The organism is Streptomyces sp. NPDC046876, from assembly GCF_040645035.1.
Lineage (GTDB): Bacteria > Actinomycetota > Actinomycetes > Streptomycetales > Streptomycetaceae > Streptomyces.
This window is the reverse complement of the sequence record NZ_JBEYXK010000041.1, coordinates 1-54,959: the sequence shown is the minus strand read 5'-3', so window position 1 is coordinate 54,959 and position 54,959 is coordinate 1. Positions and strand designations below refer to the sequence as shown.

General features: G+C 69.5%; 53 protein-coding genes and 11 pseudogenes (1 of these 64 running past the window's edge). 29 read left to right on the top strand and 35 right to left on the bottom strand.

Annotated elements, in window-relative coordinates; translation table 11 throughout:
- Positions 1-391, bottom strand: a pseudogene (locus ABZ924_RS21865) (IS630 family transposase) (its annotated part extends 233 nt beyond the left edge of the window); the annotation flags it as partial.
- 498 nt (positions 392-889) lie between these two features.
- On the opposite strand from ABZ924_RS21865, the gene ABZ924_RS21860 reads away from it, so the two are divergent.
- A complete protein-coding gene (locus ABZ924_RS21860; protein WP_361912141.1) occupies positions 890-1,186 on the top strand; it encodes a hypothetical protein in 297 nt (98 codons plus the stop codon).
- Positions 1,187-1,677: 491 nt separating this feature from the next.
- Positions 1,678-2,094 carry a CBS domain-containing protein gene (locus ABZ924_RS21855; RefSeq protein WP_361912138.1) on the top strand — a complete coding sequence of 139 codons (417 nt, stop codon included), beginning with the start codon at positions 1,678-1,680 and terminating at the stop codon, positions 2,092-2,094.
- A 309-nt stretch (positions 2,095-2,403) separates the two neighbouring features.
- Here ABZ924_RS21855 and ABZ924_RS21850 read toward each other — a convergent pair whose 3' ends face one another.
- Together ABZ924_RS21850 and ABZ924_RS21845 are read right to left on the bottom strand one after the other, a co-directional pair.
- Positions 2,404-2,535: a hypothetical protein gene (locus ABZ924_RS21850; RefSeq protein WP_361912135.1), complete on the bottom strand. Its 132-nt coding sequence runs from the start codon at positions 2,533-2,535 to the stop codon at positions 2,404-2,406.
- 318 nt (positions 2,536-2,853) lie between these two features.
- Complete coding sequence (locus ABZ924_RS21845; protein WP_361912132.1) at positions 2,854-3,252, bottom strand: hypothetical protein; 399 nt, start codon at positions 3,250-3,252, stop codon at positions 2,854-2,856.
- A 654-nt stretch (positions 3,253-3,906) separates the two neighbouring features.
- On the opposite strand from ABZ924_RS21845, the gene ABZ924_RS21840 reads away from it, so the two are divergent.
- A complete protein-coding gene (locus ABZ924_RS21840) occupies positions 3,907-4,497 on the top strand; it encodes a TetR/AcrR family transcriptional regulator (protein WP_361912129.1) in 591 nt (196 codons plus the stop codon).
- A 715-nt stretch (positions 4,498-5,212) separates the two neighbouring features.
- On the opposite strand, the gene ABZ924_RS21835 is transcribed toward ABZ924_RS21840, so the two are convergent.
- A complete protein-coding gene (locus ABZ924_RS21835; RefSeq protein WP_361912126.1) occupies positions 5,213-6,187 on the bottom strand; it encodes a hypothetical protein in 975 nt (324 codons plus the stop codon).
- A gap of 1,143 nt (positions 6,188-7,330) precedes the next feature.
- Between ABZ924_RS21835 and ABZ924_RS21830 the strand changes: the two genes are divergently transcribed.
- Both ABZ924_RS21830 and ABZ924_RS21825 read left to right on the top strand, forming a co-directional pair.
- Positions 7,331-7,588 carry a hypothetical protein gene (locus ABZ924_RS21830; RefSeq protein ID WP_361912123.1) on the top strand — a complete coding sequence of 86 codons (258 nt, stop codon included), beginning with the start codon at positions 7,331-7,333 and terminating at the stop codon, positions 7,586-7,588.
- Positions 7,585-7,761 (top strand): hypothetical protein, encoded by a 177-nt coding sequence (locus ABZ924_RS21825; protein ID WP_361912120.1) that lies wholly within the window; start codon positions 7,585-7,587, stop codon positions 7,759-7,761. Before ABZ924_RS21830 ends, ABZ924_RS21825 begins: the two co-directional genes overlap by 4 nt.
- A gap of 91 nt (positions 7,762-7,852) precedes the next feature.
- On the opposite strand, the pseudogene ABZ924_RS21820 reads toward ABZ924_RS21825, so the two are convergent.
- Positions 7,853-8,603: pseudogene (locus tag ABZ924_RS21820) on the bottom strand (transposase family protein).
- Between the two features lie 636 nt (positions 8,604-9,239).
- Between ABZ924_RS21820 and ABZ924_RS21815 the strand changes: the two are divergent.
- Positions 9,240-9,806 carry a hypothetical protein gene (locus ABZ924_RS21815; protein WP_361912117.1) on the top strand — a complete coding sequence of 189 codons (567 nt, stop codon included), beginning with the start codon at positions 9,240-9,242 and terminating at the stop codon, positions 9,804-9,806.
- Positions 9,807-10,026: 220 nt separating this feature from the next.
- On the opposite strand, the gene ABZ924_RS21810 is transcribed toward ABZ924_RS21815, so the two are convergent.
- A complete protein-coding gene (locus tag ABZ924_RS21810) occupies positions 10,027-10,290 on the bottom strand; it encodes a hypothetical protein (RefSeq protein ID WP_361912114.1) in 264 nt (87 codons plus the stop codon).
- A 52-nt stretch (positions 10,291-10,342) separates the two neighbouring features.
- Complete coding sequence (locus tag ABZ924_RS21805) at positions 10,343-10,618, bottom strand: hypothetical protein (protein WP_361912111.1); 276 nt, start codon at positions 10,616-10,618, stop codon at positions 10,343-10,345.
- Between the two features lie 562 nt (positions 10,619-11,180).
- Here ABZ924_RS21805 and ABZ924_RS21800 point away from each other — a divergent pair.
- Positions 11,181-11,459, top strand: coding sequence for a hypothetical protein (locus tag ABZ924_RS21800; RefSeq protein WP_361912161.1), 279 nt, complete (start codon positions 11,181-11,183; stop codon positions 11,457-11,459).
- 123 nt (positions 11,460-11,582) lie between these two features.
- Here the strand turns inward: ABZ924_RS21800 and ABZ924_RS21795 are convergent.
- The 3 genes and pseudogenes from ABZ924_RS21795 to ABZ924_RS21785 form a co-directional block, all read right to left on the bottom strand.
- A pseudogene (locus ABZ924_RS21795) lies at positions 11,583-11,762 on the bottom strand (Mu transposase C-terminal domain-containing protein); the annotation flags it as partial.
- Entirely contained in the window at positions 11,731-12,456 is a 726-nt protein-coding gene (locus tag ABZ924_RS21790; protein WP_361912158.1) for a hypothetical protein, read from the bottom strand. The gene ABZ924_RS21790 and the pseudogene ABZ924_RS21795, both read right to left, overlap by 32 nt.
- The gene (locus tag ABZ924_RS21785; protein WP_361912108.1) at positions 12,453-12,707 is read right to left on the bottom strand and encodes a hypothetical protein; all 255 of its coding nucleotides are present in this window, start codon (positions 12,705-12,707) and stop codon (positions 12,453-12,455) included. Before ABZ924_RS21785 ends, ABZ924_RS21790 begins: the two co-directional genes overlap by 4 nt.
- 14 nt (positions 12,708-12,721) lie before the next feature.
- Between ABZ924_RS21785 and ABZ924_RS21780 the strand changes: the two genes are divergently transcribed.
- The 4 genes from ABZ924_RS21780 to ABZ924_RS21765 all read left to right on the top strand — a co-directional run bounded on the left by ABZ924_RS21780 (position 12,722) and on the right by ABZ924_RS21765 (position 16,890).
- Complete coding sequence (locus tag ABZ924_RS21780; protein ID WP_361912106.1) at positions 12,722-13,075, top strand: hypothetical protein; 354 nt, start codon at positions 12,722-12,724, stop codon at positions 13,073-13,075.
- A gap of 314 nt (positions 13,076-13,389) precedes the next feature.
- A complete protein-coding gene (locus tag ABZ924_RS21775) occupies positions 13,390-13,596 on the top strand; it encodes a hypothetical protein (RefSeq protein ID WP_361912103.1) in 207 nt (68 codons plus the stop codon).
- A 30-nt stretch (positions 13,597-13,626) separates the two neighbouring features.
- Positions 13,627-15,894 carry a hypothetical protein gene (locus ABZ924_RS21770; RefSeq protein WP_361912101.1) on the top strand — a complete coding sequence of 756 codons (2,268 nt, stop codon included), beginning with the start codon at positions 13,627-13,629 and terminating at the stop codon, positions 15,892-15,894.
- A 30-nt stretch (positions 15,895-15,924) separates the two neighbouring features.
- Complete coding sequence (locus ABZ924_RS21765; protein ID WP_361912100.1) at positions 15,925-16,890, top strand: hypothetical protein; 966 nt, start codon at positions 15,925-15,927, stop codon at positions 16,888-16,890.
- A gap of 431 nt (positions 16,891-17,321) precedes the next feature.
- On the opposite strand, the gene ABZ924_RS21760 is transcribed toward ABZ924_RS21765, so the two are convergent.
- From ABZ924_RS21760 to ABZ924_RS21745, 4 genes and pseudogenes are all read right to left on the bottom strand, one after another.
- Entirely contained in the window at positions 17,322-17,834 is a 513-nt protein-coding gene (locus tag ABZ924_RS21760; protein WP_361912098.1) for a hypothetical protein, read from the bottom strand.
- 138 nt (positions 17,835-17,972) lie between these two features.
- Positions 17,973-18,197, bottom strand: a pseudogene (locus ABZ924_RS21755) (S24 family peptidase); the annotation flags it as partial.
- Positions 18,198-18,239: 42 nt separating this feature from the next.
- Positions 18,240-18,938, bottom strand: coding sequence for a DUF4240 domain-containing protein (locus ABZ924_RS21750; protein ID WP_361912095.1), 699 nt, complete (start codon positions 18,936-18,938; stop codon positions 18,240-18,242).
- Between the two features lie 462 nt (positions 18,939-19,400).
- Positions 19,401-20,321 carry a MerR family transcriptional regulator gene (locus ABZ924_RS21745; protein WP_361912092.1) on the bottom strand — a complete coding sequence of 307 codons (921 nt, stop codon included), beginning with the start codon at positions 20,319-20,321 and terminating at the stop codon, positions 19,401-19,403.
- A gap of 189 nt (positions 20,322-20,510) precedes the next feature.
- On the opposite strand from ABZ924_RS21745, the gene ABZ924_RS21740 reads away from it, so the two are divergent.
- Positions 20,511-22,190, top strand: coding sequence for a carboxylesterase family protein (locus tag ABZ924_RS21740; RefSeq protein ID WP_361912089.1), 1,680 nt, complete (start codon positions 20,511-20,513; stop codon positions 22,188-22,190).
- A gap of 769 nt (positions 22,191-22,959) precedes the next feature.
- On the opposite strand, the gene ABZ924_RS21735 is transcribed toward ABZ924_RS21740, so the two are convergent.
- Complete coding sequence (locus ABZ924_RS21735) at positions 22,960-23,577, bottom strand: VOC family protein (RefSeq protein ID WP_361912087.1); 618 nt, start codon at positions 23,575-23,577, stop codon at positions 22,960-22,962.
- Positions 23,578-23,864: 287 nt separating this feature from the next.
- On the bottom strand, positions 23,865-24,413 hold the full coding sequence (locus ABZ924_RS21730; RefSeq protein WP_361912084.1) for a hypothetical protein: 549 nt from the start codon (positions 24,411-24,413) through the stop codon (positions 23,865-23,867).
- A gap of 221 nt (positions 24,414-24,634) precedes the next feature.
- Between ABZ924_RS21730 and ABZ924_RS21725 the strand changes: the two are divergent.
- A pseudogene (locus ABZ924_RS21725) lies at positions 24,635-24,703 on the top strand (hypothetical protein); the annotation flags it as partial.
- A gap of 76 nt (positions 24,704-24,779) precedes the next feature.
- Positions 24,780-25,500, top strand: a pseudogene (locus ABZ924_RS21720) (transposase); the annotation flags it as partial.
- Here the strand turns inward: ABZ924_RS21720 and ABZ924_RS21715 are convergent.
- A complete protein-coding gene (locus ABZ924_RS21715; RefSeq protein ID WP_361912081.1) occupies positions 25,493-25,978 on the bottom strand; it encodes a hypothetical protein in 486 nt (161 codons plus the stop codon). The pseudogene ABZ924_RS21720 and the gene ABZ924_RS21715 sit on opposite strands and share 8 nt — an antisense overlap.
- A 104-nt stretch (positions 25,979-26,082) precedes the next feature.
- Positions 26,083-26,952 carry a hypothetical protein gene (locus ABZ924_RS21710; RefSeq protein WP_361912078.1) on the bottom strand — a complete coding sequence of 290 codons (870 nt, stop codon included), beginning with the start codon at positions 26,950-26,952 and terminating at the stop codon, positions 26,083-26,085.
- Here ABZ924_RS21710 and ABZ924_RS21705 point away from each other — a divergent pair.
- Entirely contained in the window at positions 26,951-27,085 is a 135-nt protein-coding gene (locus ABZ924_RS21705; RefSeq protein ID WP_361912076.1) for a hypothetical protein, read from the top strand. The two genes, ABZ924_RS21710 and ABZ924_RS21705, sit on opposite strands and share 2 nt — an antisense overlap.
- 168 nt (positions 27,086-27,253) lie before the next feature.
- On the opposite strand, the gene ABZ924_RS21700 is transcribed toward ABZ924_RS21705, so the two are convergent.
- The gene (locus ABZ924_RS21700) at positions 27,254-27,709 is read right to left on the bottom strand and encodes a restriction endonuclease (RefSeq protein WP_361912073.1); all 456 of its coding nucleotides are present in this window, start codon (positions 27,707-27,709) and stop codon (positions 27,254-27,256) included.
- 23 nt (positions 27,710-27,732) lie between these two features.
- Between ABZ924_RS21700 and ABZ924_RS21695 the strand changes: the two are divergent.
- Positions 27,733-28,020, top strand: a pseudogene (locus ABZ924_RS21695) (RHS repeat domain-containing protein); the annotation flags it as partial.
- Between the two features lie 249 nt (positions 28,021-28,269).
- Positions 28,270-28,644, top strand: coding sequence for a resolvase (locus tag ABZ924_RS21690; RefSeq protein WP_361912152.1), 375 nt, complete (start codon positions 28,270-28,272; stop codon positions 28,642-28,644).
- 134 nt (positions 28,645-28,778) lie between these two features.
- Here ABZ924_RS21690 and ABZ924_RS21685 read toward each other — a convergent pair whose 3' ends face one another.
- Positions 28,779-29,279: a hypothetical protein gene (locus ABZ924_RS21685; protein WP_361912071.1), complete on the bottom strand. Its 501-nt coding sequence runs from the start codon at positions 29,277-29,279 to the stop codon at positions 28,779-28,781.
- 518 nt (positions 29,280-29,797) lie between these two features.
- Here ABZ924_RS21685 and ABZ924_RS21680 point away from each other — a divergent pair.
- The gene (locus tag ABZ924_RS21680) at positions 29,798-30,850 is read left to right on the top strand and encodes a ferritin-like protein (RefSeq protein WP_361912068.1); all 1,053 of its coding nucleotides are present in this window, start codon (positions 29,798-29,800) and stop codon (positions 30,848-30,850) included.
- A 42-nt stretch (positions 30,851-30,892) separates the two neighbouring features.
- Here the strand turns inward: ABZ924_RS21680 and ABZ924_RS21675 are convergent.
- The 3 genes and pseudogenes from ABZ924_RS21675 to ABZ924_RS21665 form a co-directional block, all read right to left on the bottom strand.
- Positions 30,893-31,138 (bottom strand): annotated as a pseudogene (locus ABZ924_RS21675) (ATP-binding protein); the annotation flags it as partial.
- Between the two features lie 214 nt (positions 31,139-31,352).
- The gene (locus ABZ924_RS21670; protein WP_361912065.1) at positions 31,353-32,012 is read right to left on the bottom strand and encodes a hypothetical protein; all 660 of its coding nucleotides are present in this window, start codon (positions 32,010-32,012) and stop codon (positions 31,353-31,355) included.
- 241 nt (positions 32,013-32,253) lie between these two features.
- Entirely contained in the window at positions 32,254-32,652 is a 399-nt protein-coding gene (locus ABZ924_RS21665; RefSeq protein ID WP_361912062.1) for a VOC family protein, read from the bottom strand.
- 93 nt (positions 32,653-32,745) lie between these two features.
- On the opposite strand from ABZ924_RS21665, the gene ABZ924_RS21660 reads away from it, so the two are divergent.
- A complete protein-coding gene (locus ABZ924_RS21660) occupies positions 32,746-33,756 on the top strand; it encodes a YafY family protein (RefSeq protein ID WP_361912059.1) in 1,011 nt (336 codons plus the stop codon).
- Between the two features lie 116 nt (positions 33,757-33,872).
- Positions 33,873-34,390 (top strand): annotated as a pseudogene (locus tag ABZ924_RS21655) (leucine zipper domain-containing protein); the annotation flags it as partial.
- A gap of 172 nt (positions 34,391-34,562) precedes the next feature.
- Here the strand turns inward: ABZ924_RS21655 and ABZ924_RS21650 are convergent.
- The 3 genes and pseudogenes from ABZ924_RS21650 to ABZ924_RS21640 form a co-directional block, all read right to left on the bottom strand.
- Positions 34,563-35,156, bottom strand: coding sequence for a hypothetical protein (locus ABZ924_RS21650; protein WP_361912056.1), 594 nt, complete (start codon positions 35,154-35,156; stop codon positions 34,563-34,565).
- Positions 35,157-36,184: 1,028 nt separating this feature from the next.
- Positions 36,185-36,535 carry a hypothetical protein gene (locus ABZ924_RS21645; RefSeq protein WP_361912155.1) on the bottom strand — a complete coding sequence of 117 codons (351 nt, stop codon included), beginning with the start codon at positions 36,533-36,535 and terminating at the stop codon, positions 36,185-36,187.
- A 50-nt stretch (positions 36,536-36,585) separates the two neighbouring features.
- Positions 36,586-36,795: pseudogene (locus ABZ924_RS21640) on the bottom strand (ATP-dependent DNA ligase); the annotation flags it as partial.
- 636 nt (positions 36,796-37,431) lie between these two features.
- Here ABZ924_RS21640 and ABZ924_RS21635 point away from each other — a divergent pair.
- The 3 genes from ABZ924_RS21635 (at position 37,432) to ABZ924_RS21625 (ending at position 41,144) form a co-directional block, all read left to right on the top strand.
- On the top strand, positions 37,432-38,481 hold the full coding sequence (locus ABZ924_RS21635) for a polyprenyl synthetase family protein (protein WP_361912053.1): 1,050 nt from the start codon (positions 37,432-37,434) through the stop codon (positions 38,479-38,481).
- A gap of 159 nt (positions 38,482-38,640) precedes the next feature.
- Positions 38,641-39,729 carry a hypothetical protein gene (locus tag ABZ924_RS21630; RefSeq protein ID WP_361912051.1) on the top strand — a complete coding sequence of 363 codons (1,089 nt, stop codon included), beginning with the start codon at positions 38,641-38,643 and terminating at the stop codon, positions 39,727-39,729.
- A 44-nt stretch (positions 39,730-39,773) separates the two neighbouring features.
- Positions 39,774-41,144 carry an FAD-dependent monooxygenase gene (locus ABZ924_RS21625; RefSeq protein WP_361912149.1) on the top strand — a complete coding sequence of 457 codons (1,371 nt, stop codon included), beginning with the start codon at positions 39,774-39,776 and terminating at the stop codon, positions 41,142-41,144.
- A gap of 43 nt (positions 41,145-41,187) precedes the next feature.
- On the opposite strand, the gene ABZ924_RS21620 is transcribed toward ABZ924_RS21625, so the two are convergent.
- The 3 genes from ABZ924_RS21620 to ABZ924_RS21610 are packed head-to-tail and all read right to left on the bottom strand — an operon-like array spanning position 41,188 to position 44,047.
- Positions 41,188-42,396 carry a cytochrome P450 gene (locus tag ABZ924_RS21620; protein ID WP_361912048.1) on the bottom strand — a complete coding sequence of 403 codons (1,209 nt, stop codon included), beginning with the start codon at positions 42,394-42,396 and terminating at the stop codon, positions 41,188-41,190.
- 39 nt (positions 42,397-42,435) lie between these two features.
- Positions 42,436-43,830 carry an FAD-dependent oxidoreductase gene (locus ABZ924_RS21615; protein ID WP_361912045.1) on the bottom strand — a complete coding sequence of 465 codons (1,395 nt, stop codon included), beginning with the start codon at positions 43,828-43,830 and terminating at the stop codon, positions 42,436-42,438.
- Positions 43,820-44,047, bottom strand: coding sequence for a ferredoxin (locus ABZ924_RS21610; protein ID WP_361912042.1), 228 nt, complete (start codon positions 44,045-44,047; stop codon positions 43,820-43,822). The genes ABZ924_RS21615 and ABZ924_RS21610 overlap by 11 nt, the downstream gene beginning before the upstream one ends.
- Positions 44,048-44,489: 442 nt before the next feature.
- Here ABZ924_RS21610 and ABZ924_RS21605 point away from each other — a divergent pair, with 442 nt between their 5' ends.
- Complete coding sequence (locus tag ABZ924_RS21605; RefSeq protein ID WP_361912040.1) at positions 44,490-45,371, top strand: MBL fold metallo-hydrolase; 882 nt, start codon at positions 44,490-44,492, stop codon at positions 45,369-45,371.
- A gap of 285 nt (positions 45,372-45,656) precedes the next feature.
- On the opposite strand, the gene ABZ924_RS21600 is transcribed toward ABZ924_RS21605, so the two are convergent.
- From ABZ924_RS21600 to ABZ924_RS21585, 4 genes are all read right to left on the bottom strand, one after another.
- Positions 45,657-45,911, bottom strand: coding sequence for a hypothetical protein (locus tag ABZ924_RS21600; RefSeq protein WP_361912147.1), 255 nt, complete (start codon positions 45,909-45,911; stop codon positions 45,657-45,659).
- Between the two features lie 2 nt (positions 45,912-45,913).
- Positions 45,914-46,225, bottom strand: coding sequence for a DUF6247 family protein (locus ABZ924_RS21595; protein WP_361912037.1), 312 nt, complete (start codon positions 46,223-46,225; stop codon positions 45,914-45,916).
- Positions 46,226-46,469: 244 nt separating this feature from the next.
- Positions 46,470-47,198, bottom strand: coding sequence for an NAD(P)H-binding protein (locus ABZ924_RS21590; RefSeq protein WP_361912034.1), 729 nt, complete (start codon positions 47,196-47,198; stop codon positions 46,470-46,472).
- Between the two features lie 889 nt (positions 47,199-48,087).
- Complete coding sequence (locus tag ABZ924_RS21585; protein WP_361912032.1) at positions 48,088-49,050, bottom strand: alpha/beta hydrolase; 963 nt, start codon at positions 49,048-49,050, stop codon at positions 48,088-48,090.
- Positions 49,051-49,623: 573 nt separating this feature from the next.
- Between ABZ924_RS21585 and ABZ924_RS21580 the strand changes: the two genes are divergently transcribed.
- Positions 49,624-50,178, top strand: coding sequence for a TetR-like C-terminal domain-containing protein (locus tag ABZ924_RS21580; protein ID WP_361912029.1), 555 nt, complete (start codon positions 49,624-49,626; stop codon positions 50,176-50,178).
- Between the two features lie 405 nt (positions 50,179-50,583).
- On the opposite strand, the gene ABZ924_RS21575 is transcribed toward ABZ924_RS21580, so the two are convergent.
- The gene (locus ABZ924_RS21575; protein ID WP_361912026.1) at positions 50,584-50,991 is read right to left on the bottom strand and encodes a RidA family protein; all 408 of its coding nucleotides are present in this window, start codon (positions 50,989-50,991) and stop codon (positions 50,584-50,586) included.
- 96 nt (positions 50,992-51,087) lie between these two features.
- Between ABZ924_RS21575 and ABZ924_RS21570 the strand changes: the two genes are divergently transcribed.
- Together ABZ924_RS21570 and ABZ924_RS21565 are read left to right on the top strand one after the other, a co-directional pair.
- Positions 51,088-51,474, top strand: coding sequence for a helix-turn-helix domain-containing protein (locus ABZ924_RS21570; protein ID WP_361912023.1), 387 nt, complete (start codon positions 51,088-51,090; stop codon positions 51,472-51,474).
- Between the two features lie 652 nt (positions 51,475-52,126).
- Positions 52,127-52,492, top strand: coding sequence for a hypothetical protein (locus tag ABZ924_RS21565; RefSeq protein WP_361912021.1), 366 nt, complete (start codon positions 52,127-52,129; stop codon positions 52,490-52,492).
- Positions 52,493-52,579: 87 nt separating this feature from the next.
- Here the strand turns inward: ABZ924_RS21565 and ABZ924_RS21560 are convergent, their stop codons facing one another.
- Complete coding sequence (locus ABZ924_RS21560) at positions 52,580-53,332, bottom strand: SDR family NAD(P)-dependent oxidoreductase (protein ID WP_361912019.1); 753 nt, start codon at positions 53,330-53,332, stop codon at positions 52,580-52,582.
- Positions 53,333-53,391: 59 nt separating this feature from the next.
- On the opposite strand from ABZ924_RS21560, the gene ABZ924_RS21555 reads away from it, so the two are divergent.
- On the top strand, positions 53,392-54,081 hold the full coding sequence (locus ABZ924_RS21555; protein ID WP_361912016.1) for a TetR/AcrR family transcriptional regulator: 690 nt from the start codon (positions 53,392-53,394) through the stop codon (positions 54,079-54,081).
- A gap of 411 nt (positions 54,082-54,492) precedes the next feature.
- Positions 54,493-54,891 (top strand): annotated as a pseudogene (locus ABZ924_RS21550) (hypothetical protein).
- Positions 54,892-54,959: the final 68 nt, after the last annotated feature.

Genomic DNA, 54,959 nt, shown 5'->3' with positions numbered 1-54,959 from the left:
TGAAGTGCAGGTGGAAGCGGGGGTGCGCCAGCAGCCACTTCTTGATGTCGGGCGTCTTGTGGGTCGCGTAGTTGTCCAGGATCAGATGAACCTGCAGATCAGCCGAGACCTCCTTGTCCAGCTTCGCGAGGAACTTCTTGAACTCCGCCGCCCGGTGGCGGCGGTGAAGGGAGCCGATGACCTTGCCGGTGGCGACCTCGAGGGCGGCGAAGAGGGTGGTGGTGCCGGCCCGGACGTAGTCGTGGCTGCGGCGTTCGGGCACACCGGGCACCATCGGCAGGACCGGCTGGGACCGGTCCAGGGCCTGAATCTGCGACTTCTCGTCCACGCAGAGCACCAGGGCCTTCTCCGGCGGATCGAGATACAGACCGACCACGTCGCGGACCTTGTCATCGAGTCCCTCAAAGGCGCCACGATCAGCGCCGCCAAGCTATTCGACCTCGCCCCCGCCCTGGCCCGACAAGCCGGCATCACCGTCAAGGACAACTGAGGGTGTTTCACGAGCCTTTGTCGGGGTCTTCGGGAGGCACTCGGCCATAGCTCGGCTTGACCATTCGCACGATCAGAGCGGTGCGGTTGGGCGACCGAGTTAACTGGTGGCCCAGGAGCAGGAAGAGCGGTAGTACTGGTGCCCATGGGACACACTGCGGCGTTTCCGCTGCTCAGGACGAACGACCTTGATGAGATCTTCTCGCTCGCCGAGCGGAGTCTGGCGCTGTCGGTGCCGGATTCACGGGGTGACACCGAGCTTTGGGCTGAAGTGTCGAGCCGGGCAGAGGTCAGGTGACTGCTGGAGGCGGTGCCTGAAGCCGAGATCGGCGAAGCGGCCAGGAAAAACGCGGCAGCACCGGGAGGCTCTCCTCTCCCCTTGGGCCCCTGCCTACTCTTCATGGAGCTCCCCGGCGCAGACCGTGCAAGAAGCGCCGCCCTCGCCGCGCTCGGCGTCCATGATCGGATCGAGGTGCACTGGGACGCCTTCTGCTGGCCGGAGGTACCGGACCTCGGGCTGGAGTGGACCCGGAAGTACGCCCGTCTTCAGGTGAGCCTGCACCACAACGGCACCGACTTCGACAGCCCATGGACAGAAGACCACGCGCTTTTCGTCCATGTCGGCGAGGAGGAGCGCGCCGAGTGGGTTGCTGCGCAGGTGTGCGCCGAGATCATCGGTGAACACACGATCTGCTGAGTAGCACCCACCCAGCCCGCCCATCACGCACTTCGCCTTCCACCCCACCCGGCTCCCCGGATATGCCCCGGAACGCCACCGCCCGGGCTTCCGAGGTGAGCGGATCCTGGCATGACGGTCAGATCCTCGACGTGCTCCCCGCCATGCAGGAGCTCACGGTCGGGATCACCGTCGACACCCTGTGGCCGATGCGGCGCAGCCCCCGCCCTTCGCGTCGGGCCGCGGCCATGGACGCCACCAGCGCCTGGCCCCTCGCCTCGTCGAGTCCGCGTCGCAGTTCGGCGATTGCACTTCGTCCTGTACGCGACGGCCCACTGCGACTCTTCGAGAGCCGAAGGGCGGGGCCGCCGCACGGTTGCGGTCCCGTTCAAGCATGCGGGTGGACAGCGAGCAAACCGGGTTACGCGCGGGCGCCGCCGCGGCACCCATGTCCCGGGTACGTCCCGGCCGGGAGGTACCCCCTTGGACGAGGACGAAGGAGTACGGACGCAATGACCACGGCCCGCGAGATCATGACCGAAGGTGCCGAGTGCATCGGCGCGGAAGAGACGGTGCTCGACGCCGCGAAGAAGATGACGCGGATGGGAGTGGGCGCTCTGCCGATCTGCGGCACCGACGACCGGCTCAAGGGCATGCTCACCGACCGCGACATCGTGGTGAAGGTCCTGGGCGCAGGCAAGGACCCGGCTACCGTGAAGGCCGGCGAGCTCGCGCAAGGTGAAGCGGTCACGATCGGCGCAGACGATGACGCCGCGGAAATCCTGCGCACCATGGCCGAGCACAAGGTCCGCCGCCTGCCCGTCATCGACGGCCACCGCCTGGTCGGCATCGTCGCCCAGGCAGACGTCGCCCGCGCCCTACCCGACCCCCAGGTCGGCGACCTGCTCCAAGCCCTGTCCACGGACTGAGCCAGCCAGCAGTGAGAGCCGGCCCGCCGGGCCGGCTCTCAACCGTCGTCGATCGCTATCCTGCCCTGCCCTGCACCGCGGCGGCGGCACGGAGCTGTCGTTCCGGCGGGCGCCGGCGTCAGCCGAGCGGCGCCGCCCCCGACCAGCGCGGCTGCGAGCAAGCGACGGCGCGTCACATCCATCGTGGTGACCGGTGTGTTGGTCCCGTGTCCTCCCTGGGTTTCTTGGACGGTGTTCGGCGTGCTGTCCGGGTGCGCCGGACGTCGGCGTGAGCCGCTCACGGCTCACCACGGTCCGCCGAGGTTCGGATCAGGACTCCGCGGCTGAGCTGCCGTGCTCGACCTGGTGGATGAGGCGCTTGAGCTGGGTGACCTCCGGCGAGAGCACCTGTAGCGCCTTGACCTGCGCGACCTGGCAGGACGATTTGGCGCGCGGTGGCAACAGACACGGCAGGCAAGTCGATCGGCAGAAGTGGATCAGGGCAGCCACGGCCTGCCGCAACCGGCCCGACGCTGGACGACCCGGTTGGCGATCTTGAGGAATCCAGGCCATGCCTACTCTTGCTCCACTCAACGGTTCCGGTGGGCTCCGGCGCCGCACAACCTCAACCAACTTTGACGGCGGCCGCCAGTCCCACGCCGCGCTCCCATGGCCCCTGCCGAGGCTCAACCCGCCAAGAGGGATGATCTTCCCGAAGGGGTCGAGCTACCAAACTCCCCGGACAGCGTCAGGTTCCCCAACCCCCGATCAGAGTCAAGCTCAGGTGGCCAACGGGATCAGTACGAGGAGCGGGACGAACAGGGTCCATTGCGGCAGGGTGAAGACCGCCGCGCCGAAAGCATCCAGGTCGATGGCGAAGAACACGCCGGCGAACGCGGCGGCGATGAACCAGACATAAGCCAGAACCGGCCGCGCCGTTCGGCGGTCGGCACGCGCGGCCCAGGCCAGAGCCACAGGGAGCGAGGCCAGGAGCAGGGTGCATATGTGCCAGAGCACGCGGAAGAGTTGTTTGACCGGGGCGTCGAGGTTCGCGTGGACCAGGGGGCCGACGAACTCCGGGGTGCCGCCGAACAGGTGGAGTGCAGCGATCGCCGCGGCGAGGGTGGCCGCCGTCCATAGCGGCCATCGGCGGGAGGACGCGGTGCTGGTGTCGGGCATGAGGATCTCCAGAAGTGGTGGGATCTGACCGGCGTCTGTCGGCCGTGGCGCTCGGCCCGCGGAGACGGGTGGCTTTCCAGGGATGAGCCGCCGGCGTATCCGTGCGGGCAGCAGCGACGGGGCGGCGCGAAGTCCTGCGAGAGGGAGCAGTCCGGTTGTCAGCGCGAAGCCGGAGAAGGTGAGCTCCCGCAGCGGAACAGACGCGGGGAGGAGCGCTCTGGTCGGGATCTCGGGGAGCAGGGCGAGCCCGCGGAGCAGATAGACCGCGGTGATCACCGTCAGTACCCGCGCGAGTCCGGGCAACGGGCGAAGCAGCCCGTCCGCCGACCACGCGTACGCCGCTGCGATGGCGCGCAGCGCGGCTATGCCGACCACGGGTCACGGTCGGGATCGGCGACTGATGGTCCGCCAAGCGGGCGAGGTCGCCGGCGCCGAAGTACCGGAATCCGGCGCCGCCGTAGAACGGCAGCGCGAGGTGCAGTACGCCGACGGCCAGGCTCAGTGCGCCGGCCACTGTGAGAGCTCGGGTGCGGAGGCCGTCCCGATCGGGCTTCGTCGGTGCCCGCGGATTGGTCATGAGGTCTCTGCGCCTCCTGAATGCGAGGAAGAGTTCTAGAATCGGCATTCTAGAACATGTCGCCTACAATTGGTGGCATGGGTCGCCCGTCGAAGTTCACCGAGGATCAGTTCCTGGATGCCGCGCTGCGGTTGGTCTCCGTCGGAGGGCCCGACGCAGCGACGGTTGGAGCTGTCGCCGAGGCCCTCGGGGCGCCTGTGGGCTCGGTCTACCACCGCTTCAACTCCCGTGACCTACTCCTGGCGAAGCTGTGGCTGCGGACAGTGCGACGGTTCCAGTCGGGCTTTCTGCAGGCCCTCGCAAGCGACGATCTGGACGAGGCGGCCCTGGGCGCGGCGCTGCACGTGAATACATGGGCGCGTGGGCATCTCGACGAGGCACGCGCGCTGCTCCTCTACCGCCGTGAGGACCTGGCAGCCCGTTGGCCCGCCGAACTCGGCGACGAGGTCGCCATGGTCAACGCGGCCGTCTTCGACGCACTGCGCGACTACGCGTCGCGCCGGTACGGAAGCGCGGATCCGGAGCACGTCCAGCGGGTGACCTTCGCGGTGGTGGACGTGCCCTACGCGGCCGGCCGCCGCCACCTCCTCGCCGGTGAAGCGCCGCCAGCCCTCCTCGACGACCTGGTCGCCGTCACCTGCCGTTGCGTGCTGGCCGATCTCGATTGACCCGCTCGGCTCGATGGCGACCTCGAACCGCGCCGTCTACGGCCAACACGACGCCGCCGCCCACAGACCTCACCACGGCCGGGCCACCCCGCCTCCGGCGCAGAAGAATTCTCCGTTGCTCTGGCAGCGTGATCAGGTGGTGAGGGTGCTCTCGTCGACGATCTGGTGCAGGTGCCCGGCCTCAAGGGCTCGTTCTCCCCCTCGCCCAGCCAGGAGCGCGCCTCGGGCGCGAGTTGACGAGGTTCTCAACCCCGGCCGCCAGGCTCTCTCTGCGTCCTGCTTCACCGAGACCAGGGTGTGTTGCTCGAAACCGCCTTACGCGGGACAAGTCTGAGGCTGGGCTGGCCCCTACCGAACCAGGTGATCAGCCAGCGCGCCCGGCCGCCGCCACGGCACGGCGGCGTCCCTGGCCAGCGCGGAGCAGCGGCTGCCCGCCGCCGGGGTGCCATTCCATCACCGGATTGGCCGCATTGCGTGTTCGGTGCACCAGGACACCGGGACCACGCCGCCGCACTCGTGCCGCACGCAGGCGCAGGCCTGCCCCGGGCCGGCGTACGGGACCCCGTGACGGACCACCCTGCCCGTCCGCCCTTCCGCGGCGGCGCCTCGCAGGCCGGCCAGGCCAGCGTCACTCGCAGACCGCCCGAACCCAAGCGGAACCGCTCCACCAGCCTGACGTCACCCATGACCGCCGAGGGGCCGGCACCGGGCGCGGTCAGTCGGCGCAGCGACGCCCCGACCTCCCCGGCCGCCAGCTCGGCCAGCGCGTCGGCGTCGTCGTCGGTGGACCAGCCGGACAAGCAGTCCTCGTCGGCCGCGTCGTCGGCCCCGTAGGTACTTCGATCTTGTCGTGGGCGAGGAGCCAGGCGACCATCGCGCGGGGGTCGAACTGCGGGTGCACGTCGGTGCCGGCCACCGGGGCGGGGAAGTCCGGGTGCCGTCGGCGCCAGTTCACCACCGCGGCCCGGCCCACCCTGGCCATCCGCGCCACCCCCGCCAGAAACACCCGGTCACCGCCCGGGGCGACCGGGTCGAGGGCGGCGAGCGGGGAGCGGCGGCCCGCGCGGGCGGTGCGCACGGCCCGCCAGTCCACGCAGGGGCGGACCACCTCGAGGAGCACGACGTCCTGGGCGTCGTACAGGGGGATGGTGGTCACCCCGCCGTGGTGCTTGTAGTCGACGTCCACGGAGCCGACCGGGGACAGCCATCCGAGCCTGACCACCTGCTCGAAGTCGGTACGGCGCACGCCCAGGCGCACCGCGGCCTGGTCCGGGCCCAGGGGCACATGCCGGTCGAGCAGAGCCGGCAGGTCCCGGCGGCGGGCCAGGGCGGCCACCTGGTCCGGATGGACGTCGGGGAACTGCGTCTCCCCGCCGAGGTAGACCAGGAGACCGGCCTTCACCAGGTGGCCGACCGCCGACGCGGTCGCCCGCGGCCGTAGGATCGGCAGCGGCACCCCAAGGGCCTCCGTCAACCGGTCCGCCGCCACCCCCACCCCGATCGGGCCCCGCAGCGCCGCGCGCACGGCCTCGGGGCCGGCTGCCTCCACCACCGCCCGCGACCACAGCCCCCGGCCGGCGTCCGCCAGCGGGACCAGGCCCGAACCCGTCGCCCACCGCCAGGCCGCCACAGGCACCCGCAACCGGCCCGCTGCCTGCCCCTCGTCGTACACCTCACGTACCGAACGCACCACGAACCGCACCCCAATCGCGCATCCGAATCGCACATCTACGGCCCGCCGGTCGGGCGGCGCCGGAAACATCCCGAAAGATCCACTTTGCTGTCAATAGCCCCAAATCCGGGGTGAGTTGAGAGCGCACCGCACAATCCGCCTACGCGTACGCGAGGGCCGGATTCACTCCTGCGGGTGACACGAATCGGGGGCCGACACGCAGCCGTGTCGCCCACGGAGGGGTTCGTTCGTCAGCGCGGGAGGGGCGGTCAGCCGGCGGCCGCGGCCGAACCCTGGCCGAAGGGCGGGACGTCGGCGGCAGTCATGTCCAGGCGGATCCGCTGGAACCTGAGCGGGTGCCGGAAAACGCCCTGGTCGACGGCCCGATCGCCGCTCGTACGCCACCCCCGCCCGCACCGCAGCCGGGCCCGGCACGGCTTCCGCGGCCTGCGCCAGCATCGGCTCCACCGGCGGCCTGAGCACCATCCCCGGGGCCTCCTCTCGCCCCTCTTCCAGGGTCGGCCAGGCCAGCCCGAGGGGACCCGGCAAAATGGCCATCTGGGGTCCGGCTGCGGCACGGTGACGGGATGCGCCGCTGACCCCTGCCCCTGCTCCTCGCCGGGCTCGCGGCCTCCGGGTGCGTCTACGTCCACCCCGCGCCCACCCGGCCCACCAAGGTCTCCCCGGCCACGGTGCCGGCGGGACAAGCACCCAGCGCCTCGGCCCGCACGGCCGGCCCTGCCTCTCTCCCGCCTGCCCGATGCCCCCGCCGCCCCAGAGGGCGAGCGTCCTCCCGGCCCGGGACGCCCCGTGTCGCCTGCCCGCGAGGCATCCGGCGGAAGCCAGCACACCCAGCCGGCGCCGCAGCAGAGGGCCGAAGGCCCGGACCGGCCGCGCAAGGCCGCCCCGCCGGCGCCCGCCGCACACCCGCCGCGAAGCCCCGGAAGATCAAGACGCGTCCGCACCGTACGCCCCCACCGCACCGCCCCGGTGCAGCCTGCACCCGGGCGGGGCGCTGGGGCCGCAGACGTGGCCGCGCTGTGTCGCGCCGCGCACGGCGTGACCAGCACCGCCGTCCCCGTGCTGTGCCACCAGACGTACGGGCGCTTACCTCCTGCGGGGCGCTCGCGCAAGAAATCGAATACGTGTTTTAGTGGAGTGGTGAGACCACCGTTCCGCTTCCCCGAGGACCTGATCACCCTCCAAAAGGCGTGGGAGCAGACCTACGCCGAGCTCGCACAGGCCCCCGCCGGGGCCGGCACGACCGTTCTGCGGCGCCGGCTGATCGTCCTCTCCGCAAACCTGTGCACCCACCCCTACTGGGCGGCCTCCGCCGCCTGGCGGGCCGGCGGCGTCAAGCTGCGCCGCGCCGCCCGCACCCACACGCCGGACCCTCCGGAACGGGAGGCAGCAGCATGAGCGAGCAGACCACCACCAAGCCCCGCCCGCAGGTCGTCCCCGTCACCTGGGCCCCCAGCCATACCGGACCCTGCGCGCGGTGCCACCAGTCGACATGCCGTTACGGGGTGGGTGGGAATCCGCTGTGCAAGCCGTGCCAGCAGGCCCGGCAGGAGCAGTTCGCCCGCCCCTGACCGTGACCGATCCCGCACCACCGCCCGTACCGATCACGCTTCTCCTGCCCGACGGGCAGGAGATCGAGCGCGTACGGCTCTATGAGCCTTTTCAGCGTTGCCTCTCCAGGGTGAGGACGGCCTTGGTGATGACGGTCATGCGGTTGGGGCTGACGCGGGACCTGCGGAAGATCTGCCAGCACTTCAGCCGTGCCATGCCGCGTTCGACAGGGGCCCGGGTTTGCGCGAGGGCGCGGTTGACAGTGCGCTGAGTGGGAGTGAGTTCCCCTCCGGGCGGTCGTTTGAGGCCGGTGGTGACCCAGGGGCCGGCGCCCGTGTAGGCACGCGATCGGCGAGGATCGGGACGCCCTGGCGCTCGCAGATCCGGATGATGCGGTGGGTGCGGGCGGCGGTCAGGTCGTGGGTGCGGCCCGGCAGCGCGGGCGAGATCCACAGCACCTCACCGGAGGGGTCGGTGACGACCTGGACGTTCACGCCGTGCCGGCGGTGCTTGGCCGAGTAGTCCGCCCGGCCGTCGCCGACGCGGTCGCACTCGGCGAGGGTCCCGTCCGGCAGGGCGAACTCCGGGTCGTGCTCGCGCAGGTCTTGAGCAGGCCGGGAGCCCGTTCGGCGAGCAGGCCGGTCACGGCGGTGACATACGCGTGGGCGGTGCCGACGGATATCCCGAATCCGGATGCGATGCGGGAGAGGGTGTCGTGGCGGCGCAAGTACACCAGAGCGACGAGCGCACGCCGGTGCGGCGGGAGTTTGCACCGTCGGTCACCCTCGCGGGTGACTACGAGCATCGTGACCCACTCGACCAGGGCGTGCGGGAGGTCGAGTGCGGCAGGATACGGAACCAACAGGGCTCCTGTGCCGCTGGGTTGAGACTTCGAACACCTCCCTCAACGGCACGGGAGCCCTGTGCGTTGCGAACCCCTCCCTCACCCCGGCCAGGTCACCCGATCAGTGGCCACGCTGAAAACGCTCAGTGATGTCTGCTTGCGCTTCTCGATGCAAATGCTGCGCGGCAACCGACCACCCATGCCTCACGTCACCCGACAATGCCAAGGATGAGATCGACAGCCTCCCGGGCAAGACGCAAACCTCCGGGAAGCAACGCGTCCGCTCCGCCCCCACCAAGGTGAAGCTCACGCCACGGAACTGTCGAGAGCAGACCTCTACAGACAGGCCGCCAGGCCCACATCCCCGGACGCTCTCACCTGAGCCGCTACGCCCTCGAGGAAGCCCTCACCCACCGCGACGCGGACTAACACCTGTGTCGGCTGGACATCTATGGGGCCATGACCGAACGCGAGGGTGAACAACGGCCACCTGTCACCGCTGACGGAGGACCGGCCTCTTCTGGACCGCCGGACCCTGAGGCCCAGGAGAGCGCATCTGGGCAAGTGAGCAGCCCCGCAGGAGAAGGAGCACAGGAGGAGGCGACCACGTCTGACGGGCGGACCGCACCAGACGCCCGGCAGCACCGCGTCACGATGGTGGATGTCGGACGATTCGCAGTCTCAGCCGTCACCGTCGTCGCAGCCCTGGTCGGGCTGGTCCTGGGTATTCGAGCCGAGCTGCATGCCGGCAGAGAGGAGCAGCGCGCCGACCGAGAGGAGCAGCGGGCCATGCGTTCGGAGAGCCTCGCCGAGGACACGAGAGCGCAGGTTTATGCCAATCTCGTGGATTTCTATCGGGACGGCTCGGTGCTAACCGTAGTAAACGGTAACTCCAGAGTGATTGCGATGCGGCTCACACTCCCAGAGCGCCAGCTGCGGTGGGATCTGGACCTCGTGAAGCCGTGCAAGACGCTCCTGATCTCCAGCTCGTCCCTGCTGTCGTCCATAGCCGTCAAAGAGCCGTCCCTGAAGCTCACAGAAGACGACCTGGCGCAACTTCGGCTGGAGTTCATGGATCCAAACCACAATGCGTGGGAGCGCATCAGTGGCAAAGGACTGACCAAGACGAAGAGTTGGGAGCCGACAGGAAGGCCGAACGTCGTGAGTACCGAAGAGTGGAACGTGGATGCCAAAGAATCACCCCAGTGCGGCAAGTCCTGACAGAAGGACGAGACACTCTGCTCCCCACTGTGGGCTACGCGGCCTCCGAAAGGGGCGGTTCCCTTCCGGGCGGTGGATTCATTCCGCCGGGCACCGCGCCCCGCCCCGCTCAGGCTGACCTGGCGGGCAACGGCGCCGGGGTCGGCGACGCTGCGCCATGGGAGCGCGCCGAACACGCACCGGCCGCAGCCATCGCGGACCCCGACGGGTCAGCCCCGCGTCAGTCGGCGAGGGTTTGGCGGGCCAAGAGTTCGGAACGGACGAGTTCCAGGAGGCGGCCCGTCCAGTTGCGGCCACGGCCCCCGTTCTCGCCCCGGAAGCCCGAGTCGGCGTCGTCGTAGAGCAGGGTCGCGTCATCCATGGCAAGCACGATCGCCGCGAGGTCGGGGTGCTGCTCGTACTTGGCGCGCAGCAGACCAGATTGAGGCGATGCGGGACGGGGCGGACGGTCGGCGTGCACTGCGGGAGCGGCAACGGGCTGCATGGTCGCGGCGGACAAGAGAGCTCTGACGGAGCTGTGTGCCGACTCTCAACCTTCATGCGACACCGAGGTCATGGCGCATAGCGGTTCTCAAGGTTCGGAGCATCTCCCAGATCCCGGGCTGGGCCTGGGCCGCGGTCTCCATCGTTTCGCCTGGTTCAGGAGCATCGCGTTCGAGGCGCTTGACCTGGCCATAAACCGTGTTCAGGGCTTGGTTGACGGCACTCGCTCGCCTGAGTACTTCTTCAGGGGCGATCATCTGTGCTTCGGAGTATCGATCGCGGTGCGCGTTCTTCGCCTCCTCGAGTGCGTCGCTGTCGGCCTCCCCCACGCCGCGTTTGGTGGACGGGGCGGCCGTGCGGCTCGCCGGTGGTGAGGACTCCACCTACGTCATGCCGGGTGGCCTGCGGCGCCGCCCCGCGGGCCCGTACCTGCTCGGGCCGTGGCTCTCCGGCCAGCGCCGCGCCGCGGGCCGACCCTGGCCGGGTAGGCCCGCTACCAGTCCGCCCGCAGCCGGATATCCCTCTGTCCGCCTCCTGGCGCTGGGGCCTCGGCCGTCATCAGCTGCGTCCCAGGAGCTGGCCGGGGCCGCCTGCTGCCGGTGCGAGGGCACGGCAGACTCCGCGGGCGCGGGTTTGACCGGGCGCGGCGCCGGTGGGCGTGGTGGAGCGGAGCGGGCCGCGGTGCAGAGAGGCCGGAGGGCGAGGATCGGGGTGCCCGGCTGGGGTGGTCGGGGCGCGCAGAATCGCCCGGCCATGCGGCCGCGGGTCGTGTGATCCGGACTGCTCGGCACGTTCAGGCCCTGGGTCAGCGGCCCCCGAGGAGCAGAAGCGGCTCTTCGTCGTGCTGCACAAGTTCGACCACGGTGGGCACCACCAGGAGTCCGACATCTGGTGCGCCGGTACTGGGCAGAGCAGATGAAGCGTCCGCATGACGAGCATTCCGTGGTTGCCCGCGCGGATGCCCGGCTGGCCGCCGTCCTCGCCGGCCTCCCCGAGCGTGAGTACTGCGACATCGCGATCCAGCCGTTCCAGCTCACCGTTGATGGTGTGGTCTTCGGCCTCATCACGGAGTGCGATGCCGAGGACGAGGACGGCGAGCGCGACCGGGCCGAGCTCTATCCGGATCGGTTGGGCTTTTCGGCTCCGTGGAACGGCGAGTACGACACCTGACTGGAGCGTCCGTCCGCGCGGCGAAGGCCCGGTGGATGGCCGCGCCTTTCTCACCCCCGCGAGCGGCGCTGACGGTGGGCCGCGGTGGGGGCGGCGCCCTGGTGAGGCAGGACGCGGCCTCCGGTGGGGCATGTGCCGGATCCTGACCTGGCGGCCTGCCTGGCCGGCCATCCACGCGCTGAGGTAGTCACGGCCTCGCCAGCGCACGCCTTGGCTGCTCAGTTTCCGGACCCGGCCGTCGTCCTCCAGCATCAGCCCCCACAAGGCGGCCTCAGGGAGAGCTCAGAGCGGCGTGGGACGCTTGGTCAGGGCGTAGACCTGAGAGGTGATCCTCGCCCAGGTACGGAAGTTGCCCCGCACCACCGTCGCATCCGCCCATCCCACATCCGCGGGATCGACGCCTTCCCACACGTCGTGGAACATCGCCAGCCTCTCCGCGAGCCGCTCCTGGTCCAGCCCGGGGACCTGGTGCCACGTCAGCACCCGCGACCGCAACGCCGGCCCGCGCGATCACCCGCTCCGCAGCCGTACCCGGCTCGTCCCACGGCAGACGCAGGTAGTCCAGCAGCGGCGGAGACGAGCGCTGCGCATCGTCGAGAAACAGCACCCCGGGTCGGCGGAGCGCCTCCCCCAGGGTCCGGTCTGCCGGCTGCAGCAGGATGCGCCAGAGAACCGCTGCCAGCCCGAGCGCCTGCAGCAACGAAGCGCGCATCTGCGGCAGACCCGGCTTCACGCCGACCACCGCCCGCCAGACCGGAACCCGATCAGGCAGCAAATGCAGCGCCTGCTGCACCGCCACCGTCTTCCTCACCCCTGGCTCCCCGAACACAAACCAGATGATCGCTTCGGTGGTGTCGCGGCGCCGCAGTTGGTACCAGCCTCCGTGTCCGGGTTGGTAGGGCTGGTGTAGGGGCTTGACCATGATGGCCTCGAGGCCGGCGATCGTATCGGTCCAGGTCTCCAGCCACTGCGTTGCCTTGGCCAGGTCCGTGGTCATCGGGCACAGCGTCCACGATGCGGAGAGTCGGCGTGTGGCGAAGAGCTTCTCCAGCCGTCGGCGGCGGTGCCAGTAGGGCTGGCGGAGCAGCTCCACGTCGTCCTGCCGGAGGCGGCGACATCGATCTCCATGCAGGCAACGAGCCGCTTGATGTGGATGCCGTACTGCTCGACCTGGCCCTTGATGACGCCAACGGCAAAGGAGCCGCGATGAGCGATGTCACCGCGGAGCGTGACGAGCGTGTCCAGCATGGTGGCCGCGCCCCGTGGAGGACTGGGCCGAGATCCGCCTGCTGCACAGGGCTGAGCACATTGCCTATCCGGGCGATTGCCCGCCGGGCGCTGGCCACCGACCGGCCGCCGGTCTACCAGCGGCCGCTGAAGGCTCGGCGGTCGGCGAGTTCGAGCCCGCCATCCGCGAGCCGCTCAAGCAGACCCCGACGATCCCCGCCACCGCCATCGCCGACCGGCGAGCTGCACCCGTGCGACCCGTGGTTCCCACCGGTGGGCGCCAGCGCTCGACTATGGCCAGTCGGGCCGCCCACCGGTGCTGGCCATCCTCCGGGTATTCGCGGGTGATCACCGGCCGGATGCCGCCCTCGCGGCAGACGGCGATCTGATCGACTGCCACTGGCGCCTGGGGGCTTGGCATGTATGCAGTTGCCATGTCTATGATCAAGAAATGTGACGGGAGGCGCAGGGTGGGGATTTCGATCGGGAGTGGGCTCCGTCGCGCGCTGGCGCCTCCGAGCTGCCGGTGGACATGCGGTTGAACGGTACGGGCGCTCCCCCAGGGCCGTTAACACCCGGGGGGTCGGGCAGCTTCGGGTCCACGCCAGCCGAGAAGACGGCGGCGGCGAACACGATCGAAACCGAGCTGCAGCCGAACACCAAAACGGCTACAGAGCATGCGGACGAGGCGACCAACACTGCCGTGAAGGGCTTCGAGGGCTGGGACACCGCCCCGGGCCTGAAGAAGGTCGCGGACACGTGGGACAAGCAGGTCAAGGTCCTGATGGGCCGCCTCGGCTCCGAGAAGAGCACCCTGCGGGGCGCCTCGGGTCTGTTCGCACGCAATGACATCGGCCTGGGTGACCAGTTCCGGCCGATCGGCACCCAGTCCAAACTCAACGGGGTATAGGGGGAAGCGGTGCTGACATACCACGAAGTGATGACCACGGACCTGGGCCTGCTGACGACGGCGGCAGGCAAGTGGGATTCGATGGCCGCTGAACTGAAGAAGGTCGAAAGCTGCTACGGCGACAGCGTCCAGAAGATAACCATGGGTCAGAGCTGGACCGGTATCAGTGTCGGGGTGGCTCATACGAGCTTCGCCGCCACCCGCTACGAGTACTCCGCCGCGCAGATCCAGGCCAAGGCCGTCGCCAGCCTGCTGCGCGACGCGCACAGCCAGTTCACTGACCTCAAGAAGCGGGTCGAGAGTGCGCGGGACGATGCGATAAAGGCCGGCATGACCGTCTCGGAGCAGGGGAACGTCGCCTACGACTACGCGAAGCTCACCGCGCAGGAACGCAGCGCGATCCACCATGACCCGGACGGTGAGACCACCATCCGCAATGCGGTTGCCAAGTGGCAACAGCACATCAACGACTGTGTGAAGGCTGTATCCGACGCCGACCAGGGCGTGAAGATCGCCCTCGACGCGGTGGGCGTCGACAGCAACAAGGACGCCTTCGGCAAGGGCAACGACGAGACCCTCGATGGCTTCAACGCCGGCGCGCAGGGCGACATCGAGGTCTACGAGGCCCGCAACGCCCAGGAGATCGCCACCCGGATCAACAGCGGCGGGAACGTTTCCGCCGCCGACTACGCCGAGCTGGACCGTTCCTTCCGCGACAACGCCTCACGCGCGGAGTTCACCCAGACCTTCCTCAACGGAATGGGCGCGGAGAACACCCTGAAGCTCACGAACAAGCTCAACGACCACGCGTACGGCGACGACAAGGGCAATAGGCAGCGCTATCTGGACCTGGAGAAGGGGCTCGCCAACTCCCTGTCGAACGCGATGCAGGACCCCAAGTCCGACTTCTACAAGAACTTCCGCACGCAGCTCGACAAGGCCGGCCTCGCCTCGTACGACCTCAAGGTGGCCGGCGAAGCCGTCAACACGGTGGCCTCGGGGCACGGCCAGAAGGTCCGCGGCTTCCAGAGCCTGGTCACCCTGATGCAGCAGGGCGACGGCTACTCGGCCCCGTTCCTGCACGACATGGCGGACGACATCCGCAAGGCCGAGGACAAGAAGCAGGGCGGCAATCCCGACATCTGGGACCTGTACGGAAACTACGGCGGCAAGGACAAGGCCTGGTTCGCCCATGACCCCCTCGACGGCCTCCTTGGCATCATGAGCCGCGACCCCGCCGCCTCCGCCTCGTACCTCGATCCGGGTCCCGACGGAAAGAACGACAACCTCCACTACCTGCTCAAGGAGCGGGACTGGGAGATCACCAACACCACGAACTGGCGCGGCAACATCGAGATGCAGGGCCACGATACGGTCGACGCCAACAACCGGACCGGCCTGGGCGCGGCCATCGAAGCGGGCTCCACCGGTTTCCCGCCGCTGGGCACCGGCCAGGACCCCTGGCCCGCCGTCAACCACACCGCCCCGCAGGCCCGGCTCATGCACAGCGTCATCGAGCAGCTCGGCCCCGACCAGAGCGTGGACGCGAACCTGCGCCAGCCTCTGGCCCGCGCGCTGGGCTCGTACACGGCGGACACGCACGAGATCCTGGGCGGCCTGGACAGCCGCTACATCTCCGCCGTCGGCACCGGCCACTTCCAGGAAGGCGGAGCCACCCACATGTCGGCGTCCCAGAAGGACCTGGTCCAGTTCATGCGCGGGCTCTCGGACGACCCGGAGGCCTACGGCACACTCCACAAGGCGGAGTCCCGGTACATCGACATCTCGCTGGAACATCTCCCCAAGGGAGCGCAGGGATCGGAGGTGACGAACGCCATCAACGAGGCGGGCACAGCGCTCGGCACGTTCAGCTCCATCAGGGAGGACGTGATCAACGACGGCCGGATGGCGGGCTACAGCGCGGCGGACTGGAAGGCCAAGGTCGCCTACCACGTCGTCGGCGGCGCGGTGACGCCGCTGTACTTCACCACACCCGTCGGTGTTGCCGGCGCCACCATGTCCGTGGCATTCGGCGACTCGCTCCAGCGCGGCGTCGACACCTGGACGTGGGAATGGGACAACCGCATGAAGGCAGAGGTCGATGCCAAGGCGAACCCGAGGATTGCCGACGAGTACCTCAACGTCAACAACCAGATGCCCATCCTGATACGCGAGTGGGCGAGGGAACGGCCCGACATCCCCGAAGCCGACGTCCGGAAGCTCACTCGTGACGTGCTCGAAGGACATCTCCGTGGGAACGCGACGGCACAGAAGTACCTGACGGACACGGCCAACTGAGCCTGGTCGCAAAGAGGAGTGGAGCCGTCCATGACGGAAAAGACAGCCCGCCGTACCGTACCGGTCAAGGTCTGGTCATTGCTCGCGGTGTGCCTGGCGCTGCTGGGCGGGCTCGTGGCGTGGCTTGGCTTCGAACGCGACACAGCGGCTCCCTGCAACGGCCTGGCGGAGGATGAGCGCGTACGAACGTCCGTCGGAGCTGACGTCCAGGCCGGGATGAACTGCGCGGCACTGGGCCGGGCCATTGTGAAGGCCACGGCCGCGAGCGAGCCGGGCAAGCACTCGCAGGCGCAGGCCCGGGCCGTGAAGGACGTGCTCTACTCCCCCGGGCTCGGCTACACGAAGAACCTCCGGATCGACCCCGCCCTCCGTGTACCGCTGGCCACCGTGCTCGCGGACTACACGGTCGACACTCATGAGATGCTCGCCGGACTCGACTCCCAGTACGTCATGAAGTGGGCCCCGACCGATGACCCATGGGAGTCCTCCGGCACCTATCACCTGGCCGTGTCCTCCTTGGTCTTCCGCAACGTCGTGCGCGCCGTCTCCGAGGATCCGCAGGCGTACGCGATCCTGCGCCTGGCGGAGACCCGGTACGCGGCGCAGCAGCTCGCCGCCGTCCCGGGCGACGCGACGGGCGCCGCCTTTTCCCTCCCTCCGACGGAGAACGCCCGTGCTCTCGGCATCCTGGACGGCCTGACCGACAAGTACGCCCGTGACCGGGCGTGGCGGACCGCCGTACGCGACGGCTTGCTGCGCCAGCCGACCACCCAGGGCAGCTACCAGGAGAACCCTGCCGCCAACCTCACAGCGACATGGCTCCAAGGCCTCAGGAACACGCCGGAGGCGGAACTGGCCGACCGCCTCCGCACCCAAGGAGTCGACATCGCCCGTACATGGACCCAGGCACGGAACACTGCCGAGTCCACTCGGCAGGATCTGCTCGCCGAAGTGGATCGGAGCGCGCTGAGTGCCTACCGCGAGGCCAAGTCGTAGCCCGACTGCCCGGCGCAGCAGGCCCGGGCACCCGGGCTGTGCTCTTCACGGCATTCTTCGACACGGTGGTCAAGGACCGAGGGTGTAGGACCCGAGGGCGTCCTGGGCGGAGGAAGTTACCCCTGCATGGCGCGCGGGACACGGGCACGTTTGTGTCGCAAGCGAGTTGTGCGCGAGTCCGTGGGAACTCTCCTCGTCCCCACAACCTGTCGCGCTCCCACGCGCCCGTGGCGGTCCGCCCTGCTGAACAGGCTGAGGAATGAGCAGGGGCACATCGTGATCAACAAAGACAACAGATCGATCATCCATGATCGGTGATCTATCAGACGGCTCCGATAATCACGCCCTGGTTGGGCCTGTCCGCCCGAGCACCGGCCACATCCGAAAAGCCGGCGAGCAGGTCGTCTTCCAAGTGGGTTGGCGGCCCTTTCTCAGCCCCGCGAGTGGCGCTGACGGTGGGCGCGGTGGGGGCGGCGGCGCGCCGGTGAGGGATCGGACGCGGTCTCCGGTGAGGAGAATCCGCCCGGCACCGCGGCGCGCTGCGCCGGCTGCTCCACAACCGGGGCCGCAGGGGTGGGGAGGGCGGGCTTGGCCGTGGCCAGGATGGTGATGTGCGGGATGTTCCGGGCACAGGCCTGGCAGACCTCTGCCAGTGTCCAGACCCGGCCGATGGCCGGGTTGTGGACGAGGAGCAGCAGGCTGGTGCCGGCGCAGTGGACGCGGGATTCGTGGTGGGTGCACCCTGCGCCGCCGCAGCTGCAGGAGGCGTTGGGGCGGGCACCGGCGAGGCGTCCGTGAGCCTTGATGTGCTCGGCGGCGAAGCGACGCATGGCTGTCGCGTCCTTCGAGCGGGACGGCATCCGGCACGCGGCGGTGCTGCAGGTGACGGACACGGTGTGATCGGCGTGGCCGGTGAGGCGGACCGTCCAGGTCCGTCCCGGCACGCGTGCTCCGGGCATCAGGGTCAAGTCGGGTCCCGTCGTCGTGCTGATAGTGACTGGCGTTCCTACGGGCTCGTCAAGGAGCCGCTGTTCGTACGCCGCTGGGGAGGCCAGCTCGTCGGCGGCGCGGGGCGCTCGGAGTCAGAGCGCGCGCAGGACGGCGACCACCTTGCCGAGAATAACGGCTTCATCGCCGTTGATCGGCTGGTACGCCGGGTTGTGCGGCATGAGCCAGACCTGGCCGTTCTCCCGGCGCAGGCGCTTGACTGTGGCCTCGCCATCCAGCATGGCCGCCACGATGTCGCCGTGGTCCGCGGTGTCAGCCTTCCTCACGGCGACGATGTCGCCCTCGAAGATGGCGCCGTCATCTTGGAGAGCCCCTGCGGCGAACCGGCGGCGATTCGGCCTCTACGACCTTGGGCGTGGCGTGGGTTCGCTCGCGAACCTGCACTGCAGAACAGCCATGGCTGGAGTGGATCCGGCAGGCCGAGCAGGACAACCGAAGCCCATGAAGGGCTTCGCCGGCTTCCTCCGCCAGCACCTCGACGTGGTGACCACCGGTCTGACCCTCCCCTGGGGCTTCGGGGTCGTTGTGGGACACGCAAACCGGGTGAAGACGCTCAAGCGAGCGGCGTTGTCGCTCTCTGTACCAACCCCACGGAAACTGCGCCAGGCTTCGTAGAAGGCATCCGCATCACCCGTGATCCGTTCGAACGCCCCGCTGGCCACATGGTTCACGTCCTCGTAGAACAGCACATCGGAACGGTCCCGGACGTTCGCAGCCTGAACCACATAAGGGTGCGCAGCGAGGCTGTCGGGGGCAGCGGCCACGCGCTGGTACCACTGACAGCCCAAGGCGATCACACCGGCGCGGAAGTCCATGAAACTGTCGTCGGAGCACCCGCCCCCGATGAGATAAGAGGCCGCCCACACATCCCAGCGATACAGGGCGTCGTGCCGCTCGTCGAAGCGTTCCGCATACTCCAGAATCTCCTGCCGCGGTCTCTCCGCGAGCTGCTTGACGAGAACCTCGTCAAATGGCTCACCCGTTGCGACAGCCCCAGCTTGCGCGGCTTCGATGACGTGCCAGAACGTGTCGGTCTCCATGACCGCGCACTCTGCCACGCCCCTATGACAGTCGATCCTGCACCCTGCCGGCCCCTGGCTGTTTCACGGAACTGCGGACAGAGCCCTCAAGAGGGCCATGTACGGCCGGGCCTCATTCCAACTGCTCCGGATACGCATCCTGACCCGCCCGTGAGCTCCGCAGGCCTCTAGCCGGGCAGCGTCAGGAGAGCTGCCAGGGCTGGAAGGGGGCGGCACAGCCGGCGCTGAGAACGTCGTCCATGTCGACCTCGCCGGTGTATCGGTCGGTCGGCCGCGCGGTGGCTGCCCGTCGGACGCTGAGAGCGGGGGGCAACTCGCCCGTCGCAGGCATGGGGTGGAATTGCCAGCCCGTGGGATGGCTGAACTCCTGGCGCACCCCAAGCGGAAGTGGCATCCGCTGGGGCGGCAGCCCCCTACAGCCGCGGCCTGACAGCCCACCCCGGCAACCTTCCCGGTACAGCGCTACTGGGTGTTCGTTGCGGCGATCGACATGGACAGGCCGTCGGTGAGCCATCGGTGCGCCACGGTCATGTTCAGGACGCGGCCGGCCGTAGCGGTGCCGACCAGGGCCCAGTACCGCTCGAGTCGGGGGTCGAAGCCGGATGACCGTGACACCAGTCCGTGGAGGTGTGCGCGGAAGGCGGGGGTGTCCGACTCCCGTCGGGCTCGCGCGTGGGCGGACACGAACGCGTCCACCGCGTCGCCGGCACCGGGCGGCAGGCCTTGGGCCAGAGCGGCGGCCGTCAGCGCGGCGGCTTCGTCGATCTCCGCGTAGAAGGCCGGGCCGTCCCTCATCTCCTCGTCGTGGTCCTGGGTCCAGCGGGTGAAACCGGGCGTGGAAATGAGCAGGTGCAGCTCGGCGTAGGCCAGGGCCGAGGCGGGGACGGGGTCTTGCGGTGGGGCGGGGGCCAGCATGGCGACCATGATGTCGAGTCGGGGCTTGGGCATGGCCGCGGACAGCTCGCGGTACCAGTGATCAGTGAGCGTGCGGTGCGCCTGCGGGAGCCGCTGCACGCGGGAGAGTATCTCCAGGCGCCGGAGCCGTTCCTCGCCCGGGCAGTCGTCCAGTGCCTTGAGCGTGGCCTCGCGCCACCGCAGTTCGGTCAGTCGTTCCTGCACCGCTTCGAGCTCGGTTGCCACCAGTTCGCCGAGTGTGCGCTCCCCCGTGACCACCTGCGTGATCGTTGCGATCGGGGTGTCCAGCGCCCGCAGGCGTCTGATGAGCCGGATCCGCTCCCACGCCTCGGGGCCGTAGCGCCGATGACCGCCGGTGCTGCGAGCGGCCACCGGCAGCAGACCGCTGTCGGAGTAGTAGCGGAGCGTTTTGACGGGAAGGCCCGTTGCGGCCGCGAGCTCACCGATGCTCCACGTGTCTTGCGTCACAGTCCCTTGAACCTCCAGTGCGCGGGAGGTTCTAGCGTATTGATCGCCGACGGGTCGGTCCGCACCGTTCTCGCAGCTCAGATCTCGTGCCGTCTTGCCTGGACCGGTGTGGCCGCGTGCCACGACGTCTCGTGGCGTCCCGTCCCGTCCCGTCCCCGACCAAGAACGGTGGTACCCATGCCCCCGACCATGTCAGCACCGCACCCGTACCGGAAGGCCGGACTCCGCGTGGCGCTCCTCCCCCTGCTGTGCGCAGTGGCGCTGCTGTCGGCCACCGCCGCACCCGCGGCCGGCGCAGGCCCCGGGTCCCCTGGCTCCGGGAGACAGGACCGTACGGTCGTACGGACGGAGCAGGGCCTGGTACGCGGCCTGTCCCACGGCTCGTACACCACCTTCGACGGCATTCCCTACGCCGCGCCGCCGACCGGACCGCTGCGCTGGCGTGCCCCCGTGCCCGCCGCTGCGTGGCAGGGTGTCCGGGACGCGACGAGGCCGGCTGAACGCTGTGTGCAGATGCCGCCACCAGGTGCGAGCGGGGTCACCGGCTCGGAGGACTGCCTCTACCTCAACGTCACGGTGCCGGCGGCCGAGCCGGCTGCGAGGAAGCGGCCCGTCATGGTGTGGATGCACGGCGGTGCGTTCCTGGGCGGTTCCGGTAGTGACTACAGCGCCGAACGTCTCGCAGTCCAGGGTGACGCCATCGTCGTCACGGTCAATTACCGGTTGGGGATCTTCGGCTACTTCGGCCACTCCGGGCTGGGCGCCGCCCCACCGTTCGGCCTGGCGGACCAGCAGGCCGCCCTGCGCTGGGTGCGGGCGAACGCCGGGCGTTTCGGCGGCGATCCGCGCAATGTCACGCTGTTCGGTGAGTCCGCGGGCGCCCTCAGCATCTGTGCCCACCTCACCTCGCCGACAGCCGCCGGACTCTTCCAGCGGGCCGTCCTCCAAAGCGGTTCCTGCCACACGTCCTTCCCGCGCGGCGCGCTCGCCCCCGGAACACCGGCTTACGAGCCGTTTGCCTCACAGGCCGATGTCCAGACGGCCGGTGCGGAAGCCGCCCGGCACCTGGGCTGCACAGCGGGCGGCGGGGACGAGGTTCTGGCGTGCCTGCGCGGGCAAAGCACAGATCGTCTCGCCACCGCGCAGCTGATGCAGTCCTTCAACCGGCCCGCCTTCGGCAACGGGCTCCTGCCCGTGGCACCTGCCCAGGCGTTGGCATCAGGACGCTTCCACCGCCTGCCGGTCATCCTGGGCACCAACCACGATGAGATGCGGATGTTCGTCGGCCTGTCGCTCGCCGCGTTCCCGATCCGCACCGAGGACGACTACCGAGCCCGCTTGGCGGAGGCCTTCGGGGCCGCGGCCCCGGCCGTCGAGGCGCGGTATCCGGCAGCACACCATCCCTCTCCCGCCCTGGCCTGGGCGGCGGTGCTGACCGATCGGTCCCTCACGTGCACCACGCTGGCAGCCGGCCGGGCCATCGCGGCGCACGCCCCCGGCCTCCCCCTCTACGCCTACGAGTTCAACGATCCGCACGCTCCCGTCCTCGCCGGCCTGCCGGCGAACCCGGACTTCCCCTACGGCGCGGCGCACGGCTTCGAGATGCCGTTCCTGTTCACCCCGTTCCCCACCGAACAACCGCTGAACGACGGCCAGCGCGCCCTGTCGGACCGGATGGTCGGCTACTGGACGAACTTCGCGCATACCGGAAACCCGAACACCATCGACGCCCCGCTCTGGCCCGCCCTCCGTGCTTCGTCACCTCACGGGCCGTCGGTGCAGTCACTGGCTCCGGAACCGGGCGGGATCCACCCTGTCGACGCGTATTCCGCACACCAATGCTCGTTCTGGGACCGCCTGTCCCAGTGAGCCGCCCGCGCGGCAGTCCGTCTTCACATCAATCCTGCTCTGGGCAATATCAAAGTGAAGACGGACCCCTGAGCGCATGGAGGCCGGCGGAGTGATCACCATCGGGTGATCACCGGGGTCCTCTGCCGAGTCCGGACGGGTGTTCAGTGGAGGGACTTTCGCCGCCCGCCGGCAGCGCGGCGGGGCACTCACCACCCGCCTCGCGACGATTGGAATCCTCGCCGGATTCGCCGCCTCCGCCGCCACCGTGGCGGCGGAGGCGGCGGAGGCGGCCTCGGCCTCCTCTGGCTCGCTGGGGTCAGGGCCCGGCTGACAACCGTGACGCCCCGGCTGCAGCAGTAGCCACTCCCCCCTCCGCCTGCCACCCCAGGCAAATCGCCAACCCAAGATCACTAAATCCTCGGCTGGACCCCAGGCCGCGGCCGCCCAGACCACGCGGTCCACCACGTGAGCCCTGTCAGGGGCGCAAGGCGTCGGCGTGCGTGGCCACCCGTACCGGACGAGGGCCAATCTGCTGCCTGTGGCCTGCCGACCATCGCTCGAGGCACCACCCGCATCAGGTCCCGACGCACGTCATTCCCGGACCGATCACGCGGCCGAGTCGCCCTCCCCGGCTCCCCGAGGCCCTCGGCCCGGCGCGGTCCGACTGCACACATGCGTCCGTCGGCGGACAGCTGCGACCGCGCCCACGCCGCGTGCCTCGTCCTCCTCCGCCGCGACGTTCGACTGCGAAGAGGAGCCGGTCCTGGTCCCCTGCAGGGCGGTGCGGTCACAACGGCAGTTCGGTCCCTGCCTGCTCACGCACCATGTACTGGGCATACCAGTCCGGCCAGTTCTCGTCCTCCGCACCGATGCGGCTCTCGTGCTCTCCGTGCGCGGCCGCGGCGCGGCGCAGCGCGCTCGCCAGGTCCTCGGCCGAGGCGAACGTCGTGGTCGCGGGATCGAGGCGTCCCGGAAGCCGGCTGGTGACCTCCTGCAGAAGCCAGCCGTTGCCGTCCGGGTCACTGAAGGACAGAAACGAGCTGTAGCTGGTGCGCTGTGGATCCGGCCCTGGTACGCGGGCCTCCGTCCCGGCGTGGTGGAAGACGCCGCCTGCGTCGTGGAACACGGGGCTTGGCTCGGCTCCGAGCCGATTCAGCTCAGCGTGTGCAGCATTGATGTCGTCCACGATCAGGTGCAAGCCCTGAGCTGAGCCCGGCGTCTGGGACGTGACCGAGGTGCCGAAGATGACCGATGCCGGTGAGCCCGGCGGCGTCACCTGCACTACCCGGAAGTTCTCGTCCGGGGCGACGTCCGCGTCCAGTCTCCAGCCCAATCGCGTGTAGAAGCTCTTGGCCCGGTCGATGTCGGACACCGGCACCACCACGACTTCAAGTTTCATGTCCATTGACTGCCACCTCCTGGGTGCGTACAAGATGCCGCCCCGACGGGACTCGCACCGCCGGACGCGGGCGACGCCGGGGGTCCGGACGGCGGCGCCGGCCGGGCTGGCCCGGGCGGCGATGCGTGCGACGCGCTCGGCTCCGGCCGGTATTTCCGACGCCTGCTGGGGCCTGCCCGGCCACCAGACGTGATCGTGGGCTGTTGATGTCCGGGCAGCGGAACCGAAGCGAACCGTGTACCCATCAGCAGAAACCCGTGGTGGGCATGGGCATGGCCGTGGCCGGCAGGCGGCTACGGTCTGTCTCTGACAGCGCCGGTACCGAGTCGGATGAGCAGCCAGAAGGTGATTGCGGTGCCGGTGCCATAGGCGACGTGTGCGCCGAAATCCCAGGCCAGGACCTTTGTGTCGTACTGCCAGATGGGCTTGTAGAGCCCTGTGATCGGCAAGGTGATGTAGTCACCGGCGAACACCGCGGCACCCAATGGCACGCCATAGACAGGGGAAGGCCTGGGCAGTGATCCGGCCACGATGCCATAGGCGGCGCCCGCCGCTGAGCCGTAGGCCCAGTGAGCGATGGTGCTCGTGAGCCAGGCGGAACCATCGGGAAGCCGGCGCTGGGTGAAACCCTCGATGACCCGCTTCGCCACCTGCCCCGGGGCTGGGGCCTTCTCCCAGCTTTCGACCGGCGCGAATTCCCAGGCGAGTGGGCTGTCCGTCCCGCCTGAGCGACGGTACTTCAGGTAATGGACGGCATCCAGACACACCGTTCCCACTGCCCCGGCCAGCAGGCCGGCCGTGACCGCCGCGAGGGGAGTCAGCGGGTTTCTTCGGGAGCGCATGACGCAATCTCCATATCGGTCAGGGCCGAAAGGATGACGCCCTTCCTCACCCGGGCCGCGGCGCGGAGGCATACGGCCCGCATCGAGTATCCGGCGGCCGGCGAACGTGCGCGAGCGCAGGCGGCGAGGGAACGTGGGTGCATGCTGGGGCGACTGTGCAGATTCGTTTCGTGTCTGCCGTCAACCACGCTCGACACGGGCACCGGCCGTGTCGTTGAGTGATGCCCTGCCGACAGATGGATCGTCCCAGCGAGGCCAAGACGGACGCGAAGGACGCGTTCATCATCGCCGACGCCGCCCGCGCAATGCCGCACAGGCTGCGGGCCATCGGCCACCGGAGTCGTCGCGACGGCTCCACGGCCTGCGACCCAGATCCACCCTTCGCTGGAGCGAGTACCGGGGCCACGGTTGCAACACCGGCCGTCCTCGCTCTGCTGGAGCGGTTCGGGTCACCGGCCCAGATCCGCAAAGCCGGCAGGCGGCGGCTGGTCACGCTGTTACGCCCGAAGGCTCCGAGGATGGCCGAGCGGCTGGTCGAGGAGATCTTCACGGCTCTGGACGAGCAGACCGTCACCGTTCCGGGGACCGAGGCGGCCGCGCTGATCGTCCCGAGCCTGGCCGGGTCCCTGACCGCCGTGCTTGACCAGCGGAATCTGCTGGCCGGGCGGATCGAGGAACTCCTGGATGCCCACCCTCTTTCAACGGTCCTGAAGTCGATGCCAGGAGTCGGTGTCAGGACCGGTGCCCGCATCCTGATCGAGGTCGGCGACGGCAGCACCTTCCCGACCGCCGGCCACCTCGCCGCCTACGCGGGCCTCGCCCCGGCGACCCCCAGTTCGGGGTCTTCGATCCGCGGCGAACAGCCCTCCAGACGAGGAAAACAAGCAGCTCAAACGGGCATTCTTCCTCTCCGCATGCGCAGCCCTGGGTGACCCGGCATCGCGGGCCTCCTACGAGAAAAGATCGCGCAGGGCAAGCACCACACCCAGGCCCTGCTCTGCCTCGCCGGAGGTCGGGCGGACGTCTCTTCGCGATGCTCCGCGACGGGACCTTCTACGAATCCCGGCCGACGGCCGCGGTCACGTGACCAGCGGCTCAGCCAGGAGGACGACTCGGTCGGCCTCGACATCGAAGCCGAGCACCGGATGGCCGTAGTCGCCCTCCGGATCCATCAGGACCGGCTTGCCCAAGCATCGCCCGACCTCCCGCATGAAGCTGCAGAGCACATCGAGTCGCTCCTGACCCTGCAACTCCCGCAGGTCAACGTCGAAGTCGATGACCTCGTCGTCATGGAAACGGAAGATCGCCAGCACATCGGCAACCGGCCAGACCCGCAGGTCTGCGCCCTCAGCGTCGGCCGGCCGGGACAGCACGCTCTCCGCCCGAGGCACCGGCAGCACGGTCTCGCCTTCGGAGTACTGACACTTCCAGCCCCTCGCCTCGACAAGATCGAGGACCGCCTGCCAGTCCTGCATCGAGGCATCCGGCACGCGGACGTCCGGCAGCGACCCCATGAGGTCCGGGTCGAAGAAACAGCTCACGTCATCCCACAGCAGATCAGACACACCGCCATGCTGCCCGGCTCCACGACCCAACGCAGCCCCGCTTCTCTTGACCATAGAGACAGGGGCACCCCCCGGTCGGGGTACTGACCCCTATACCTGGCGGTTCAGGGGCGCCAGTCGGCTTCCAGGTCATGGGAGCCGATCTTGGTGAGCTGGGTCAGTGCGGTGCCGTCGGCCCGTACGAGGTAGAGGTGTTCGGGGTCCGCGTCGTCGGTGCCGCCTCTGGTGAAGACCAAAGTGCTGCCGTCCGGGGACCAGGAGGGGTACTTGTCGTTGAAACGCGCAGAGGTGACGCGGTGGAGTCCGGTGCCATCGGGGCGGACGACGTAGAGGTGGGCAAAGCCGGAGGCGTCCACGCGGCTGAAGGCGATCCGGCCGCCGTGCGATGCCCAGTCGGGCGTCCAGTCGTGGGAGCTGGGGCCGGTGACCGCCGTCTGGGCCAGGGTGGACAGCCGGATCTTCATCAGCCTGCTGTTTCCCGCCGCATCCGCGCGGTTGAACGCCAGGTACTTGCCGTCCGGGGACCACGTCGGATGGAGGTCGTCGGCGGCGGTGTGGGTGAGCCGGGTGGCGGCAGTGCCGTCGATGTCGGCCACGTAGATCTCGCGCTGGGTGCCGACCGGCTTGGCGTAGGCGAGCCGCTTTCCGTCCGGGGACCACGCCGGGTCGGAGGCGCCCTTGGTGCCGGGGACGGCCTTCAGGTCGCTGCCCGTGGTGCTCATCGTCCAGATGCCGTCGATGGCGCCGCCGGCTCCATAGCGGACGAAGGCCACTCGTTTGCCGTCCGGGGACCAGCTGGGCATCACGTCACTGACGGTGGAGGTGTGGGTGAGTTTGACGGTCGTGCCACCGCTGGGAGAGATCGCGTAGAGGTCTTCCGTGGGCGCTGCGGCGGTGTAGCGGGTGAAAACGATCGGGTGGTCCCCCGCCGCCCCCGCATCTCCCGCGGCACCGAGGGTCAGGGGTGCGGCCATGGCCATCACCGTGGCGGTCACCGCCGCCCAGCGGCGCCGCGGTGTGCGGGTGGAACTGTTCGTGCTGTGTACGCCCGTCGCGTCGATCCCCGGAGTCCTTCCTTCGGTTCTGCCTTTGCCGGTGCGGTGTTGATGGCGTCTCAAGGTGTCCACCCGATCCCTCCCTACGGCCTGCTGCGGGCCGCTGCAGCAGTAACGTCCCACCGATGGGGCTCAGGGGGAAGCAAGGGCACCCCGGCGGTGCGCGCCCTGTGACATGTTCCGTACACCGCTGTCACACTCTTCAGCCCATTCGATCCGGTCACAGCCGCTTAATGGAGGTGAAGCCGGGTTTCGGCGCGGCGACGGGCGCGGTGGTTCCCAAGGCCCTGCTGGGCTGGGGTGCGGCGGCTTCGGTGAGGCGGTCGAGGCGCTCGTAGCGGGCGCGGATGAGGCGGGCCCGTCCCTGGGCGCAGCAGAGTGTGCCGTGCGGGGCGGTGACGAGGTCGCGGTCGGCCTCGGCGAGGACGACGCAGGCCAGGGCGCGGGCTGGGTGGTCGGCAGGGAGCTGCGCTGCGGTGCGGCGGACGCCGCCGGCGACCGCGCGGGCGGCGCCGGTCAGCTGGAGCGCGATCCGCTGGACGTCCGCCGGCCGTAGCCCAGTCACGCCGGTCCAGCCGAGGACGCCCTTGGCCAGGTGCTCGTGGGTGGCGCGGTCGAGGGGGAGTCCGCCCTCGAGGAGACCTGCGGGGTCGTGCAGGACCGTTTGGGTGCTCATCAGGGCCTCGCGGGTGCGTCGTCGTGGCGGGGCGGTCCGTCTTCGGTGCGTGCGAGGAAGCGGGTGTAGCCGCGGTCGGCGCGGGCCGGCAGGCCCGGGGAGGGTCTGCCGTAGGGGCAGTTGCTCGCCGGGATGGGGCGTGGGGTGTCGCGGTGTGGGGGCATCAGGGCCTCGTTCGCCTGGTGTCCGATGGCGGTCCGGATACCTGGCGCCACGAGTGGGACGCCGAAGACCGCTTGCGTACGGTGACCACCCCCGACGGCACCGTATGGCGCTATGCGTACGACGCTCTCGGCCGCCGCACCTCCAAGCAGCGCCCCGCTACCGACGGCACGGCAGCGCTCGAACAAGTCACGTTCACCTGGGACGCCACAACCCTGTGCGAGCAGACAACGGAATCGTCGGAACTTCCCACTGCTGTCCACCGTGAAGTTCATGGTGCAGACCCTCGCCGCCGCCGGCGAACTCCAACGCGACCTCACCTACGACAGACTGCGGGCCGCCGAGGCCAAGGACAACAAGGACGCCGCCCGGCCGTCCCGGCCGACAACACCGACGCCGTGCGCACCGCCTACCTGGAGGGCAGCTCCGTCGCCTCCCTCGCGCGCGGCCACGACGTCAGCCGCGGCGCCATCCGCCCCGCCGCCGCCGCCAAGGACGCCCCAATCCCGGAGCTGCTGGTCACTCTCGATATGCCGGGCAAGGTCGCCGACTTCCTCCGCACGGCCGACCTGGAGCCCGCCGAGCGCGCCACGCTCGACCAGAGCGTGACCGTACGACGCGGCCAGGCCTACACCCTGCGTGTCAGTGCCAGCCCGGCGGTACACCGCCAACTCCTCGACCGCTGCCAGCCCCTCGACAACGCCGCGGCGATCCCGGCACAGCGCAAGGCCCGCCGCGAGTACGCGAACCGCGTCAGCAACCTCGACCAGTAACCAAGATCACCCCGTGGCGGGTTTCTGGCGTATCCGGGTCATGCCCGCTCCGCCGCCGGACGCCGACGCGGCGTCCGGACTCCTGTCGGCACATCTCCGCTCCTACACCCAGGGCCTGGGGCTGGATGGCGCTGTCAGTGCAGTTGCTGGGTGCCGGAGCTGCTGTGGATGAAGACGGACCGGGTGTCGGTAGAGGGGTAGCTCTCCTTCAGGGTGAAGACCTGGGGTGTGCCGCCTACGGGGGTGTCCGGGGCCTCGAAGTACAGGACGTACGTCTTCGAGGTATCCGTCTCGCTCTCCAGCTGGAGCCAGCCCTCGACGTCGGCGGCCGGAAAGGTGCCGGTCGCGGTGATGGTGGTCTTCGCGGATGTCTGCTGGAAGGCGAAGGCGGCAGTGCCGAGGTCCAGGCGCTTGCGGGCACCGTCCTTCCAGCGCTTGAAGAGCGTGACCCATTCCTCCGGCCACAGTCCGCCGGTCTCTGTGGGCGGCATGTCGCTCTGCAGCCGCTCCAGGATGTCGTCGGCGTTCGCGACGACATCGTCGTAGTCCCACAGGTCGACTGCGAATCCCATATGGGCCTTGTCGGTGGCGCGGAACATGGGCCGGATATGGAGCTCGAACACGGGCGTGCGCATGCTGGCCGTACACCTCCATCAGGATAATGCTGTTCAGCGTGGTATTCCCGATCAGCTCGGGTGTTTGTCGTGGCTCGCCCGTGGCGTGGGGAGGGCATGTACTGAGTGTCACCAGGGTGATCTGGCCGCTGTCGTATGCTCACGGGTCGTCGGAGCCGTTGCTGTGCAGCGCGGCCTGGGCCTGGGAGTCGCAGCCGGTCAGGTCGCCGCATCGGCGCCGGACGTACGCGCAGAGGGTCGAGCGCCTGGACGTAGTCGCTCAGCTCTCGCGGGCTCGGGGAGTTGATGCCCACTCGGCACGCACCACAGCACCACCTCCAAGTTGACTCTCCCTATACGTACCAGCAGGAGCGCCATGGCGTCCGTCACATCTGCGGCGTGTCCGTATGAAGGGCCATTCGCATGCTGTGATGCCGCGATCGGGTGAAGCGCCAACGCGTTTCGCGCGCGCACCCCCTGACCGACCTGCTGATCGGATACGGCTTTCTTGCTGTCTACACACAGAGGAGAGGCGTGACGTGGCCCAGGTCCTGGAGTATCAGAGCAATGCCATCGTCGAGCTGATGGGAGTCCTGCCCGCGGAGCGCGATGCGGAGTGGCTGAAGAACTCCCTTCAGCAGGCGATCATGGTGGAGATCGCGACCATCGGCCCGTACGCGAGCGCCCTGTGGTCGGTCAAGGAGCCGAGCGCGGCGATCGCGAAAGACATCCGGGAAATCATCTTCGACGAGATGACCCATATGGGACTCGTGTGCAACATGCTCACCACCATCGGAGGAACGCCGATCCTCGCTGATCCAAAGGTGGTGCCGAAGTACGAGCATCCGCTGCCGGGCGGCGTGCGTCCCAATCTCCTCGTCTTCCTCGAAGGTCTGTCCAAACAATCGGTCGAGATGTTCTCCGAAATCGAATGCCCAGAGCATCCGGTCGCCCGGTCCGGCGGCTCCGCGACCATCGGGGCCTTCTACACCGCAATCGCGGAGGTGTTCGAAACTCAGCAGCATCTGATCAGCGGCGACCGGCAGATCGAATTCTCCCTGGAGAGCCACGGCCAGGGCAACAAGATCGTTCCGCTCGACACCATCGAGAAGGTCCGAGCAGCCATCGAGATCATCAAGGAGCAGGGCGAGGGCACCTCCGCCTCACCCGAGAACCCCTTCCCCGGCACACCCGGGGAACTGTCGCACTTCTACGTCTTCCGGGAGATGTTCCACGGCAAGAAACTGATCAAGGTGTCGGAGGACCCGGTCAAGTGGGACTTCAAAGGCGACGACATCCTGTTGCCCCCGGCCTCCCCCATGGCGAGAGTGCCCGAGGGCGGGTGGGCCAACAGCGGGCCGAACGCGCCCACGCCCGAAGTTCAGCAAGTGCTCAGCGCGTTCAACAAACAGTTCAGCACAATGCTGCGGACACTGGAGGCAGCTTGGCAGACGGGTGACTCGGAAATGCTGCCCGCGGCGATCAACTGCATGCGCAAGATGCGTGCAGAGGCGCGGAAGCTTGTGCAGATGGAACTGCCGGACGGCAGCGGCAAGACCTACGGCCCGGAGTTCCTGTACGTCGAGGGGTGAGCGACCCCGTTCCCCCCTGCCAAGCGACCGCGTGGGCTTGGGGGCGTCGACGGAGGCGAGGGTGGCCAGGTCTTTGATCTCGCGGGGATCAAGTTCGGGCTGGAAGGCGAAATCGTACTCGTTCAAGGTCTTGTGGTGCGGCAGCTCGGAGAGCAGCAGGCCCTGGCGGAAGCGGCGGTCGCCGCGAACGGCAAGCTCTTCGGCCAGGACGAGGTCGCGGAAGTCGAGGTAGCCCAACTTCGCGTCGTCTGCCCTGCTGGCGTACTGGGCCAAGCCCTCGGCCTGGTGGGCGGGGCTCCTGCGGGGTGGGGTGGGTGAAGGGTCGTGTCCCGGTCAGTTCGTCATAGACAGAGAGAGGTCTGCGGCCGGCCTCGAGGCGGACGGCCGCGGCCCGGTTGAGGAGAGCCGGGCCTACCTGTTCCACGGCAGGGTCACCCTCGCCGCGATCTGGCTGTGGCTACACCAGTGACTGTTCGGCGGTGCCACTCGGATTCGCCATGGACTACAGCATGACTGGGCGGTTGTCGATGGTGTACTCCTTCGCCACATTGCAGAGGCTGGCACAGTCAGGACACTCCGCTGTGCCGAACAGGTAGCTGATTCCCCTGGCCAGCGCGTCCTGGCCGTCGCGGAGGGTGGTCTGATGCATCCACCGGCCCGTTCCGGCGAGCTCCGTCTCCACCGCGGGCCGGAGTTCGCGCCGGATCTCCTCCGCTCCGTGCCACACCTGCGAGTAGCACCCGAACTGGCCGATGGCGATGGTCATCCATGCTCCGCAGTGGGGACAGGTGACGTGATAGATGTCGTCCGTGAACCCCTCCAGGGCATTCGCCCAGTGGTACTCACCCGCAACCGCGAGCAGGGCACGGAAGGACACGAGGTAGTCGGCCGGGCGCAAGCGCAGGTGCTCATCGAGCACCCGGCCGAATTCCGCGATGGCGCCAGCGCAGTCTGCCAGCAGATCGTCGTGGCCGTGTCGCCCGGCCGCCCGCTCAAGGATCTTCCCTGCCAGGGCGCGTGCCTCGGTGCTGCGTGGCGCCAAGCGCACCAACTGCGGCAGGGCGGCGAAGCCGGCCGGGGACACTAGGTCGTGCTCCAGGACCAGTCGCCATCCGAGTTCTGCCCACGCATCGGCGTCATCCTGGACCTTCACCCGCTCCAAGAGCTGAGGTATGCGCTCGACCTCGAATCTGCAGTCCCGCACATGTGCCCAGTTCACCACCCCGGTATTGAACCCTCCCGATGCAACCCGGGACAGTCCGCGTCGGCAGCGCCTCACATCAGTGCCCCCCGAGCGATCCGTCGGACAGGCTCCAAGAGGTCCTACTGGTCCGTTCCACGCCCCACCGGTAGACGCCGAGGCCGGAGCCGTGCGGCACGCCGCAGCGGGCGATCACGTGGCGTCAGCGTGCGAACTTTTCGATGGCCTCCGGCGTGACGGGGGTGAAGAAGTTGACGAGGTTGCCGTCGGGGTCGCGGAACAGCAGCGACCGGTTGCCCCAGGGCATCGTGGTGGGCTCGTTGACGAAGTCGGTGACGAAGCCGGTCAGGTTCTGGTGAACGCGGTCCACGTCGTCGACGAGGAACTCGGTGATCACGCTGTGGTTGTCCGCCGGCCGGGCAGAGCCCGGGGCGAACAGCGGGACGGTGCGGGTGCCGGCGATCGCGAGGGTGGCGCCCGCGGTCTGGAGTTCGGCGAAGTCCTCGGTGGCCCACGCCGCCCGCGCCCCTGTGGCTCGCTCGTAGAAGTCGACGAGGCGTGCGACGTCGCTGGTGATGATGCGGATCGAGACGAACTCCATGGGAATCTCCTTGGCTGTGCTGGAGGCGTGCTCGTCGCAGGCTAGGAGAAATAGTGGACAGAATCGGTCCTGTATTCGCGTTAGGCTGCCAACATGCCTCGTCCAACCGGCCGCGTGCTGACACTCCTGGAACTGCTGCAGTCGGGCGGCACCCGGACGGTGGCCGAACTCGCCGACCGGCTCGGCGTCGAAGGGCGCACCGTGCGCCGGTATGTGGACCAGCTGATCGACCTCGACGTGCCCGTGGAATCGGTGCGCGGGCGCTACGGCGGTTACCGGCTGGCTCCCGGTTGCCACTTGCCTCCGCTCATGTTCAGCGACGACGAGGCGCTGGCCGTGCTTCTCGGCCTGGTCGCGGGCCGCCGAGCAGGGTTGACGACGACGGAGCGCACGGCAAGCGAGACGGCCTCGGCGAAGATCCGGCGGGTGCTGCCCAAGCGCATCGCCCGTCGGCTCGACACCCTCCTGGAAGCCCTCGCCTTCACGGATCAGACCGGCGAGTTCGACACCCCGGACGCCGGGGTCCTGCTCACGATCGCCGATGCGGTGCGCCACCACCGACCGGTCTCGATCCGCTACACCGACCGCGACGGACGGCGCAGCGAACGCACGCTGCACGCGTACGGGATCGTCGCCCATGCAGGCCGGTGGTACGTCACGGGCAAGGACGCCCAGATCGGCGAGGACCGAACCTTCCGGCTCGATCGCATCGCAGACGCGCGGACCCTGCCCGGCTCATTCGAAGCGCCAGTGGGTCCCGGCCCGGCACAGCGCGTGTTGTCAGGGTTCGCCACGGCCGAGTACCGGCATGAGGTGACCTTGAGGATCCACGGGACAGTTGAGCAGATCCGCGCCCACGTTCCGGCCAGCGTCGCGAGCCTGCAGGAGCACGAGTCCGCGGCCGGCGAGGACCGCGCGACCGAGCGCTGGCTGCGCGTCGAGCTGCGGGCGGAGCGGCTCGACTGGTTGCCCCCGGTACTCGCCTCACTCGACCGGCCGTTCGTCATCGAGCGCCCCGATGAACTCCGCGACCTCGTCATCGCGCTCGCCGATCGCCTCAGCTCCTACGCCGCCGAGCCTGACCGCGAGGCACCAATGTCATGAGATGGCACAGGGTGTATTGATCACGAGCGTTGTCAACGCCGGCCTGGTCTTGATCATGGCGAAGACCTCCGGTGTGGTGGAGGTGTCTAGGCTCCACACCACATACGGAGGTCTTCGTGTCCCACCGTAACGCCCGGCTGACCGTCCACGGCAGGCGGATCCTGGTCGCACGTGTCGTCGCCGGGCGTCCGATCGCCCACGTGACGGCCGAGAGGGGAATATCCCGGCCCACAGCCCACACATGGGTCCGCCGGTGGCGAGCCGAAGGCAAAGCCGGGGCTCCACGACCGCTCGAGCAGGCCCCGCACGACCCCGCACCGCACGCCCGCGGCGGTCGGGAACCGGGTGAGCCGGCTGCGGACCGTCCGCAAGCTCGGTCCGGCCAGGATCGGACCGGTCCTCGAGCTGCCGCCCTCGACCCTGCACCGCATCCTGGTCCGCCACGGCCTGACAGGCTGGCCTGGCTGGACCGCCCGACCGGACAGCCGATCCGCCGCTGCGAACGGGCCCGGCCGGGCGAGCTGGTCCACGTCGACATCAAGAAACTCGGCAACGCCCCGACGGCGGCGGCTGGCGGGCGGTGGGCCGCACGGCCGGCGAGCGCAACCGCCAGGCCATCACCGACCAGCGCAAAAGCACGACCTGCTGGTGGGACGCCGACCGAAGGGACTGACCGTCACCGGCCATGGCCAGCCCTTCCGGATCGCCGGGCCACTGCCCAATTCCGCACTTTCCATGGACCTCCACATACGGCTCTGGGACGGTTACCGCCACTGCCTCGACCACCCGCAAGGGGCGGCAGCGGGCTACTTCACGTAGATCTCGTCGAGGGTGTCGATGACCCCTTCCGCGTTCAGGTGGTAGCGGAAGGGGAGGCCCTTGTCCGGGTGGGTGTCCAGCCAGGAGGTCAGCTCGCTGGTGGAGATGGGCTTGCCCATCACCTCCGAGGGGAGGATCGGCGCCGTCGCCGTGATCTTGGCCTTCTCCGAGATCTGGATGTACGTCCACGCGCCCGACGGTTCGAAGCGCCCGGGGCAGCCGTACGTGCCGTGCTGGACGATGAGGTTGGTCATGCCGCCCTCGGGCGTGTAGCGGTGCACGGCGATCGTGTCGGGCGAGACCGGCATCCTGTGGTCGGCGCCGCAGGCCGGCGCGGAGGGCGGGGCCGGGGCGGGGGGATTCTTCCCCCCTGAGGTGGAGGTCGCCGAGGGCTTGGGCGCCGCGCCGGTCTTCGAGGGGGCCGGCACGGCGGTCGTGGCGGTGGGCGCCGCCGGTGCGGCCGCACTGGGCTTCGCGTCCGGTGCGGCGACCTGGTCGTCGCCGTTCTGACAGGCGCTCAGCGCCAGCATCCCGCACACCGCGAGGACGGCCATGGCCGCCTGCCCCCGTACCGCTCTCATGGTCTTCTCCCTCTACGAGTTCCGCCGTCGCGCAGACCGTAGCCCCCGGGATCCAGCCGGGGCGACGGCCGGACGCGGTTCGTCACCGGGCCGGGATCGGCTTGTTGCGGAGTACTGACGTCCGGCCCCGTGCGGCGGACGTCCGTGCCGGCCACCGGGTCGGGGAAGTCGACGTGTCGGCGGCGCCAGTTCACGACCGCGGCCCGGCCCACCCTGGCCATCCGCGCCACATCCGCCAGAAACAGCCGGTCGCCGCCCGGGGCGAGTGGGTACAGGCTGGCGAGCGGGGAGCGGCGGCACGCGCGGGCGGTGCGACGGCCCGCCACTCCACAGAGGGCCGGACCACCTCGAGGAGCGCGACGTCCCGGCGTCGCGCAGGGGGACCGTGGTCTCCGGGCCGAGGGGCACGTGCCGGTCGAGGAGGGCGGGCAGGTCCCGGCTGCGGGTCAGGGCGGCCACCTGGTCCGGATGGACGTCGGGGAACTGCCGGTCCCCACCGAGGTAGACCAAGACCCGCCTTCACGAGGCGGCCGACCGCCGAGGCGGTCGCCCTCGGCCGGAGGATCGGCAGCGGCACCCCAAGGCCCTCCGTCAGACGGTCCGCCGCCACACCGGCAACGATCGGGCCCCGCCGGGCCGCGCGCACCTGCTCCGGATCGCAGGCCTCCACCGCCGCCCGCGACCCAACCCCGGACGGGCGTCTGCGGGCCGGCGGGACCAGGCCCGCGCCGACCGCCCACCGCCAGGCCGCCAGGCCGCCAGGCCGCCAGAGGCACTCGCAGCCGGGCCGCGGCCTGCCCCTCGTCGTAGCTCTCACGTACCGAACGCACCACGAACCGCACCCCAATCGCGCATCGAATCGCACATCTACGCGTACGCGAGGGCCGGATTCACTCTTGCGGGGGACTCGAAGCGGGGTCCGGCGCGCAGCCGTGCCGGCCCCCGAGGGTTGCGTTCGCAGCGCGGTAGGGGCGGTCAGCCAGCGGCCGCGGCGAGGCCCTGGCCGAAGGGCAGGACGTCGCTGGCGGTCATGTCCAGGCGGATCCGCTGAAACCTGAGCGGGTGCCGGAAGACGCCCTGGCCGTCCGCCAGGACGCCGCAAATTGCACCCCTTCGAAGGGGCGGCCCGGGCCGGCCGCGGCGAGGTGCTCGCCGACCTGCTGCGACACCTCCGGGCGCAGCGGTACGGGCCGGCCGACCGCGCGCAGCCGGCCCGCCTGGTCGAGGCGGCCAAGGACGAGGAGCTGCGGGCAGCGGGTCAGGGTGCCGGTGACGGCGCCGATGACGGCCGCGGTGCTGTCCCGGCGGCGGACCTTGGTCCACCCGCGACGCGGTCCCCTCGACCCCGGATACGTCCGTCCGCCCAGGACTCCAGCCACTCCTGCGCCTTGGGCAGGTCCGTCGTCGTCGGGACAAGCGTCCACGGGGCCGTCAGGGCGTAGTCGATGAACAGCGCCTCCAGAAGAGCGCACCGCTCGGCGTAGGGCCGTTGCAGCAGCTCCTCGCTGTCCAGCTGCAAGACGTCGAAGGCCGCAAAGTAAGCCGGCCACCGACCGGCCAGGGCCCGGGCGCAGCGGGGGCGGGCGGTGGCCCGGCGCTGCAACGCCTCAAACGACAACCGGCCCGCATCTCGTCCCACCTGGCTAGCTCGCCATCGAGGACCAGGCCGTGCGGCAACTGCTGCTCGGCGGCCGCCACCAGGTCCGGCCACCGGTCTTGGACCAGCGCCCCGCGACGGGTGTGCACCACCGCCGTGCCGCCCGGACCGGCCGCGGTGAACAACAGGGCCCGGTGTCCGTCCAGCTGCTGCTCATACGCCACCCCCCGCCCGCACCGCAGGCGGGCCCGGCATGGCTTCCCCAGCCTACGCCAGCATCGGCTCCACCGGCGGCCTCAGCGCCACATGCGCTACTTGATGATCATGTCGTCGTAGGCCTGGTGCCAGGGGCCAAAAATTCTCTGCTCATCCTCCACTCCCCCAGCCCCCGGGGCCGCCAGCCCGCCGGGACGGCCGCGTCGGCTCAGGCCACTGCACGGGGCCACCTACTGGGGCCAGCGGTATGCCCTGCGTCAGGCCCAAGCCCAAGGGAGGACGGAGGTACAGCCGAGTGGTGCGCTGTTCGAGGGCCGGCTGAGCCGCCCCCCACTTGCCGCTGGTGGGTGTGCACGGGTCAATGGCAGAACGGCGCAGATCGGTGTCCCCGGTCGCCTCATGAGGCGGACGAGAGCTGGGAGCTGTGGCTCATCGGTTTTCCGGCAGAGGAAGGCGATAGGAATGACGGCGGTGTCCTCGGCGGGTACGGTGCGGGACGCGAACCAGGTGCTCCGGGATGCCGAAGCGTTGACGCACCCGGCGCTGCGGGCCGCGGTAGAGGGGCTGCCGGTGGGGATCCGGCATCCGGTGGGGGTGCATTTCGGCTGGTGGGACCAAGCGGGCACCGAGCTGGAGGGTGGGCGGGCGGGCAAGGCGGTGCGCCCGGCGCTGGTGCTTTCGGCGTGTGAGGCGGTGGGCGGGGTACGTGATGCGGGGGTCGCGGCGGCGGTGGCGGTGGAGCTGGTGCACAACGCCTCCCTGCTGCACGACGACATCATCGACGGAGACCGGCTGCGCAGGGGGCGGCCGGCAGTGTGGGCCGCGCTGGGGGTGCCGGCGGCGATCCTGGCCGGGGACGCGTTGTTCTTCCTCGCCGTCCAGACGGTCGCCGGGGCTCCGGGGCCGCTGGGCGCGGCGGGGCCGGGCATGCTGACGGGCGCGGTGCAGGAGCTGATCGACGGCGAGTACATGGACACGCTGCTGGAGGACCGCGAGGTGGCGTCGGTGTCGGTACCGGAGGTCACGGCGATGGCGCGGGGCAAGACCGGCGCGCTGATCGCCGCCTCGTGTGCGCTGGGGGCAGTGGCAGGCGGCGCGGATGGGCAGCAGGTGGAGTGTCTGAGGGCGTTCGGGGTGCATGTGGGGGCTGCGTTCCAGCTGATTGACGACGTGCTGGGGATCTGGGGTGATCCGGTACGGACCGGCAAGCCGGCCGGGGCGGACTTGGCAGCGCGCAAGAAGTCCCTGCCGATCGCCGCGGCGCTCGCTTCCGGCTGTGCGGCGGGGCGGGAGCTGGGCCGGCTGTACTCCGGGAGCGAGCCGCTCGGCATGGCGGAAGTGGCGCGGGCGGCCGGCCTGGTCGAGGAGGCCGGCGGGCGCAGCTGGGCAGTGCGCGCGGCAGAACGGCACACGAGGCAGGCGCTGGAGGAGCTCGCGGCCGCGCGGCCTGAGCGGACCGCGGCAGCCGAACTGCGGGCCTTGGCCCATCTGGTGACCAGCCGTGACCACTGACCCGGCCGGTCACGCCGGTGGCGGACTGCACGGTGGGCTCCGCCGTCTTCTCGTCCATGTGTGTGTGGGGGGGTGCGGACCGAGGACTGGCCGTAGCGCAGGGCTGATGGCTGTCCAAGTACCGGAGTGCGTCCCACTCCCGATATGGCAGGAGGAACAATGTCTGTCTCACCGTCGGCCGTCTCCCGAGGCGAAGACCCGGACGGTCCTCTGGCCTTCACCCTCCCGGTCCTGACCGTACGACTGCCTGCACCGCGCCTGCACCCCGCCGCGAGGCAGGAGACGCGGCGCACCGCCGACTGGTGCCGGACTCACCTGCGCTGCATCCTGCCCGACGACGACGCCCTGGATCTCTTCATCGCCGAGCACGCGGAGTGCTTCGCGCTGTGGTGCTACCCCGACACCCCGCTCGAACGCCTCGGCCTGATCACCGACCTCATGCAGTTCTTCGGAGCCGTCGACAACGTGCTGGACAACGTCCGCGCCACCGATCGCACCGGCTCCACCACCCGGGCCCTCTTGGAACCCGTCCTCGATGCGCTGAAGACCGTCTCTCCCGATGATGCCGCCACCTGCACAGCCCCCGACGTCCTGCGGGAGCTGCTGGAGCTGATGACCCGGTTGCGCCAGCACCTGAGCCCGCGCCAAGGCGAACGGCTCCTGCACGCCGTGTCCGAATATGCCGACGGGTGCATGCAGGAAGACAGCCTGCGCGCCGCGGGCACCGTGCCGGATTTCGACACCTACCAGCAGGTGCACGGCAGCACCAGCTTCCGCGGCCTGGTCATGGTCCTGATCGAGTACGCGCTGGGCCTCGACGTCAGCTACGCGCTGGCCACCTGCCCCGCCCTCCAAGCCACCGTCGACGTCGCGATCCGCCACGTCCTCCTGGTCAACGACCTGTTCTCCTATCGCCGCGAACACTTCCACGGTGATGCGTCGATCAACCCGATCACGATCTTCCTCCAACAGCCGGGCGAGAACCTCCAGGGAGCTGTTGATCGGCTGAGCGCACTGATCCTGGCCGCCGAACGCGATCTGTACGACGCTCGTGCCGCCACTCTGGCCTCACCCGCAGCCACCGAACCCGCAGTCATCGCCTTCCTTGAGGGGCTGGAGATGTTCTGCTCCGGCTACCTGCGCTCGGTCTACCTCGCCGGCCGCTACAACGGCGTCGGTCACACCTGGAACGGCCTCACCTCCGGAACAGTGGTCCTCCACCCCGACCGCACCGAATACCTGCCCTGAACAGCCGGAAGGCCGGCTCCCGTCGACCGTTGGAGGTCGTCTCGATGCGTCGCGCTGACGTCCCTGCTGTCCGTGACCACGCCGTCGTACTGGGCGCGGGTATTGCGGGGCTGTGCACCGCCGCCGTCCTCACCCGTCATTTCGCCCGAGTGACGCTGGTGGAACGCGACCAGATCAAGGGGAGGGGCGCAGACGGTGGTGGCAGAAGGGGGGTCCCGCAGAGTCCGCACATCCACGCCGTCCTGACACACGCGGCGCAACAGATGGAGCAGCTGCTTCCCGGACTGATCGAGCAGTGTCTGAACGGCGGTGCCGTGAGCGCCGAGCTCGGCAGTCAGAGCCGCATCACCTACCACGGTCACACGTTGCCCCAGAGGTTCGCAGGAGTGGACGGGATCATGGCATCACGGCCGTTCCTGGAAGCCCAGCTCCGCGAGCGCACTCTGCAGCTGGCGTCCCTGTCCCTTCGCGACGAGGTCGAGGTCGCAGGGTTGGTCACTGAAGGCACCCGGGGAGAAGCCGCCGTACGTGGAGTAGACCTGCATCCACGCGGCGGAGAAGCCGGTGGTGAGGTTTTGGAGGCAGACCTCGTGGTCGATGCAATGGGCCGCGGTGCGCGAAGCGGAGCCTGGCTGGAGGAGATGGGCTATCAAAGAGCCCCCGAGGAGCGCACGCGGATCAACGTCACCTACGCCAGTCGGCATTTCGCCCTCCCGCCGGATGCGCTCGGCGCCGACCGGGCCATCATGATCGGCGCCACATCGTCACAGCCATGCGGGATGGTCTTCGCGGCGCAGGAGAACGGCAGCTGGGTCATGTCCCTCCACAGTTACGGTAGCCACCGGACTCCTGTGGACGACGAAGAATTCCTCGATTTCGCCGCGACGATCGCCCCTCCCGATGTCATGAAAGAGCTGCGGCGCGCCGAACCGCTGGATCCTATCGCGGTGTACCGCTTCCCTTGCGGGGTCAGACGCCGCTACGACCGGTTGAAGCGCTTCCCTGACGGGTTGCTGACCATCGGGGATGCTCTCTGTTCGGTCAACCCCGTTTACGGCGCAGGTATTTCTCTGGCCGCCCGCGAAGCCATCTTGCTCGGCGAATGCCTTGCCGAGGAAGGCGCCAAGCCATTGGCTCGGCGCTTCTTCTCCTCGGCACACGACGCAACCTATCCAGCTTGGTGGCTGTCCAAGATAGGCGACTACAGCCTCATACGGGACGGATTCAGCGCTCGACTTCTCGGCTCCTCTTTTCGCCGCCTCATGGCCGCCGCTGAAAATGACCCGAAAACGGCATCCGCGGTACTCAGGTCACTGTCTTTCGTGGATTCCCCCCTCAAGCTCGTCCACCCCCGCATCCTCCGCCAGATGCTCCACCAGCCGACTTCACGAACACCGGAGACGACGGCGAAGTGACCTGAACCACGAGCTACTGCACCTCCACCGAGCTCGAGGGCGCTCAGGCTGTCAGGCCCTCGATTGCCACGGGAAGGTGGCGTGGGCCGCGCAGCACCGCGTTGGCGCGGTACGGCGGCGGGTCCTCCAGCAGGCGGGAGAACGTGACCCGGCGGAAGAGTTCGGGGACGGCCAGTTGGAGTTCCATGCGGGCGAGCGGGGCGCCGAAGCAGTAGTGGATGCCGGTGTAGAAGCCCAGGTGCTCGTTGTCCTTGCGGTCGGGATCGAACCGGTCAGGGTCCTCGAAGCGTTGGGGGTCGCGGTTGGCGGCGGCCAGCATGAGCCACACGGGCGAGCCCTTGGGGATCGTGGTGCCGGCGACGTCGATGTCGGCCAGGGCGGTGATCCACGGGACGAACTGGACCGGGGGCTCGTACCTCAGCACTTCCTCGATGAGCGGGACGGCCAGGTCCGGGTCCTTCTGGAACCGATCGAGGACGTCGGGGTGGCGCAGCAGGGTGAGGGTCGTGTTGGTGATCGCGTTGACGGTGGTCTCGTGGCCGGCGACCAAGAGCAGCACCGCGGTGGCTTCCAGGTCAGCCGGGGTCATGGTGGGGGCGAGGGCGCTGAGGATCCCGGGGCCGGGGTGGCGGCGTTTGGTCTCGATCAGATCGGTCAGGTAGGCGCCCATCTCCAGGCGTGCCCGCTGTGCCTTCTCCGGGCCGCCGTCGTCGCCGGAGTGGGGATCGATGGACGACGCCAGGGCGTCGGCCCAGGAGTGGAAACGCGGTTCGTCCTCGCGCGGCACGCCCAGGACCTTGCAGATGGCGGTGACGGGAAGGGGGTAGGAGAAGTCCTCGACGATGTCGACCTGGTCCTTGCCTTCGAAGGCGTCGAGCAGCTCGGTGACGGTCTTGGCCAGGTCTCCGCGCAGCCCGTCGAGGAATTCGGGGCTGTGAGGGGGACCGAAAGGCCGGTTGATGGTCTCGCGCAGCCGGTCGTGCACGGGCGGGTCCGTGAAGATGAAGCTGGGCGGCAAGCCCGACTCCGCCGCTTCTTGCCCGGGGCGGGCGTATCCGGGCGGACGGTTGCTCGTGTCGTTGCTCAGCCGCGGGTCGTTGGCCAGACTCCGTACCTCGTAGTAGGTGCTGACCAGGTAGGAGCCGTCCTCCTCCCGCCTGACCGGTTGCTTGCGCAGTTCCGCGTAGAGCGGGTACGGATCGGCCCGGTTGGCGTAGTCGGTGATCTGCGCGAGGATGCTGCCGGACGTCATGGTGACTCCTGAGGGCTCCGGGCGTTGCGAGGCCGGTGATCAGGCATGCGACGGAACGAACGTGACGCGCCGCTCGCTCGGTGAGTGGCCCGTCAGTGTGACGGTGGGCCCGTGGGTGGACAGATGGGGGTCGGGGAAGTCCGGGTCGATCGGCTGCAACGTCTCGGTCCGGCGGTCGACCGTGCGGTAGTCGGGCGGGAAGGGGGCGCCGGACGCGATCTGCTGTTCGTAGAACCCCAGCCACTTGGCTCCGTCGAAGGACGCCGCGGCGATGACGCGGCCGCGGTACCCGTACACGGCAACGAACCGGTCCTCCTCGAGCGCCCCCTGGGCGATGACCAGCTGGTCGCCCATCGAGGGGACACCCACCGACTTGATGTTGACACCGAACTGGGTGGACCAGAACATCGGCAGCCACAGGTGGGGACGGCGCTCCGGGCCTGCACAGATCATGTTGTGGGCGGCGATCTCGGCCTGTTCGACCGCGTTGCCCCAGTGCTCCAGCGCCAGGAACTGGTAGTCGAACAGCGGGTGGGGGCTGCGGGCGACGTCCCCGGCGGCGTAGATGTCGTCGGTGACGATGCCGTTGACGTCGAACACCCGGCATCCGGCGTCGCACGCGATGCCCCGCGGGCCCGCGGCCACCCCCGAACCGGCCAGCCATTCCGTGTTCCGCATGGCACCGAGCGAGACGACCGCCACGTCCACGTCGATCGCCGAACCGTCGGACAGATGGGCGCGCCGGAGTCGTCCCATGTCGTCGCCCGCCAGGGCGGTGACGCTGACGCCGCAGCGCAGGTCGACTCCGTGCTTGCGCTGCAGCCGGTCCGCGACGGCGCCGATCACTCCGCCGAGCGCACCCACCAGCGGTGCCGGGCCGCGTTCGGCGACCGTGACCTCGAGTCCCGACTCCCGGCAGGCGGAGGCGACCTCCGAGCCCGTGAAGCCGGCGCCGATCACCAGCACCCGGGATACGCCCCCGGTCAGCTTCCGGTACAGGCGGGCGGAGTCGTCGCGGGTACGCAGCACGAACACTCCGTCCAGTGCGGCCTCCTCCGGGTGGAACCAGGGGCGCGCTCTGGTCCCGGTGGTGATCAGCAGGCGGTCGTAGGGGACGGTGTCTCCGTTCGCCAGGCGCACCTGCTTGGCCTCCCGGTCCAGGGCCTCGGCGGCGACGCCCAGACGCCATTCGGCGTCGATGTCGCGCCGCCTCGGCAGCGCGGTGTCCTCGGGCCGTGCCCGTCCGAGCAGCGCCTGCTTGGACAGCGGCGGCCGGTCGTAGGGTTCGTACGGCTCGTCGCCGATCATGGTCAGCGATCCGGTGAAACCCTTCTCGCGCAAGGTCTCCGCCGCGCGCAGACCGGCCAGCGAAGCGCCGACGACGACGATGCGGCCCTGGCGCCGGAGGACCTCGACGTCCCGTTCAGCGGACATGGGGCTCCACCCGGTTCGTCGGCTCGTCGGAGTAGTCGACGAGGATGGCCTGGACCGGGCAGGCTGCGGCAGCCTTCGCCACCCGGTCACGCTGTGCCTCGTCGAAGCGGGGGGAGAACAGCAGGGCCTCTTCCCCGTGCAAGGCGAAGACGTCCGGAGCGAGGAAGACGCACTGCGCGAACCCCTGGCACCGGTTGAGATCGACGACAAGCCTCATTGGAATCCGCTCCCTGAACGGGCCGCGGTGGCCGAACCCCACGGCCGTCTGTGCTCGGTCCATTTGGTCGGTAGGCATGCCTCACGTTCAGCTTCGGCCTTTCGCCGAGGTCTCGCAAGGCGAGGGCGGCACTGTGAGGCCAGGCCTCGCGCGAGCCACAGCTGATCACGCTCCGCAACCACCAGCGTGCCGCCGTACCGGCGCCGGCGCCGGTTCCGTGACCGCGAGCCCGCACGGCACTGACAGTGGACGGTATGCCACAGGGCCGGGGGAAAACGCGCGCAGCACGGCACACGGCAGCACGGCACACGCCGGGTGAACACGACATGTGACCTCCCGCGGCCTCGACGGCAACGAGGCCACCGACCCCAGGCTGGAATATTTCCGGGTGTTCCCGGCAAACAAAGGAACCAAGTGTCAAAAGCATAGAAAGCAGACCATCATGGCTCTCGCATACGACGTCCTCGTCACCCCTCCTCCCCGGGCAGTCCTGCCCGACGGTTCCTCGGTCCGGCCGCTACCGGCCTGGTCCCCCATGTCGGCGACCCTCATCCACGGGAAGCGGGACGCCATCCTGATCGACGCCCCGCACCTGGAGGAGCAGTCCCGGCAGGTGGCCGAGTGGGTGCTGGCCTCGGGCAAGAACCTGGTCGCCATGTACGCCACCCACGGCCACGGCGACCACTGGTTCGGCTTCTCCGAGGTCGCCAAGCACTTCCCCAACGCGCGGATGATCGCCACCGAGGGCACCGTGGCCTTGGCTGAGTTCACCGCCGGAAAGCGTATGGCGTTCTGGAACGGCCAGTTTCCCGGCCAGATCGTCAAGGACATCGTGCTGCCCGAGGTGATCGACGACTACACCTTCCTCCTGGAGGGCGAGGAGGTCCGGTTCGTCGAGGCCGGCGACAGCGACGGACCGGACACCACGTTCGTGCACGTGCCGTCCCTCGGCCTCGTCGTGGCGGGCGACATCGTCTACAACGGCGTCCACCCCTACCTCGCCGGCGGCGAGAAGGCCCGGCCGCTGGCCGAGCGGCGCGCGGACTGGATCGCCGCCATCGACAAAATCGCTGCGCTCCACCCCCGCGCCGTCGTCGCCGGACACAAGAACCCCGCCAACGACGACGACCCCCGCCACCTGGACGAGACCCGCAAGTACCTGCAGGACACCGAGGAAGTGGCCGCCGTTGCCCGCCACGCCAAGGAGTTCGCCGACTTGATGCTGCTGCGCCACCTTGACCGCATCAATCCCACCATCCTGGCTCTGACTGCCGAACACCTCTACCCCGGAACGACCGTCGACGGACGCGCCGTCGAGTGGTGACCCACCACTCCGGTGCACCCCGGCACCACTTGCCCACACCAGCCACGGCTTCGCCGTCAAAACATCGCCACCGTACGAACCGGCGCGGCCGTCGCCCTGCGCTGACCACTTCACCCACCGGCCTGGCCGCATCTGGCGCCACGCCCGAGCAACCCCTGCATCGCCATCGGCGGCTACGGTTGGCCCAGGGGGATCGCGGTGAGCGGCGCCGTGACCGGCTCGACCAAGCCCAGCTCGCGGCCCTCGCCCGGCTCGGGGTGGAGTGGGCGCGCTGACTCGGCTCGGTTAGCCGAGCCAGACGATGTCCAGGACGGACAGATGCCGCAGCGGCTGGTTGACGAAGTAGATGACGGACAGCCGGCCCGCGGACGCGATACGGACATCCTCGCCCTCGGGGTCGCCCGGGTCCCACTGGCCAAAGCCCCACGGGTCGGCCGCCGCGGCGTCGAGCAGGTCCCGGACCATCTCCTCCGCGTGCTCGGGGAGCGCGGAAAGGACCTTCGCGGGCTGTGCCGAGAGGCGAACCGCGTACGGCCGCATGCTCACCGGCGGCGGCCCCGCAGTTCGTCCATGTCCACGAAACCGGTCTCGTCGAAGCCGGAAGCCACGAACGCGTCGACCGCTGGGGCAGAAGCCAGGCGTGCCTGCCAGACCTGCACCACCTCGTAGAGGGTGTTCAGGGAGAAGGTCCGCCGCGACTCGTCCAACGCCGCTGCCCACTCCCTCTCGAATGCCGGCACCCAGTGCTGCGCACGACGGTCCGCGCGCAGCTGAGCAAGGAGTTCAGCCGGCGCACCGGGCGCGGGCGCGTACGCCACGGCGGGGGCGGATGTGTACTCGTGCTGCGCGCTCATCGGCTCCTCCTGCGGCAGGTGCTACCGCCACGGTAGAGGACTTGCCCTCGCAATATCACCGCCTTCCTTCAGGGAGCGAGGCCGGGAAAGCGGCGGACTGGCCGCTCGCCCGCCCCCGCGGCGAGGCGCACTCCGGTCGGCTGGAACGCCCCGTTCACGGCGGTGGGGCGTAGAAGGGAGATCGGCTCATGAGCCCAGGGGCCTGGCTGTGTACGTCTGGCCTCTCGGGAGGACGCGAGCACCGTCAGGAGAGCCAGTCGGCATAGTGGGTGGGCGCGAGGTGGGCGTCCTTGTCGGTGATGACGTCGCCCTTGACGACGGAGAACATGCCGGCAGTGGGGTCGGTGACGACGGTGCGGTTGTCGCCCTTGTGGGACAAGGTGATCCGGCCGAGCTCGTCCAGGGCGAAGACCTCGGGCCCCGCAATGTTGCGCATACCCCTCAGCGGGGTTCCCACGGCGACGTCCGCCACGGCGCGGGCAACATCCTTGGAGGCGATCGGCTGGATCGGCGTGGGGGGCAGCCGGACGGTCTCGCCGTCGGCAGTCCAGGACAGGACCGCGTCGATGAACTCCATGAACTGTGTCGCTCGGACGATCGAGTAGGGGATCGGTCCGGCCTTGAGGATGTCCTCCTGGAGCACCTTGGCCCGGAAGTAGTCCAACTCCGGCACCTGATCCACGCCGACGATCGAGAGAATGACGAAGTGGCCCACGCCGCCCTTTTGGGCCGCGGCCAGAAGGTTGTCCATCGAGGTCTGGAAGAAGGCCAGGGAGGCTTCGTCGAAGGTCGGGGAGTTGGTCAGGTTGATGGTGACGTCGCTCCCCGCCATCGCCTCGTCCAGTCCCCGGCCGCTGATGACGTCGACTCCGGTGGACTGCGCGTGCGGCACCGCCTCATGCCCGGAGGCGTTCAAGATCTCGACGACCTGCGACCCGATCAGCCCCGTACCGCCGATGACTGCGCACTTCATGACACACCTTCCGCAGGGAGTACTGCCCGCAATATGGCATATAGAAGCTCATGTCCGAAGCACCCGACGGCTCCGGCCAGGCCTGCGGTTCGCAGGCTGACGGGCTCGAGGTGGATCGAGCACCAGTGCCCCTCTGGCCTGGGCCGAGTTGTCGGGGCAATGGGGGAAGGAACAGCGGCAGTCGTCCGGTCTTGGCATGTTCCGCGCCGCAACATGCTCGCGCCCAGGCAGCACGCATGTCCGTGCGGCGCAGGGCGGCGGTGCTCAGATCTCTCGATGCCCGGCTGAATGCGGTCTACGCCCGAGCGTGCCAGGCGCGGGACCTGGCCGATGCCTTTGTGCACGACTTCGACATCCAGCTGCTCGTACGGCGCGGCCGTGGACGGAGTCTGCGCGAGGGCGCCGTCGGGGCTTCGGCTCTCGGAGGGACCATCCCTCCGTTGAGCCTGCCCGTGGTGCAGTGCTGCTTCCCGCCCACCAGCCGCAACGGGAGGTCTCCACCGGGATCGCCACCTGCCCGTCGAACACCTCTGCCGGAGAACCCGCCTCCAGCCGGGCGGAGTACTCCTCGCAGTCGGACGGGGGCGCATAGCCGAACGGCACGCCGCGCCCGCGCCGCTCGGCCCGTACAGCGATGGCTTCGGCCCGGCGCGCGCCCAGGCCCGGCACCTCGGGCAGGTCCTCGCCTCGCGGCAATGCCGGCCGCCGGGTAGGGAGCCCTCGCCCTGGCCGCGCAGACCACCGCTCCGGGCATGGGTAGTGCCGCAGCAGCGTCTCGCCGTCTCACTCTCGAAAGCCGGCGCCGCGCGAGCACCACCGTGATCCCGGGTACCAGGGCCTTGGGAGCGGCGAGCACCCGGCGGCTGCACCGACCGGTCGGAGGTGCTGCTCAGCCCACCACCGTGGTACCGAGTGCCTTTCGCAGGACGTGGATGGCTTGTTCGATGGCTGCCGTCGCGGCCTTGGTGGGGCGGACCGGGTTGAGCATCATGAAGTCGTGCATGATTCCGTTGTAGCGGACACTCGTGGTCGGGACCCCGGCCTGGGTGAGCTTGGCAGCGTAGGCCTCGCCCTCGTCGCGGAGGACGTCGTTTTCGTCCACGATCACGAGGGCCGGGGGCAGGCCGCGAAGGTCGTCCAGCGTGGCCCGCAGCGGCGAGGCCGTGATCTCGTCGCGCTGCTCGCGACCGGGGATGTAGGAGTCCCAGAACCACGCCATGGCCCGGGCAGTGAGGAACGGGCCGTCGGCGAACTCCTGATAGCTGGCAGTGTCCTGGGCGGCGTCCGTGACCGGGTAGTACATCGACTGGTGCACGAAGCTCACGTCACCTCGCCGCTTCGCCATGATCGCCAAGGCGGCCGTCATGTTCCCTCCGACCGAGTCGCCGGCCACCGACATGCGGCTGGCGTCGAGGCCTTCGCTCGTCCCGTTCTTGGTGATCCACTGTGCGGTCGCGTACGCCTGTTCGATCGCCACGGGGTAGCGGGCCTCGGGCGAGCGGTCGTACTCGACGAAGGCGACCGCGGCCTTGGCGCCATCGCACAGTTCGCGGATGAGTCGGTCGTGGGTGCCCGAGTTGCCGAGGACCCAACCACCTCCGTGGATGTACAGGATGACGGGCAGGAGGCCTGCCGCTCCTAGCGGCTTGATGAGGCGGACTCGGACGTCGCCAACCTCGGCCGGCACCGTGAACCACTTGTCTTCGCCGACCTCGACCTTGGCGACCGGCGCGGCCTGAACGTCGTCGAGCACCTTGCGGGCGCCCTCCGGACCCAGTTCGTACAGGAAGGGCGGGCTGGCAGTCGCGTCCGCGAACGTCTGCGCCTCCGGCTCAAGGATGTAATCAGCCACGAGTTGCCTCTTTTCACTGAATTGTTCGGAGATACGCAGTTATCTCATCAAAGAAACCCTTCCGAGCCGGGGAGCGCAGAGGCTGTGTCACCCTCTTGGCGCCGACCGCAGTGGTCACCAGCAACGGCCCCTCAACACTTACTGCCTAGATCGGATGCCCTCTAAGTCTCGTCCTGGCTGCACTTCGCGCAGGGCCCAGGCGGCTTCTCGGTTTCGCCGGTTCGCCGGCCTACGCCGGTGCAGGGCCGCAACGTCTTCATTGTGGTCGCGCAGGAAGGTGGGGATCTCGTCGCGGGTCGGGTAGTTCGGCAGGGGGCCGGCTTGTCTTGGAGGAACGCAGTGACGACGGAGACGGCCTGGTCGTTGTTGTCGAGGCCGTTCCACATGTGGTGTCCGACTCCGGGCATGTACTGCGTGCGCTGGATGGCGGGGTCATTGGCAAGCACGGCGGTCGCCCATTGACGGACCTGGGAGGAGCACTCGGCGATCAGCAGCATCGCGGGGGTCCGGGAGCGCCCCAATTGCGGGGCGATGGAGGGCGAGTCCCAGCGGCTGGTGGAGTGCGCGACCGAGATGCTCGCCACCCGTCTGCGAGAGTCGGTCACGGTCCGCGCCGTGGCCGCTGCCGCCGAGGCGTCAACGACGGCGGTGTACTCCCCGTTCGGTGGCAAGGACGGGCTGATCGGTGCGGTGCGCGACAGAGCAGTCGCCGGCCTGTTCCAGGACCTGTCGAAGGTACAGACCGCAGCGGACCCTCTCGCCGACCTCTACGCGCTGGCCGTCGCCTACCGTCGTTGGGGGTGCGGACACAGCCACCTGTACACGGTGCTGTTCGGCGGTGTGCAGTCCTTCGACCCGTCGGGAGAGGTCGGTGCCAGTGACCCGATCCGTCCGCTCCTCGCGGCGATCGACCGCGCCCTGACGGCGTCCGTCCTCGCCGGCGACGCAACGGCGATCGCCTTGTCGATCTGGGCGACCCTGCACGGGCTCGTGACTCTCGAACTGGCCGGGGCCCTCGACGCCACCACGGCCGAGGCCGCATTCCGCTCATCGATTCACGCGACGCTGCGCGGATGGACCACCGCGGAAGTGTTCCGCAGCCTTCGCCAAGCCGAACGCGCTCGGTGACAGAATCAGCGGGGCCGGTATCCGGGCGCTCCCCCGCCAACGGCCGGCTCGGCGAGGTCGAAGGACTTCACGTCAGCTTTGACGCCGCGATGGCCAACCTCAACAGCCTCAAACGGGCTCCGGTCCATGGCTGGCCGCACCCGGTTGACCTTGGCAGCCCCCGGGCCCGACTGGCCCGGGCCGGCACCGGCCGCCTCGCCACACCGACGGATTACAGGTCGTCTCCGCGGGCGTGGGTCGGAAGCAGATGCGCGCGCCGATGTGCCGACGAGGTCAGAAGTACTCCGCTCCGCGGCTGCCGAGCCTGTACGGGCGGCGGCGTCCGTCGTCGGCCATCTGCTGCGCCGCTCGCCTTGGACGGCCGGACGGCCGGCCTGCCTTGCTCGGTTGCGGGTTCTGGGTACCTCAGTCGAGCACTGCGGTCGCCTCGATCTCGACCAGGTGCTCGGGAACGTCCAGCGCCGCCACGCCGATCAGCGTGGCCGGCGGCATCGGTACCCCACCCAGCTTCACTGCCGCCCGGGAAATCCCTTCCATGAGCAGGGGCATCTTCTCGGGCGTCCAGTCGACGACATAGACGGTGAGCTTCGCCAGGTCGTCGACCGACCCTCCGGCACCGGCCAGGGCGGTGGCGACGTTGAGGTAGCACTGCTCGACTTGAGCTGCCAGGTCGCCCTCGCCGACCGTGACTCCGTCGGCGTCCCAGGCGACCTGTCCGGCGATGAAGACCGTGCGCGAGCCGGATGCGATCGCGACCTGCCGGTAGGCGTCGACGGTGGGCAGTCCCTCGGGGTTGAGCAGGGTGACGGACATGTTTCTCCCTTTCTCACTCTCTTGTGGTTACTGGGGAACCGTAGGAGAGTGAGCGCTGACATGGAAGAACGCACTTCTGGGTGACTGGGGAACCTCATGGTGACCAAGCAGGTCGAAGGCTCGGCCAAGGACGAGGCGGATGTGACACGGGCGGACTCCCTGGCACGGGAGATCTTCACGGACATCGCCAACAAGTGGGCGCTCCTCATCATCGAAGCGGTGGGCGACCGCACACTGCGCTTCACCGAACTGCGCAACGAGGTCGAAGGCATCAGCCACAAGATGCTCACGCAGAACCTGCGCCTGCTGGAACGCAACGGCCTGGTCGAGCGGACGGTGCACCCCACCGTGCCTCCGCGCGTCGAGTACGCCCTCACCGAACCCGGCCGGGCTCTGCGCGCCACCGTCGACAGCATGTGCGACTGGACCCACCGCTACCTCGGCGACATCGAAACCGCCCGCCGCCGCTTCGACACCGCGTGAGAAGCCTGATCGCCCCCACCGCCGACACGCACGACGGGGACGTGGCCTAAGGTTCTGCCGCTGACCCCCGCAAAGCCGAGGCCTGCAGGCCACGGCCGCCGGACACACCGCCCCCAGTCCGTCGGCCCTCCCAGGGGGCCGGCGCGCAACCCCCGGGCGCGCCGGCCTCCACTCCGCCACTCGATCCGGACATGCCGCGTCCCTCGCCACGGACCCGCGCCAAGAGCGGTGCCCGCCGCGAGATGGGGACGCTGGCTGGCATGCTGCTGTCGGCGACGGTGGGCGGCCTGAGCGTCCAGACGCTGGGCGCCGCTCCGCTGCTGGTGTTCAACGCCGGTAACTTCCTCGTGTCGGCGCTGTTCGTCGTCGCGATCGGGCGGCTCCCTGACCGGCCGCCGACAGCCCCCGACACCGCACTGCCGACACCGGTGCGGGCAGCTGCCGGGCGGCCGCTGAAGGGACGGCGTCTCATCCTGCTCTACGCACAGGGCAGCGTGGTCGTTCCGGTGTTCAATGCGCTGCTGCCCCCCGCCGTCATCGGCGAACTGCACCTGGGGGCACATACGTTCGGCCGCTGTCGATGCCCTCGGGTGCCTCGGCTTCCTGGCGGCCACAGTCGCCCACCGGATCGTCGGCAGGCGTCATCCGGACCATGCTGCCGGCGTCGGCCGACGAGGCCGCGGCGGGCAGGGCTTTCGGGCTCGCGAACGGCGGCGGGCCGGCCGCCACGGTCGGGGTGACGTTCCTGTTGGCGGCGGTCACCGACCGCAGCGACACCCACTACGGCTTCGCGGTCCTCGCCGCCGTTGCGCTGCTGGCCACCGTGTCCGCCGGACTGCTGCTGAGGACACCCGCCCCGGGCCGCCGGGATGCGCTCGTCCCGCGGTACCGGTCGAGCACGGCTGCGGCCGTCGCTGCGATCGCTGCGCGCAGCTCCTCGGGGGCGAGGACCGCCGGGGCGACCTCCGGCTCCGGGGACGACACCGGTGCGTACCGCCCACCGCCACGCCGCCCGTGAAAACGCAGGCGCGTCGCAGACTGCCCCGCGTCGTGTTGCCGAAGAGCGCCACGACGGCGAGGCGGTAGCGGTCATCGGTCTGTGCAGTCACCAGGCCGCGGGGCCGAGACGGTCGACGAAGATCCCGGTCGGGCCGTCGGCGCCGAGCGTTGCGAGCCGGACGATCGAGTCGGTGCCCTCGGTCACCGTCAGCTGGCCGGTGTGGTGGTTCATGTCGGTGGCGGCGAACTTACGGTTGGCGATCTCGCCGGGCGTGGCGACGTTGAACTTGATGTCCGGGAACGCCTGGGCGTAGCGGACGGTGAGCATGTTCAGTGCTGCCTTCGAGGAGCTGTAGGCCAGTTCGTGCATCTGTGAGACGGGCTGGGCGGGGTCGGTGACGACGGCGAAAGAGCCGCCGCCGCTGGAGACCATGACCACTCGCGGTTGCTGCGCTGCCTGCAGCAGGGGCAGGAACGCCTTGGTCACTCGGACCGGCCCGTAGACGTTGGTGTCGTAGACGGAGTGGATCTCGTCGGCCGTCGCCTCTGCCGGGTGGAGGATCTTTCCGGGTGTACCGGCGTTGTTGACGAGCACGTCCAGGCGGTCGGTGTGTTCGCGCACGAGCCGTACCGCCTCGGCGACCGATTCGTCCGAGGTCACGTCCAGCGGCACCATGATCACTCTGGCGCCACCGGCGGTCAGCTTGTCGGCGGCGGCCTGTCCCCGGGCTGCGTCGCGGGAGCCGAGGAAGACCGTCCAGTTCAGTTCGCCGAGACGCCGCGCGGTTTCGAGGCCGAGGCCCTTGTTCGCTCCGGTGATCAGCACCGAGGTCGGTTCCGAGGTCAGTTCCGTGTTCATTGGGCACCCTCCCGTGCAGTTATTGCACATCCGTGCAACGACTGCACGAAGATATACTTATGATCTTTCTATCCGTCAAGACCGTTGCGATCTCCGGACACGAGGAGTGCCAGGCCACGATGACCAGTGCCGAATCGAGCCGCCGCGGCGGACGCGAAGCGCAGCGCCGCCGTACGCGCAAGGCGATCGTCGACGCGGCGGTGCGGCTGAGCGCCGGCGGATCGACGCCGTCCGTCGACGAGATCGCGGCCGCCGCCGACGTCTCACGCCGCACGATCTACATGTACTTCCCGGCTCTGGACCAGCTGCTGATCGACGCAACCGCCGGCGCGCTCAACGAGCCCCCCGTGGCGGAGGCCCTGGCGGATCCCCGGCTCGCCGACGACGCCGCGGGCCGGGTGGACGCCCTGATACGGACCCTGCTCGCGCACTCACCGCAGTCCCTCCCCCTGGGGCGCCGGCTGATCCGCCTGACGGTCGACCCACCGGCGAGCGGCGACACCGCCCCACCGCACGCGCCACGCCGCACGCAGCGGCGGGTCGAATGGCTGGAGCAGGCCTGCGAACCGCTGCGCAGCACCCTGAGCGAGGAGTCCTTCGCGCGCCTGATCTCCGCCCTGACCATCGTGGTCGGCTGGGAGGCACAGATCGCCCTGCGCGATGTCCGCGGCCTGGACCCACAGGCCGAGCAGGAGGCCATCACCTGGGCCGCACGCGCCCTGGTCCAGGCAGCGATCAACGAAGGGTGACCTTGACCCACGGGCGCCGGCGAGCGCCTCCTGGAACTCATCGGCATCCCCCGGCAGGCGTTGCCCGTGATCGAACCGTCCGGCAGCCGCCAGTCCTTCCCGCGTGCGGCCGCCGACGAACGCATCCCCGGCATACCCCCGGCAAGCCTCCGGGCTCGAGCCGGTCGGACGGGCGCATGCGATTTCCGGACCGATGCAGGCAGCCGACTGCTGTGCCGAGGGCGCCGGCCGGGAGGGCTCGGCGTTCGTTCTGTAACGGTCACCTCGGCGCGAACCCGCGTGAACACGACTCCGTTCCGGGGACGTTGCCGAATATGGCCCTCAGCGTCCCTCTTCGCCGTGCCCTTTTCCGGTCCGCGCGCTGAAGCGACGCGCCGCGGTCCGGGTCGTTCCCACGGCCAGGAGTCCCACGTGCATTCCTCTCTTTCCGAAGACCTCACCGAGCTGACCACCGAGCGGCTCGTCCTGCGCAGCTGGACGGTGGCCGAGGCCCTCGCCGTCATCGAATACGAAGGCGGCGCCCGGCCTTCCGGCTGGGCCGCCGACTTCCCTGCCGAAGGCGACGCGTCATCGCAGGCCTCCTCGGCGACAACCCCGCCTGGTTCGGTGCATACGGCCATCGCCTGATTCACGGAGCAGGCCAGCGGTCTCGTCGTCGGCTCGATCGGCCTGTTCTGGCCGCCACTGTCCAACCCGGCCTCCGTCCGCGTCCTGGAGAAGGCCGGCTTCCAGCGGTACGACACCACCCCGGCCGAGGACAACGAAGGCATCGCCCGCTTCAAGGTCAGCCGGCCCACCCCAAGCAGGTAGACCCCGTGTGGGGGGGGGGGCTCCCCGCCCCCCCCCACCCCCGCGGGGGGGGGCGACACGCCCGGGCG

Coding starts and splice junctions, on each gene's coding strand:
- ABZ924_RS21860 (WP_361912141.1), top strand. CDS start 890: ATGGAGCTCCCCGGCGCAGACCGTGCAAGAAGCGCCGCCCTCGCCGCG.
- ABZ924_RS21855 (WP_361912138.1), top strand. CDS start 1,678: ATGACCACGGCCCGCGAGATCATGACCGAAGGTGCCGAGTGCATCGGC.
- ABZ924_RS21845 (WP_361912132.1), bottom strand. CDS start 3,252: ATGCCCGACACCAGCACCGCGTCCTCCCGCCGATGGCCGCTATGGACG.
- ABZ924_RS21840 (WP_361912129.1), top strand. CDS start 3,907: ATGGGTCGCCCGTCGAAGTTCACCGAGGATCAGTTCCTGGATGCCGCG.
- ABZ924_RS21825 (WP_361912120.1), top strand. CDS start 7,585: ATGAGCGAGCAGACCACCACCAAGCCCCGCCCGCAGGTCGTCCCCGTC.
- ABZ924_RS21815 (WP_361912117.1), top strand. CDS start 9,240: ATGGTGGATGTCGGACGATTCGCAGTCTCAGCCGTCACCGTCGTCGCA.
- ABZ924_RS21810 (WP_361912114.1), bottom strand. CDS start 10,290: ATGCAGCCCGTTGCCGCTCCCGCAGTGCACGCCGACCGTCCGCCCCGT.
- ABZ924_RS21790 (WP_361912158.1), bottom strand. CDS start 12,456: ATGACCACGGACCTGGCCAAGGCAACGCAGTGGCTGGAGACCTGGACC.
- ABZ924_RS21785 (WP_361912108.1), bottom strand. CDS start 12,707: ATGCTGGACACGCTCGTCACGCTCCGCGGTGACATCGCTCATCGCGGC.
- ABZ924_RS21770 (WP_361912101.1), top strand. CDS start 13,627: ATGACCACGGACCTGGGCCTGCTGACGACGGCGGCAGGCAAGTGGGAT.
- ABZ924_RS21765 (WP_361912100.1), top strand. CDS start 15,925: ATGACGGAAAAGACAGCCCGCCGTACCGTACCGGTCAAGGTCTGGTCA.
- ABZ924_RS21750 (WP_361912095.1), bottom strand. CDS start 18,938: ATGGAGACCGACACGTTCTGGCACGTCATCGAAGCCGCGCAAGCTGGG.
- ABZ924_RS21740 (WP_361912089.1), top strand. CDS start 20,511: ATGTCAGCACCGCACCCGTACCGGAAGGCCGGACTCCGCGTGGCGCTC.
- ABZ924_RS21735 (WP_361912087.1), bottom strand. CDS start 23,577: ATGGACATGAAACTTGAAGTCGTGGTGGTGCCGGTGTCCGACATCGAC.
- ABZ924_RS21730 (WP_361912084.1), bottom strand. CDS start 24,413: ATGCGCTCCCGAAGAAACCCGCTGACTCCCCTCGCGGCGGTCACGGCC.
- ABZ924_RS21705 (WP_361912076.1), top strand. CDS start 26,951: ATGGCCATCACCGTGGCGGTCACCGCCGCCCAGCGGCGCCGCGGTGTG.
- ABZ924_RS21710 (WP_361912078.1), bottom strand. CDS start 26,952: ATGGCCGCACCCCTGACCCTCGGTGCCGCGGGAGATGCGGGGGCGGCG.
- ABZ924_RS21700 (WP_361912073.1), bottom strand. CDS start 27,709: ATGAGCACCCAAACGGTCCTGCACGACCCCGCAGGTCTCCTCGAGGGC.
- ABZ924_RS21685 (WP_361912071.1), bottom strand. CDS start 29,279: ATGCGCACGCCCGTGTTCGAGCTCCATATCCGGCCCATGTTCCGCGCC.
- ABZ924_RS21665 (WP_361912062.1), bottom strand. CDS start 32,652: ATGGAGTTCGTCTCGATCCGCATCATCACCAGCGACGTCGCACGCCTC.
- ABZ924_RS21660 (WP_361912059.1), top strand. CDS start 32,746: ATGCCTCGTCCAACCGGCCGCGTGCTGACACTCCTGGAACTGCTGCAG.
- ABZ924_RS21650 (WP_361912056.1), bottom strand. CDS start 35,156: ATGAGAGCGGTACGGGGGCAGGCGGCCATGGCCGTCCTCGCGGTGTGC.
- ABZ924_RS21635 (WP_361912053.1), top strand. CDS start 37,432: ATGACGGCGGTGTCCTCGGCGGGTACGGTGCGGGACGCGAACCAGGTG.
- ABZ924_RS21630 (WP_361912051.1), top strand. CDS start 38,641: ATGTCTGTCTCACCGTCGGCCGTCTCCCGAGGCGAAGACCCGGACGGT.
- ABZ924_RS21625 (WP_361912149.1), top strand. CDS start 39,774: ATGCGTCGCGCTGACGTCCCTGCTGTCCGTGACCACGCCGTCGTACTG.
- ABZ924_RS21620 (WP_361912048.1), bottom strand. CDS start 42,396: ATGACGTCCGGCAGCATCCTCGCGCAGATCACCGACTACGCCAACCGG.
- ABZ924_RS21615 (WP_361912045.1), bottom strand. CDS start 43,830: ATGTCCGCTGAACGGGACGTCGAGGTCCTCCGGCGCCAGGGCCGCATC.
- ABZ924_RS21610 (WP_361912042.1), bottom strand. CDS start 44,047: ATGAGGCTTGTCGTCGATCTCAACCGGTGCCAGGGGTTCGCGCAGTGC.
- ABZ924_RS21605 (WP_361912040.1), top strand. CDS start 44,490: ATGGCTCTCGCATACGACGTCCTCGTCACCCCTCCTCCCCGGGCAGTC.
- ABZ924_RS21600 (WP_361912147.1), bottom strand. CDS start 45,911: ATGCGGCCGTACGCGGTTCGCCTCTCGGCACAGCCCGCGAAGGTCCTT.
- ABZ924_RS21595 (WP_361912037.1), bottom strand. CDS start 46,225: ATGAGCGCGCAGCACGAGTACACATCCGCCCCCGCCGTGGCGTACGCG.
- ABZ924_RS21590 (WP_361912034.1), bottom strand. CDS start 47,198: ATGAAGTGCGCAGTCATCGGCGGTACGGGGCTGATCGGGTCGCAGGTC.
- ABZ924_RS21580 (WP_361912029.1), top strand. CDS start 49,624: ATGCTCGCCACCCGTCTGCGAGAGTCGGTCACGGTCCGCGCCGTGGCC.
- ABZ924_RS21575 (WP_361912026.1), bottom strand. CDS start 50,991: ATGTCCGTCACCCTGCTCAACCCCGAGGGACTGCCCACCGTCGACGCC.
- ABZ924_RS21570 (WP_361912023.1), top strand. CDS start 51,088: ATGGTGACCAAGCAGGTCGAAGGCTCGGCCAAGGACGAGGCGGATGTG.
- ABZ924_RS21565 (WP_361912021.1), top strand. CDS start 52,127: ATGCTGCCGGCGTCGGCCGACGAGGCCGCGGCGGGCAGGGCTTTCGGG.
- ABZ924_RS21560 (WP_361912019.1), bottom strand. CDS start 53,332: ATGAACACGGAACTGACCTCGGAACCGACCTCGGTGCTGATCACCGGA.
- ABZ924_RS21555 (WP_361912016.1), top strand. CDS start 53,392: ATGATCTTTCTATCCGTCAAGACCGTTGCGATCTCCGGACACGAGGAG.